This window comes from Algicola sagamiensis DSM 14643, from assembly GCF_000374485.1.
Lineage (GTDB): Bacteria > Pseudomonadota > Gammaproteobacteria > Enterobacterales > Alteromonadaceae > Algicola > Algicola sagamiensis.
The window spans coordinates 1-57,671 of record NZ_KB894502.1 but is presented as its reverse complement, the minus strand read 5'-3'; the positions used below and the strand labels follow the sequence as shown (position 1 = coordinate 57,671).

At 42.7% G+C, this 57,671-nt stretch carries 50 protein-coding genes and 1 tRNA gene (1 of these 51 running past the window's edge); 24 read left to right on the top strand and 27 right to left on the bottom strand.

From position 1 onward, the window contains the following. From C505_RS0115835 to cysS, 7 genes are all read right to left on the bottom strand, one after another. Window positions 1–376, bottom strand: partial view of a DUF3466 family protein gene (locus C505_RS0115835; RefSeq protein WP_018693613.1) — the 5' portion only. The gene continues 1,412 nt to the left of window position 1, outside the view; 376 of the gene's 1,788 nt are visible here — the first part of the coding sequence; it begins with the start codon at window positions 374–376; the stop codon falls past the left edge of the window. A gap of 38 nt (window positions 377–414) precedes the next feature. Continuing rightward, the gene (uup, locus tag C505_RS0115830) at window positions 415–2,328 is read right to left on the bottom strand and encodes an ATP-binding cassette ATPase Uup (RefSeq protein ID WP_018693612.1); all 1,914 of its coding nucleotides are present in this window, start codon (window positions 2,326–2,328) and stop codon (window positions 415–417) included. A 6-nt stretch (window positions 2,329–2,334) separates the two neighbouring features. Next, on the bottom strand, window positions 2,335–2,568 hold the full coding sequence (locus C505_RS0115825; RefSeq protein WP_018693611.1) for a glutaredoxin family protein: 234 nt from the start codon (window positions 2,566–2,568) through the stop codon (window positions 2,335–2,337). After that, the gene (rlmKL, locus tag C505_RS0115820) at window positions 2,565–4,691 is read right to left on the bottom strand and encodes a bifunctional 23S rRNA (guanine(2069)-N(7))-methyltransferase RlmK/23S rRNA (guanine(2445)-N(2))-methyltransferase RlmL (protein WP_018693610.1); all 2,127 of its coding nucleotides are present in this window, start codon (window positions 4,689–4,691) and stop codon (window positions 2,565–2,567) included. The genes C505_RS0115825 and rlmKL overlap by 4 nt, the downstream gene beginning before the upstream one ends. Window positions 4,692–4,842: 151 nt before the next feature. After that, window positions 4,843–5,610 (bottom strand): substrate-binding periplasmic protein, encoded by a 768-nt coding sequence (locus C505_RS0115815; RefSeq protein WP_018693609.1) that lies wholly within the window; start codon window positions 5,608–5,610, stop codon window positions 4,843–4,845. A gap of 47 nt (window positions 5,611–5,657) precedes the next feature. After that, window positions 5,658–6,362, bottom strand: coding sequence for an MIP/aquaporin family protein (locus C505_RS0115810; protein ID WP_018693608.1), 705 nt, complete (start codon window positions 6,360–6,362; stop codon window positions 5,658–5,660). 265 nt (window positions 6,363–6,627) lie between these two features. Then, window positions 6,628–8,007 carry a cysteine--tRNA ligase gene (gene cysS / locus C505_RS0115805; RefSeq protein WP_018693607.1) on the bottom strand — a complete coding sequence of 460 codons (1,380 nt, stop codon included), beginning with the start codon at window positions 8,005–8,007 and terminating at the stop codon, window positions 6,628–6,630. 164 nt (window positions 8,008–8,171) lie between these two features. On the opposite strand from cysS, the gene C505_RS0115800 reads away from it, so the two are divergent. Further along, window positions 8,172–8,666 carry a peptidylprolyl isomerase gene (locus C505_RS0115800; protein ID WP_018693606.1) on the top strand — a complete coding sequence of 165 codons (495 nt, stop codon included), beginning with the start codon at window positions 8,172–8,174 and terminating at the stop codon, window positions 8,664–8,666. Window positions 8,667–8,744: 78 nt separating this feature from the next. Continuing rightward, window positions 8,745–9,503 carry a UDP-2,3-diacylglucosamine diphosphatase gene (gene lpxH, locus C505_RS0115795; protein ID WP_018693605.1) on the top strand — a complete coding sequence of 253 codons (759 nt, stop codon included), beginning with the start codon at window positions 8,745–8,747 and terminating at the stop codon, window positions 9,501–9,503. 3 nt (window positions 9,504–9,506) lie between these two features. Here the strand turns inward: lpxH and C505_RS0115790 are convergent, their stop codons facing one another. The 5 genes from C505_RS0115790 to C505_RS0115765 all read right to left on the bottom strand — a co-directional run bounded on the left by C505_RS0115790 (window position 9,507) and on the right by C505_RS0115765 (window position 16,350). Beyond that, window positions 9,507–11,405 carry an alkaline phosphatase D family protein gene (locus tag C505_RS0115790; protein WP_018693604.1) on the bottom strand — a complete coding sequence of 633 codons (1,899 nt, stop codon included), beginning with the start codon at window positions 11,403–11,405 and terminating at the stop codon, window positions 9,507–9,509. Then, entirely contained in the window at window positions 11,402–12,184 is a 783-nt protein-coding gene (locus C505_RS0115785; protein WP_018693603.1) for a TatD family hydrolase, read from the bottom strand. The genes C505_RS0115790 and C505_RS0115785 overlap by 4 nt, the downstream gene beginning before the upstream one ends. 31 nt (window positions 12,185–12,215) lie before the next feature. Further along, the gene (locus tag C505_RS0115780) at window positions 12,216–12,542 is read right to left on the bottom strand and encodes a PilZ domain-containing protein (protein WP_018693602.1); all 327 of its coding nucleotides are present in this window, start codon (window positions 12,540–12,542) and stop codon (window positions 12,216–12,218) included. After that, window positions 12,517–13,455 (bottom strand): hypothetical protein, encoded by a 939-nt coding sequence (locus C505_RS23825; protein WP_018693601.1) that lies wholly within the window; start codon window positions 13,453–13,455, stop codon window positions 12,517–12,519. The genes C505_RS0115780 and C505_RS23825 overlap by 26 nt, the downstream gene beginning before the upstream one ends. 528 nt (window positions 13,456–13,983) lie before the next feature. Next, window positions 13,984–16,350 (bottom strand): response regulator, encoded by a 2,367-nt coding sequence (locus tag C505_RS0115765; RefSeq protein WP_018693599.1) that lies wholly within the window; start codon window positions 16,348–16,350, stop codon window positions 13,984–13,986. Between the two features lie 164 nt (window positions 16,351–16,514). Between C505_RS0115765 and C505_RS0115760 the strand changes: the two genes are divergently transcribed. Then, on the top strand, window positions 16,515–17,273 hold the full coding sequence (locus C505_RS0115760) for a substrate-binding periplasmic protein (RefSeq protein ID WP_018693598.1): 759 nt from the start codon (window positions 16,515–16,517) through the stop codon (window positions 17,271–17,273). A 24-nt stretch (window positions 17,274–17,297) separates the two neighbouring features. Here C505_RS0115760 and C505_RS0115755 read toward each other — a convergent pair whose 3' ends face one another. Then, a complete protein-coding gene (locus C505_RS0115755) occupies window positions 17,298–17,678 on the bottom strand; it encodes a hypothetical protein (RefSeq protein ID WP_018693597.1) in 381 nt (126 codons plus the stop codon). Between the two features lie 156 nt (window positions 17,679–17,834). Here C505_RS0115755 and C505_RS0115750 point away from each other — a divergent pair, with 156 nt between their 5' ends. Then, window positions 17,835–18,449 carry a substrate-binding periplasmic protein gene (locus C505_RS0115750; RefSeq protein ID WP_018693596.1) on the top strand — a complete coding sequence of 205 codons (615 nt, stop codon included), beginning with the start codon at window positions 17,835–17,837 and terminating at the stop codon, window positions 18,447–18,449. Window positions 18,450–18,531: 82 nt separating this feature from the next. On the opposite strand, the gene fba is transcribed toward C505_RS0115750, so the two are convergent. The 4 genes from fba to tkt all read right to left on the bottom strand — a co-directional run bounded on the left by fba (window position 18,532) and on the right by tkt (window position 24,015). Beyond that, window positions 18,532–19,596, bottom strand: a complete 1,065-nt coding sequence (fba, locus tag C505_RS0115745; RefSeq protein ID WP_018693595.1) for a class II fructose-bisphosphate aldolase — start codon at window positions 19,594–19,596, stop codon at window positions 18,532–18,534. Between the two features lie 114 nt (window positions 19,597–19,710). Further along, on the bottom strand, window positions 19,711–20,907 hold the full coding sequence (locus C505_RS0115740) for a phosphoglycerate kinase (protein WP_018693594.1): 1,197 nt from the start codon (window positions 20,905–20,907) through the stop codon (window positions 19,711–19,713). Between the two features lie 48 nt (window positions 20,908–20,955). Further along, a complete protein-coding gene (gene epd / locus C505_RS0115735; protein WP_026318021.1) occupies window positions 20,956–21,966 on the bottom strand; it encodes an erythrose-4-phosphate dehydrogenase in 1,011 nt (336 codons plus the stop codon). 57 nt (window positions 21,967–22,023) lie between these two features. After that, on the bottom strand, window positions 22,024–24,015 hold the full coding sequence (gene tkt, locus C505_RS0115730; protein ID WP_026318020.1) for a transketolase: 1,992 nt from the start codon (window positions 24,013–24,015) through the stop codon (window positions 22,024–22,026). Between the two features lie 320 nt (window positions 24,016–24,335). Between tkt and metK the strand changes: the two genes are divergently transcribed. Further along, window positions 24,336–25,478, top strand: a complete 1,143-nt coding sequence (gene metK / locus C505_RS0115725; RefSeq protein WP_018693591.1) for a methionine adenosyltransferase — start codon at window positions 24,336–24,338, stop codon at window positions 25,476–25,478. Between the two features lie 58 nt (window positions 25,479–25,536). On the opposite strand, the gene C505_RS0115720 is transcribed toward metK, so the two are convergent. Next, window positions 25,537–26,310 carry a substrate-binding periplasmic protein gene (locus tag C505_RS0115720; protein ID WP_018693590.1) on the bottom strand — a complete coding sequence of 258 codons (774 nt, stop codon included), beginning with the start codon at window positions 26,308–26,310 and terminating at the stop codon, window positions 25,537–25,539. Between the two features lie 176 nt (window positions 26,311–26,486). Here C505_RS0115720 and C505_RS0115715 point away from each other — a divergent pair, with 176 nt between their 5' ends. From C505_RS0115715 to C505_RS0115705, 3 genes are all read left to right on the top strand, one after another. Beyond that, the gene (locus C505_RS0115715; RefSeq protein WP_018693589.1) at window positions 26,487–27,941 is read left to right on the top strand and encodes an MATE family efflux transporter; all 1,455 of its coding nucleotides are present in this window, start codon (window positions 26,487–26,489) and stop codon (window positions 27,939–27,941) included. A 3-nt stretch (window positions 27,942–27,944) separates the two neighbouring features. After that, complete coding sequence (locus tag C505_RS0115710; RefSeq protein ID WP_157369112.1) at window positions 27,945–28,979, top strand: DUF3080 family protein; 1,035 nt, start codon at window positions 27,945–27,947, stop codon at window positions 28,977–28,979. Between the two features lie 118 nt (window positions 28,980–29,097). Continuing rightward, a tRNA-Val gene (locus tag C505_RS0115705) sits at window positions 29,098–29,174 on the top strand. A gap of 113 nt (window positions 29,175–29,287) precedes the next feature. On the opposite strand, the gene C505_RS0115700 is transcribed toward C505_RS0115705, so the two are convergent. Beyond that, window positions 29,288–30,046 carry a substrate-binding periplasmic protein gene (locus C505_RS0115700; RefSeq protein WP_018693587.1) on the bottom strand — a complete coding sequence of 253 codons (759 nt, stop codon included), beginning with the start codon at window positions 30,044–30,046 and terminating at the stop codon, window positions 29,288–29,290. A gap of 48 nt (window positions 30,047–30,094) precedes the next feature. Further along, window positions 30,095–30,727, bottom strand: coding sequence for an HD domain-containing protein (locus tag C505_RS23820; protein WP_018693586.1), 633 nt, complete (start codon window positions 30,725–30,727; stop codon window positions 30,095–30,097). A gap of 304 nt (window positions 30,728–31,031) precedes the next feature. On the opposite strand from C505_RS23820, the gene C505_RS0115690 reads away from it, so the two are divergent. After that, window positions 31,032–31,733, top strand: a complete 702-nt coding sequence (locus C505_RS0115690; RefSeq protein ID WP_018693585.1) for an OmpW/AlkL family protein — start codon at window positions 31,032–31,034, stop codon at window positions 31,731–31,733. Between the two features lie 83 nt (window positions 31,734–31,816). Here the strand turns inward: C505_RS0115690 and C505_RS22650 are convergent, their stop codons facing one another. The 5 genes from C505_RS22650 to parS all read right to left on the bottom strand — a co-directional run bounded on the left by C505_RS22650 (window position 31,817) and on the right by parS (window position 40,045). Further along, the gene (locus C505_RS22650; RefSeq protein ID WP_018693584.1) at window positions 31,817–32,065 is read right to left on the bottom strand and encodes a hypothetical protein; all 249 of its coding nucleotides are present in this window, start codon (window positions 32,063–32,065) and stop codon (window positions 31,817–31,819) included. A 102-nt stretch (window positions 32,066–32,167) separates the two neighbouring features. Then, window positions 32,168–35,716, bottom strand: coding sequence for an exodeoxyribonuclease V subunit beta (gene recB / locus C505_RS22645; protein ID WP_018693583.1), 3,549 nt, complete (start codon window positions 35,714–35,716; stop codon window positions 32,168–32,170). Continuing rightward, on the bottom strand, window positions 35,703–39,047 hold the full coding sequence (gene recC / locus C505_RS0115675; RefSeq protein ID WP_018693582.1) for an exodeoxyribonuclease V subunit gamma: 3,345 nt from the start codon (window positions 39,045–39,047) through the stop codon (window positions 35,703–35,705). Before recC ends, recB begins: the two co-directional genes overlap by 14 nt. A 55-nt stretch (window positions 39,048–39,102) precedes the next feature. Next, a complete protein-coding gene (locus C505_RS0115670) occupies window positions 39,103–39,612 on the bottom strand; it encodes an RES family NAD+ phosphorylase (protein ID WP_083938366.1) in 510 nt (169 codons plus the stop codon). Then, window positions 39,596–40,045, bottom strand: a complete 450-nt coding sequence (gene parS, locus C505_RS23815; RefSeq protein ID WP_169337054.1) for a type II RES/Xre toxin-antitoxin system antitoxin — start codon at window positions 40,043–40,045, stop codon at window positions 39,596–39,598. Before parS ends, C505_RS0115670 begins: the two co-directional genes overlap by 17 nt. Before the next feature lie 322 nt (window positions 40,046–40,367). Here parS and C505_RS0115660 point away from each other — a divergent pair, with 322 nt between their 5' ends. From C505_RS0115660 to C505_RS0115600, 13 genes are all read left to right on the top strand, one after another. Then, window positions 40,368–41,228: a fructosamine kinase family protein gene (locus tag C505_RS0115660; protein WP_018693579.1), complete on the top strand. Its 861-nt coding sequence runs from the start codon at window positions 40,368–40,370 to the stop codon at window positions 41,226–41,228. Window positions 41,229–41,242: 14 nt separating this feature from the next. Beyond that, the gene (gene hxpB / locus C505_RS0115655; protein WP_018693578.1) at window positions 41,243–41,905 is read left to right on the top strand and encodes a hexitol phosphatase HxpB; all 663 of its coding nucleotides are present in this window, start codon (window positions 41,243–41,245) and stop codon (window positions 41,903–41,905) included. After that, entirely contained in the window at window positions 41,902–42,624 is a 723-nt protein-coding gene (locus C505_RS0115650; protein ID WP_018693577.1) for a pteridine reductase, read from the top strand. Before hxpB ends, C505_RS0115650 begins: the two co-directional genes overlap by 4 nt. 33 nt (window positions 42,625–42,657) lie before the next feature. After that, complete coding sequence (locus C505_RS0115645) at window positions 42,658–42,858, top strand: CPXCG motif-containing cysteine-rich protein (protein ID WP_018693576.1); 201 nt, start codon at window positions 42,658–42,660, stop codon at window positions 42,856–42,858. Between the two features lie 361 nt (window positions 42,859–43,219). Next, window positions 43,220–44,782: a SulP family inorganic anion transporter gene (locus tag C505_RS0115640; protein WP_018693575.1), complete on the top strand. Its 1,563-nt coding sequence runs from the start codon at window positions 43,220–43,222 to the stop codon at window positions 44,780–44,782. Between the two features lie 146 nt (window positions 44,783–44,928). Beyond that, window positions 44,929–45,885, top strand: a complete 957-nt coding sequence (locus tag C505_RS22635; RefSeq protein WP_018693574.1) for a 5-oxoprolinase subunit C family protein — start codon at window positions 44,929–44,931, stop codon at window positions 45,883–45,885. A gap of 153 nt (window positions 45,886–46,038) precedes the next feature. After that, window positions 46,039–46,824 carry a substrate-binding periplasmic protein gene (locus C505_RS0115630; RefSeq protein WP_157369110.1) on the top strand — a complete coding sequence of 262 codons (786 nt, stop codon included), beginning with the start codon at window positions 46,039–46,041 and terminating at the stop codon, window positions 46,822–46,824. Between the two features lie 125 nt (window positions 46,825–46,949). Further along, a complete protein-coding gene (locus C505_RS0115625; protein WP_018693572.1) occupies window positions 46,950–48,176 on the top strand; it encodes an EAL and HDOD domain-containing protein in 1,227 nt (408 codons plus the stop codon). A 136-nt stretch (window positions 48,177–48,312) separates the two neighbouring features. After that, window positions 48,313–49,788: a transporter substrate-binding domain-containing protein gene (locus C505_RS0115620; protein ID WP_018693571.1), complete on the top strand. Its 1,476-nt coding sequence runs from the start codon at window positions 48,313–48,315 to the stop codon at window positions 49,786–49,788. Window positions 49,789–49,794: 6 nt separating this feature from the next. Continuing rightward, complete coding sequence (locus C505_RS0115615) at window positions 49,795–50,427, top strand: hypothetical protein (RefSeq protein WP_018693570.1); 633 nt, start codon at window positions 49,795–49,797, stop codon at window positions 50,425–50,427. Window positions 50,428–50,435: 8 nt separating this feature from the next. Further along, window positions 50,436–51,380, top strand: coding sequence for a sensor histidine kinase (locus C505_RS0115610; RefSeq protein WP_083938365.1), 945 nt, complete (start codon window positions 50,436–50,438; stop codon window positions 51,378–51,380). Further along, window positions 51,374–51,994: a response regulator gene (locus C505_RS0115605; RefSeq protein ID WP_018693568.1), complete on the top strand. Its 621-nt coding sequence runs from the start codon at window positions 51,374–51,376 to the stop codon at window positions 51,992–51,994. Before C505_RS0115610 ends, C505_RS0115605 begins: the two co-directional genes overlap by 7 nt. A 400-nt stretch (window positions 51,995–52,394) precedes the next feature. Then, window positions 52,395–52,853 carry a hypothetical protein gene (locus tag C505_RS0115600; protein WP_018693567.1) on the top strand — a complete coding sequence of 153 codons (459 nt, stop codon included), beginning with the start codon at window positions 52,395–52,397 and terminating at the stop codon, window positions 52,851–52,853. Window positions 52,854–53,307: 454 nt separating this feature from the next. Here the strand turns inward: C505_RS0115600 and C505_RS0115590 are convergent, their stop codons facing one another. Next, window positions 53,308–54,837, bottom strand: coding sequence for a hypothetical protein (locus tag C505_RS0115590; protein ID WP_018693565.1), 1,530 nt, complete (start codon window positions 54,835–54,837; stop codon window positions 53,308–53,310). A gap of 14 nt (window positions 54,838–54,851) precedes the next feature. Next, on the bottom strand, window positions 54,852–55,280 hold the full coding sequence (locus tag C505_RS0115585) for a type III secretion system chaperone (RefSeq protein ID WP_018693564.1): 429 nt from the start codon (window positions 55,278–55,280) through the stop codon (window positions 54,852–54,854). 316 nt (window positions 55,281–55,596) lie between these two features. Here C505_RS0115585 and C505_RS22630 point away from each other — a divergent pair, with 316 nt between their 5' ends. Together C505_RS22630 and C505_RS0115575 are read left to right on the top strand one after the other, a co-directional pair. Then, window positions 55,597–56,313 carry a cellulase family glycosylhydrolase gene (locus C505_RS22630; protein WP_083938364.1) on the top strand — a complete coding sequence of 239 codons (717 nt, stop codon included), beginning with the start codon at window positions 55,597–55,599 and terminating at the stop codon, window positions 56,311–56,313. 163 nt (window positions 56,314–56,476) lie between these two features. Continuing rightward, the gene (locus C505_RS0115575; protein ID WP_018693562.1) at window positions 56,477–56,749 is read left to right on the top strand and encodes an HU family DNA-binding protein; all 273 of its coding nucleotides are present in this window, start codon (window positions 56,477–56,479) and stop codon (window positions 56,747–56,749) included. Window positions 56,750–57,671: the final 922 nt, after the last annotated feature.

The window sequence follows — 57,671 nt, the reverse complement described above, 5'->3', positions numbered from 1 at the left end:
CATATGTTGCTGAAAAACTGTCAAGTGTTTCATTAGATGAATTAAAGTCATTAATTATTCTATCTTTCTCAGCGTCCGTCAGGCGCCTTTCACCAAGTGATCTGAGCGTGCTATCTCTTTCAAAATGACGGATCCACTCAACAAATTCATCCGTACTCTCACCATTTTCATCAATCTTAAGTAAATCTTTTCTAACGGGGAAGCTATCTTTCCCAAGCAACATGCCAGCGACATCATTCTGGTCATTGATTGCTATCCCAATTGATTTATGTGCATTGCCTGATGGCAGTTCCTCAACAACGTAGCCTGCTGCTTGGATCTGTGCCGCGCAGCTGATCCCTGTGATAAATAATGCGATTTTTGTTGGCTTCAACATACTTATATTCACTTTTTATTGTTTAGCGCACTGCAAGGTTAATCTGATGAACCCTGCATTGACTCCAGTTCATCCCAACGTTCAAAAGCCACCTCGAGAGCAGCCTCAGCCGTTTGTAATTCGTCTAAAACGGGTTGTGTTTCTTCAACTGATTTTTTAAAAAATTCGCCATCATTGACGATGAGTTGTAATGATTCTATCTGCTGTTCCAGTGCATCAATTTTTCCTGGTAGCTCTTCCAATTCCAGCTTATGTTTATAAGAAAGTTTCGATGCTGCCTTTTTCCTTTCTTTTTTCTCTGTTGGTTCTGGCTTTTTCTCTACTTTCGGTTTTTGTGCTGCAACTTGGTTTGCCATTCTCTCCAAGTGAGCTGCACAAGACTCATAACCACCAACCAACTCGGCAATCTTCCCCTGCCCTTCAAACAGAAGACAACTCGTTACCGTATTACTGATAAATTCTCTATCATGGGAGACAATAAGCACGGTTCCTTGATAACTTGCCAAGATATCTTCTAAGAGTTCCAGGGTTTCGACATCAAGATCATTCGTCGGTTCATCAAGAATTAATAAATTACTGGGTTTCGAGAACAGTTTTGCAAGTAACAAGCGGTTTTTTTCACCACCGGAAAGTGCCTTCACGGGTGTTCTTGCTCTTTCTGGTGTAAACAGAAAGTCTTGAAGGTAGCCGAGCACATGACGCTGGCGGCCGCCAAAATCTATTTCCTGTTTCCCTTCAGCAACATTATCCTGAACACTCGCCTCTTCATTCAGTTTATTGCGGTACTGATCGAAATAAGCCACTTCAAGGTTCACCCCCTGGCGGAGTTTCCCTGATTTTGGTTTTAAGTCACCGAGTAATAATTTGAGTAACGTACTTTTCCCAATACCATTTGGTCCAACAAGCCCAATCCGATCGCCACGCATTACTAATAAATCGAGACCATCAATGATCGGTTTACTTTCAAAACCAAATTGCACTTGCTTTGACTCAAACACAAGCTTGCCAGAACGACTGGCTTCTTCGATTGAAAAGTCCACATGACCTTGACGTTCGATCCGATTGCCTCTTTGTTTTCTCAGCTCCTTCAGTGCTCTAACACGGCCTTCGTTTCTTGTTCTTCTTGCTTTAATCCCCTGACGGATCCAAGTTTCCTCTTCTGCCAATTTTTTATCGAATAGGGCATTTTGCTCTTTTTCGATATTGAGCAACTCTTCTTTCTTCACCAAGTACTGTTCATAGTTCCCTGAGAAAGAAGTGAGAATACCGCGATCCAAATCCAGAATGCGCGTTGCAACTGCACGAATAAATGCCCGGTCGTGAGAAATAAACACAACTGCACAGTTGAGATTTTTCACGAAATCTTCCAGCCACTCCACTGTTTGTACATCGAGGTGGTTGGTCGGCTCATCCAGAAGAAGAATATCGGGTGTATTTACTAGCGCACGCGCCAATGCGACTTTTCGTAGCCAGCCACCAGAGAGTGATTCAAGCTGCATCTCTGGATGAAGAGAAAGCTTACTCAGGATTGAATTTAACTGCGCATCCAAGCGCCATCCATCTAGCTGCTCAATTTGATTTTGCAGTTGCTCAAGTTGTTTGAGCGCCTTTTCATCTTCAGCTAGCCCTTCACGATGACTCAATTCGTGGTAGTTTTTTAGTAAGCTAGATACCTCAGGTGCGCCCTGGATCACATAGTCATAAACTGTTCCGGAGATATGTTTTGGTGGATCTTGCTCTAAACGAGAAACACGCAAGCCTTGAAGCCGTTTGATTTTCCCATCATCCAATGTGATCTCACCCTGAATGACCTTGAGTAGGCTTGATTTGCCAGCACCATTGCGCCCAACGATACACAGGCGCTCGCCTTGGTTTATCTGTAAAGTAACATCCGCAAGCAATGGTGTTGTCCCATAACTGAGCTCTGCTTGCGTAATTCGAAGTAGTTCCATAGGTTCTTATGACTCTAACAACTGTTGAATTTGTGCTGGCGTGAATGGCCAGTATAATTTTTCTTGTGAGATCACATGCTCTAATACCGGGATTTTATCGCCGTAGTCCCGCACAAGCAGCTCATCTCCCACAATATCCACCTTTTGTGTTTCAGCTAAATAACCAAGTTTACCTAGCTGAACTTCTGCAATTTCACATAAGTGACACCCTGCGGTCGAATAAAGCTTAAATGTACTCATTCAGCCAACTCCAATAACCAGCAGTGATGGATTTTTTGATTTCGTTCAAAGTCCAATGGGATCGTTTTCTTTGTGATATCTGTCACTTGGAATCCTAAATCCTCAATCGCTTGTTGATCAAGCTTAAATTTGCGATGGTTATTCGAAAATATCACTTTACCGCCTTCATTGAGACAATCTTTGATATCTTCAAGCATCAGCACATGATCACGTTGAACGTCGAAAACGTCTTTCATTCGCTTAGAATTAGAGAAAGTCGGCGGATCAAGGAAGACCAGATCAAATTTCTGTGTACAGCTTTGCACCCACTCAATGCAATTATCTTGCTCAAAACGATACTTCTTCCAGTTGAATAACTCGTTTTCCGCAAAGTTATCTTTTGCCCAATTTAAGTAGGTTCTGGACATATCCACAGACGTCACAGATTTTGCGCCACCAAGCGCAGCATGCACTGATGCGGTTCCTGTATAACAGAACAGGTTCAGGACATGTTTATCTTTGGACATTCGACCAAGCATCGCACGGGTAATGCGGTGATCTAGAAACAAGCCATTGTCCAAATAATCTGTCAAATTCACAAGAAAGCGCGCATTGTATTCTTGGACACTCACATACTGCGTTTTCTTTTCAAGTGCATTGTACTGGTTCTTGCCCTTTTGCTTCTCACGCACTTTATACAAAATCTTTTCTGGCTCTTGCCAAAACTCACTCAGAAGTAGTAACGCATCAAATTTTCGCTTACTGGCAGCAATCGCATCAACAGTTTTGGGTGGAGCGTATTCCTGAATGACAAGGTGCTCACCATACACATCCACTGCAAAGTTATATTCTGGAATATCGGCATCGTACAGGCGATAGCAGTCAATATTCTCTTGCTTGAGCCATTTTTTCAGCTTTTTGGTGTTTTTCTCAAGTCGCTTGAAAAAGCTCAGGCTGTTTTCATCATTCAGTTGGAATTTGCCCTGATCGCCTTTTTTGATTTCACACTGGCGCTCATCGAAGATGATCTGCATGATCTCACAATCAATCGGGCCATTTCGCACTTTGTTGCGTTTCTTTACCGCCACTTTAGCTTTCGCAGTAAACAGCTCATCTGAAGTAAGAAGTGAGACATGCCAGCCCAGTCCGTTTGTTTTAAGCTGATACATCCAACGCGCATATAGGTTGACCAGTGGTAGGAATTCCCCCATACGTTCTCCATATGGTGGGTTCGTCACAACAACACCTGGGGTATCGAATTGGGTCCAATCGAATTCTTCTGCACTGCCCTGATCAATTTTAAGAACCTTCCCAAACCCTGCATTTTTTGCATTCTTACGCGCTTTATCAACAACACGTCGATTGATATCACAACCGATAATCGTAAGATCTGGTGATGTTTCTTTTGCTTGCGCTTCATCGACAAGTACTTTTAATCCAGAAGCATCAAAATCATTGTGGTTTTCAAAAGCAAAATAACGTTTTAAGCCAGGCGCACGATGACAAGCCATACTTGCCGCTTCGATCATAATTGTTCCAGAACCACAGCACGGATCGACCAATGGCCGACTTGTATCTTTTAACCAACCAGATGCTTCAATCATTGCACAAGCAAGATGTTCTTTTAATGGGGCTTCACCTTGCTCTGAACGGTAACCTCGTTGGTGCAAAGAAGCACCGGAAAAATCAAGAAAGAGCTGAACTTTGTTTCTTCTTACGCGTGCCTGAAACACAAAGTCTGCATCCTGACGCTCGACATTCGGCCTTTCTGAATATTTTTTCGAGAATTGGTCAACAAGAATATCTTTGAGCAGTAATGCCCCATATTGGGTGTTCTCAAACAATTTATGTCGTCCGACAAAGTCAGTTTTGAAGGTCTGGTGGCATTTCATAATTGATGGGAAATTCACTTCATCAATCACACGAATAAATTCACCTTTGTTCTCAAAAAAGCCTTCGTGGATTTTTTTCAAGATACGTGTGCTATATCGAGTCCAGAGACAAATTTGATAAGCTTCCAGAAGTGAAGCGGAGAAGTAAACACCAGCTGGTGTTTCTTTGATTTGAGATGCACCGAGCGTTTCAAGCTCTCTGACCAGAAAAGATTCAAGACCTGGGGATGTTAATGCAAGATACTGGTTCATGCTGACCTTCATATGCTAATTCGTTACCTGACGCAATCCACTGACTGCACCACTCATTTTCAAGGCGCAAAGTATACCAGAAATGAAAGCACGTGTTGATCTTTGATCGGCTGTAGCCCAATGAGATTGATTCGATGACAAATATAGGTGCTTATTGACCGGGTAAATGCGTTTCGCCAGAATAGACTTTCTCAACAATCCCTTCTGATATCATTTCCTTTAGGGCTTGATTAAACTTTTTAACTAGATCTTTGCTTTCTGGACGATTTTTGGAAAGGATGAGATGATATTCATTTTCATAGACAGGTCTCGGGTGCGATACAATTTTACTTTGTTCATCGAGCGGTACATGAAGGCGGATAAGTTCTAAACCGACATAATAATTGATGAGCGCAACGTCAATGCGTTTGTGTAACAACTTGAGGAAGTTCTTTTCTTCATTCGGGATCCGATCAACCATCAGCGTACCCACAGTTTCTGCATCAGAAAAAGCCTGACCATAAAAATATTTATTGGTTGCACCGATGAGATAAGGCTTCAAATCTTCTAACTTTTCCCACTCTATAGGATGAGATTTTAGATGAAAAAGAACGTCTTTCGTATGAAGAACAGAGTCACTAAAGAAAAAATCTTTTGCTCGGTTGGTCGAGTAAGTCCATATCACTGAACCTAAGACTGTGCCACGCTTTGCTGTGTGATAAGCGCGGGACCAAGGGTAAAACTTATAATTGACTTGATAACCAAATCGCCGGAAAGCTTCTGATACGATGTAGCTCGTGGGACCATGATCTACCAATTCTTCTCCGAGAAATGGCGGCCACTCACCATTTGACAGGACAATGACCTTTTTCTGGGCATATGCTCCCGTGACAAAGAACAGGAGCAATATGAAACTGACGACTTTTAATCCATGATGCATACGTTACACAAAGTGAAAAAGAGACACTTCACTTAGTGTAGAAGAACTTATGCGTTGTTTTCTTGTACTTCTGGGATTTCTTCCACTTCATTGACATCATTTGCATTTGAGTCTGTTGTGAGTGCATAAGTAAATACAGCAAGACTTGCCCCTAAGATTGGCGCTAAGATATACAACCAAATATGGGAAAGCTGTCCAGAAATTAAAGCCGGACCAAGTGAACGAGCCGGGTTCATAGAAGCCCCTGTCGCAGGACCAGCAAATAATGCCTCCAGGGCAACAACACCGCCAATAATCGCGCCTGCAAGAACAACCTTTTCTTTCTCGCCAACCGTGACATGTAAAATCACAGTCATCAGCCACCACGTGAGTAATAGTTCAAAAATGAATGCATAACTTGCTGGGATACTTGGGATGGTACCCCCAAGGGATTCATTTGCAGGGTACATTGCGGATAGCAACATTGACGCGGCAATCGCACCTATACACTGTGCAATGATATAGGGTACAACACTGGCACCTGGGAAACGTTTCGACAACCAAAGCGCTATCGTTACAGCAGGATTAATATGAGCGCCAGAGGATTCGCCATAAGTGTAGACGACTACAGTTACGATTAAACCAAAAACAAGCGCAATACCAATATGGGTAATTGCCCCACCTGATGCTTGATTAATCACAACTGCCCCGGTCCCAGCAAATACCAACATAAAGGTTCCAAGGATCTCTGCAATTAAGTGTTTCAACTTCATGTTCGCTCCTTCAGAGTTATTTTTATCGTTTTTGAGCGCACTGCAATGAGGGAATGTTTACCCTCACTTCAGTAGCCACTGCGATTGACCCTATCGGATACAGTATCAGCCTACAATGCGACAGAATGATGAATTTTTTACGAATAATAGCGGTTCAATCGAGAGAAATTATTATTTGGGAGACGAGTCCGATTTATCTTTCGGAAAATACAACGTTAGAAACAGTGCCCACAGATCGTAGGCACCGAATTAATTCTGTTTCAAGTTAGCGACGACGCCAGATGGTACCATTTGGCCCATCTTCCAACTCAATATTCATGGCATTGAGTTTGTCACGGCACTCATCTGCCAAAGCCCAGTTTTTATCTGCTCGGGCTTGGTTTCGTGCAGCAATCAAGTTTTCGATTTCTGTTACCTCTTCATCACACTGCTGACCACAGAGGAAAAGCTCTGGATCACTACCTGCAATACCCAGCACTTCACCAAGATAAACCAATTGACCTGCAAGTCGGGCTGCTGTTTCTTTGTCAGATTCTTTCGTTCGATTGATTTCTTTTACCAAATCGAAGAGGACTGGCAAAGCTTCAGCAGTATTAAAATCGTCGTTCATCGCGCCTTCAAAACGCTGGATGTAGTCACTCTGCTGATCGAAGTCTTGAGATGGCGTTAAACCTCGAAGTGCAGTGTAGATTCGCTCAAGAGCGGAACGGGCTTGCTTCAAGTTTTCTTCCGTATAGTTGAGCTGACTACGATAGTGACTCGAGATCAAAAAGTAGCGTAGTGTTTCTGCGTCATACACTTTTAATACATCACGGATAGTGAAAAAGTTACCCAATGACTTCGACATTTTCTGCTTATCAACCTGGACCATACCGCCGTGGATCCATAACTTAGCGTACTCCTTGCCAGATGCACAGCAAGATTGTGCGATTTCATTTTCGTGGTGCGGGAACTGTAAGTCAGAGCCTCCACCATGAATATCAAATGTTGTACCGAGGTGTTTTTGACTCATTGCAGAACATTCGATATGCCATCCAGGACGACCATTGCCCCACGGTGAAGGCCACGATGGTTCATCCGCTTTTGATTGTTTCCAAAGTACAAAATCGAGTGGATCGTCTTTATTCTCATCCACATCAACACGCGCACCAGCTTGGAGCATTTCCAGATTTTGACGGCTTAAGCGACCATACTCATCATACTTGGACACATCAAATAACACGTCTTGATTTGGTGCAATATATGCGAACCCTTTTTCGATAAGCGTTTCGATGATATCAATAATTTCAGACATATGCGTCGTGACGCGAGGCTCGATATCTGGACGAAGTAGGTTAAGGGCATCAAAATCCTGATACATCTCAGCGATATTTCGGTTCACAAGTGTGTCTGTAGATTCCTGATTTTCCAATGCACGTTTGATAATTTTATCTTCTACGTCCGTGATGTTTCGCACATAGTTGACATCATAGCCCTGCCTTCTCAGATATCTCACCATCAGATCAAAGGCAACGTATGTTCTTGCATGTCCAACATGACATAGGTCATAAACAGTTACCCCACACACATACAAACCAACTTTGCCCGGTTCCATCGGTTGAAAGGTCTCTTTTTCTCTGGTCAATGTGTTAAATATTTTCAGCATGGGGAAACTATCTCCTTAAATTCTCTAATTCGGTTAAAACACTTGCTGAGCAGAGCATTCTAGCATCCTCTTGTGCTTGTAACTACCCCAAGTACAAAGAAGATCCTTTACAAGTCGTCCCCCTTCGCTACAATTGCCCTACTTTGACTAATAAGGCAAAAAATATGGTTACTTTACATACGAATTTGGGTGATATCAAAATCGCACTGAATGCAGAAAAAGCACCTGCAACGGTAGAAAACTTCCTGAGTTACGCAAAAGAAGGTTTTTATGAAGGAACGATTTTCCATCGTGTGATTGATGGCTTTATGGTCCAAGGTGGTGGCATGAGTTCTGGTTTACAGGAAAAAGAAAGCAATGCACCTATCCAGAACGAAGCAAACAACGGCCTAGCAAATAAAACTGGTACAGTTGCGATGGCACGTACAATGGAACCTCATAGTGCTTCCAGTCAGTTCTTTATCAACGTGAATGATAATGACTTCCTCAATTTCCGTGCAGAAACACCAGACGGCTGGGGTTACTGTGTCTTTGGTGAAGTGGTTGAAGGAATGGATGTTGTAAACAAAATGAAAGGTGTTGCAACGGGTACAATGGGCTTTCACCAAGACGTTCCACTCGAAGAAATCGTCATTGAATCAGTAACAGTAGAAGAATAAACAAGAGAAACATAAGCTTATAGAAGCTGACAACTTCCCTTAAGAGCAGCCGTACAGCTGCTCTCATATAGGTCTCCCATGCAAAAAACGTTGTTTATCTCCGATCTCCATTTATGTGAATCACGCCCAGACATTACTGCACTTTTCGTTGAATTCATCCAAACAACTGCTGTCGATTGTGACGCACTGTATATCCTTGGCGATTTTTTTGAAGTTTGGGTGGGTGATGATGATGATTCATCGCTTCACAAAGAAGTCGCGATTACATTGCGCCAACTCAGTGATGGCGGTGTCCCTGTCTTCTTTATCCACGGGAATCGTGACTTTTTACTTGGGAAATCATATGCAACACAATCAGGGATGAAACTCCTGCCCGAAGAAAGCATCATTGATTTATATGGTGAGCGTGTTCTAATCATGCATGGAGATTCACTCTGTACACAAGATTTGGCATATCAGAAATTCCGGAAAAAATCCCGATCTTGGTGGTGGCCAAGATTGATGTTGCTCCTTCCATTATCTTATCGCCAAAAATTAGGCAAAAGCGCCAGGGACAAAAGCAAACTCGCTCAAATGGATCTTGCTCAAATGAATATGGATCTCGATATTCTGGATGTGACACCAGAAGCAGTCATAGAAGTAATGGAAAAGCATCAGGTGAAGACCTTAATCCATGGCCATACACACCGACCAGATCAGCATGATATTCAACTTGCGCATAGCACAGGAAAGCGGATTGTTCTCGGCGACTGGTATACACAGGGCAGCTACCTAATTGTGACACCGGACACCAGAGAGCTTATTTTTCGTCCACTGCCCAAGCTTGGCGCCGAGTAAACCCTAATCTTTCGGCTCCTTTTTGGGATGAAAGGTATATTTATCCTGCTCATTAGTGAGGATCGCAATCTCGTCTGGGCAACCATTTTCATCAAAGGTGACATGTCCAATCGCACTTTGTGATAGGAGCTCAATCCCCTTTCGCTGCTCGATACGCCAATGCCGGATCCGCATTCGTTTTCGCTTCGTAAACCAGTTAAAAAAGGAGTATGGACTATAGAGGATGCGGTTGAACTTATCCAGACAGGCGATTAACTTCAACGGAAACTGGTTTTTGATCCCACTGCATGTAATTTGCCATATCTGTGGGGAGTTTTTGGCAAATCGGATCACCGCATCATAAACAAATGAATAATGGACATCACCAGACAATATCGTGAAGTGCTTGGGTGTTTTGGGGTGCTTGATGATTTGCAAGAGCGTCTTTGCTGCACCTGGGTGTGCCATCCAGTTCTCCACATCCACCAGCAATTCTTTTCCAAAAAAGGCAAACACTTCTTGAATGGCTTCTATCAGCTTTACACCAAAAACAGGCGCTGCGGAAACCATAATGACCGCTTCCTGATCCATTAAGTCCTGCTGCAACTCAGATAGCGTCTCCCAGTCCATTAACCCTGATGGGCGGTTGAACTCTTCTTCTGAGCGCCATCGATGGGTTCGTGTATCCAATACAATAATTTTCGGAAATGTATCAATCTTGTAGTGCCAACGTTCAAAGCCCAGCATCACATTAACAAGCTCGTCATGCTGCTCGGGCGTTGGGTGAGAAAAATAAGATTGTACCGTCTCATAAAACTCTGTAGTAAATCGTTCTGGTGCATTCCCCCAACCTTGAAACAGCCAGTATGCAATCAGTGAGTTCCCAATAATTCGTTTGGAAAATGGGTTACCATAAACATTCATTTCCCACTGGGCCGTCAAATTCCAATCATCAGTGACATCATGGTCATCAAAGATCATATACGTCGGTATATGCGCGAGCAGACGTTGTACTTGGTTTAGCCCAGTTTTAAATTCGCTCAGGATTTCATACTCAAGTTCAAACTTTTTCTGTAACGCTGGAGATAAGCTTTCTGGACAAGCTATCTCATCCCAATAAGTCCATAAAACAGGCGACCAGACTAACAAATACATCGCGATGTTTTCTGCCAATGAGATCAAATGGTTATGACTTTTCACGGACGAAAATACAGGCTGGCTATTCGGTTTTATCCAACGCATCCAAGTATTCGTCAACTGGATCTCGTTTTTGGGAAGTATATTATCGCGCAGATATAGTTGATCGGGATGATCATAGAGTCCTTTCGTATCTTCAAACGGCGCATGAATAAAAGTTTCTGAATACAATCCCAATTCATCAATGACCTTTCTAATCAACAAGAGCATCGGTCCAGCAACATCATCCGCATAGATTTGATCACCGGTCATCAATAACATTGCAGGACGAGGGGTTGCTTGTGCAACTTTCTTGGCAATCAGCTCATCCGCATTCAGTAGCGTATCTCTACTCGGATAGTGTGGGTTTCGACATGAGCCATGAAGTAACGAGCCAACATGAAACTGATATTGAATACTGAATACATCTTGATCGGCGTAGCAGAGCCAAGGCTGCTGCTTAGATAGCATCTCATCATCGACTTGAATGTCGTAATACAGAGTTTCTCCATCCACAAGCGGCTGCTCAAAAGAAAGTGTGATTAATGAGATAAAAGCGTGAGAACCAACTTGTACTGTGTCGACCTGAGTTGAAGCAATGTTCTCTCGTTGAGCCGTACTCGGTAATTGCACTGACAACGCTGCCGGTTTTTTCAGTGCAACCCAAATAACACACTCCTTTGCTGTCAACTTTCGAACAATCGGTCCTGCAATAACATCCCCGATGATTCCTGTAATATTTGTCATGCAGTTAATTTTGCCTTTTTAAATAACCGCGCAAAATTTTCCCCTGTCGCTTCGATGAGCGCTTCATCTCGCAGACCTTTCAGGTTTGCGACGTATTCTGCAACTTCTTTCACATAACCTGGCTGATTTTGCTTTCCACGAAATGGCACAGGTGCTAAATAAGGTGAATCCGTTTCAATCAATAAGCGATCAAGTGGAAGCTTACGGACGACATCTCTCAGCGCTTCTGCATTTTTAAACGTAACAATGCCAGAGATGGAAATATACCAACCTAAATCCAAAGCTGCTTTTGCCATTTCCCAGTTTTCCGTAAAACAATGAAGTACACCACCACATTTATCAGCGTGGTTGTCCCGCATCACAGCAATAGTGTCTTCTCGCGCATCTCGGGTATGTACGATAACGGGTTTATCAATTTCATTCGCCAGTTGAATATGCTGGGCAAATGATTCTTGTTGCTGGATTTTATTTTCTGATGAATAGTAATAGTCCAGCCCCGTTTCACCTAGCGCAACAACTTTTTCATGAGACGCGTATTCACGCAATAACGCAAAGTCGAGCGTTTCTTCAATATCACAAGGGTGAACGCCGCAGGAAACCGAAATATCTGAATGAGCTTCAACAGAAGACAACATTGTTGGGAATTCATCTAAAGTAACCGAAACACAAAGAAAATGCTTTACGCCACGATCTCTTGCAAAGTCAAGTACTTCCGCCATCGAGGAGTTTGACTTCGCATAATTGATACGATCAAGGTGGCAATGAGAATCAATTAACACGTTACAACGACCTTCTTTCCGTGGTTAAACGCTATAGAGTAAAGGTTGGATCCGAAGACTTCAATAGGTGCCCCAACGCCACCTCTATTTTTTCACGCAAAATTGTTGAATCACCATCCAGCGCGACACCATATCCTGGTGGCGTTGCATGTTGCGTATTTTTTGGCGTATGCCAAGAAACAACGCCTTTCGCATCTTGAAATTCAAGCGCATCTGGCAGCATCACTTTCAATTGAACTTCTGTTCCCATTGGCAGAAGTTCCGGGGCTCTGATAAATAAACCACCATTTTTAAAAAAAGGCATAAAACAACTATAAAGTTCTCTTGTATCATCAAAGGTGAGCTCGATCACTTGCACACTTCTCTCCTTTCCAACTTTGTTTTAATTTGATGAGAAAATTGTTCACAGAAAGCTGCATATTCTGACCTAAAACCCGCCCATAGTCACTCAAAAAGTCATAAACCTGTTGATGTATCAATTCTTTTTGACTGACATCCTGACGATGATAAGCGAGAAACAAAAGCCAATTCAGATATAAGTTTAGGTCATCTTGCGCAAGCAGAAAATCTGCAATTTGTTCTGTATTGATATTTCCTTCAAGCCACCCGTCAAAACTCTCATTAAATGATTGAAATAATGAAAGTTGTTTACTCTGAGACCATTGTTGAGCAAGACGTGGCATTCTTGAAAAAAACTGACGCTGTAATGCATCTTCAATAAAAATCCCTTCTTGCATAAACCATGCTGTGGTCTCGGAGGTTTTCAGTCGTAATTCAAATCTCAGACATCGGCTTAATATCGTCGGCAAAACATTCGCTTTATCTGACATACTCAGCAAAAAACAGGTATTGCCCGGTGGCTCTTCTAATGATTTTAACAATGCATTTGATGCAGCAATGGTCATTCTACCAATATCAGGAATGACAACAATTCGTGCACCTCCGAAGTGAGATGTTGTCAGGATCTTTTCACTGATCATACGGATCTCATCTACTCCGATGGTTCTATCTTGGTCTTGAATCGCTAAAAAGTCAGGATGTGCGCCTGCCTCAAAAGTCAGACATGAATGGCATTGTTCACAGGAGTGCAGCGCTGCTGAATGCTGGCAAAGGAGTGCCTGAGCAAGATATTTTAAAAACGCCTGTTTGCCTGAATAAGCAGGACCACAAACCAGAACTGCATGAGGAAATTTTCCACTTTGTTGTTGCTGATTCAACGCATCAAAAGGCGTTTTTAACCATGGATAGAATGTGGAGGAGAACGTATTCATGAATATTGCGGTTTATCCGTCATCACTGTTGCGAGGAAGTATTATTCCATACCTGACGGTGCTTTTTCTACTGCTATCAAACATACATACGAAATGAAAGGCCGTATTGGGGACAGCTTAAAAAATAGATGTAAAAAAGCCACTTTGTTAAAAGTGGCTCCAAATTCAATGCTTGAATGAAGAATTACTTTTCTGCTTTCTTGAGCGCTTTTTTAAGTTTTTTCAGTTTCTTGTCTTGCTTCTCAATTTTCGCTTTGCTGTTTTTAATTTGATTTTTGATTTCTTTGACAGACTTAGCCATTATTTTTTTCCTTATTATTGATGTTATTGCAGAACCGAATATACGGACAACAGTCTAAGCGATCAATAATATTTCACATATTTGTCATAAAAATGAGATTATTTTCTTAATGAAAATCCTTAAAAATCAACATAATCATCTAAATTCACTCCTTTGGTTGATATACGTTTTTGGTTGATAGAGATGAATGTTGGAAAAATTCATTGAAGACCAATTGCGATGAATTCCTATTTTAAATACTGAGTGATCCGATCTTCTTCTTGATTTTCATGAATCAGATACCTTTCTAGTACGTCCACGAGTTGCTCTTTGGTATATGGCTTCGCCAGGAAGTCATTCATACCGCAATGAAAACATTCTTCTTTGACCTCTTCCAACACATTTGCTGTGAGCGCGACAATTGGGATATGGTGCCCATCACCCTCAGCTTCGCGTATAAGCCTAGTTGCTTCAAGACCATCCATCACTGGCATTTGACAATCCATCAGGATCAAATCATATTGACCTTCTTGCCATTTCTCAAAGCCGATTTTTCCGTTATCAGCAATATCAACCTCAAAACCAAGCTGCGCAATCATCTCCTTTGCAACCAACTGATTCACAAGCGTATCCTCAATGACTAAAATCCTTCCTTTGGTTTCTTTATCTATTTCATCAATTGACTGGTGTTGGGTATCAGACTCGAGACTGTCCAGTTCTGGCTTTGATTGCTCTTCTGGCATTTGAGTTGAGCACTGTTCCATTGATTCTGTTTCATTCTGAGACACCTTGACATGATCCCCATCAGCATTGAGGGCTTGTTCTAATAGCTCGATTAAATCACCAGATTTGTATGGCCTTTCTAAAAAGCCTCGAATCAATGGGCTATCATGCTTTGGCGGTTCCAACTCGGAGGTGACAAAGAGAACAGAAGGACACTTTCGACCAAACCGTGTTTCTAAATTATCGACGACTTTTAACCCAGATATTGTACCAACCATGTTATCCATCAGAATTAAATCGTATTGCTGATTCCTAAGTATTGCGCCTCGGATAAACTGCTCTGCTTCATCAGGCCCCACACACACTTCTATTTTTGCACCAAGCTTTTCAAGTTGCGCAGAGGTTAGACGCATTTTTTGTTGTTCATCATCAATCACTAAACAATAGAGATCGGTATACAAAGACAATGGGTCGGTTTCATACTCCTCTAATCCATATTTACTCAATGACACTGTGAAATAAAAACAGCTTCCCTGGCCGATTTCACTTTCTAACTGAAGCTGTCCCCCCATCATTTCCACGATATCTTTTGAAATCGCTAACCCAAGCCCTGTCCCACCAAACTGTCTTGTTGTACTCCCATCAGCTTGTTGGAATTTTTCAAAAATGAGTTCCTGTTTATCTTGACTGATCCCTATCCCTGTATCTTGAATAGAAAAAGATACCTGTACTTCTTCTTCTGTTTCATTGAGTTTTTCAACAGATAATGTGATAGAACCATCCATTGTGAATTTAATTGCATTACTCACAAGGTTTCCCAAAACTTGCTTTAAGCGCGTCGGATCACCTGTTAAACAACTTGGTAATCGCGGGTCTGTATCAATATTAAGTTGAAGGTTCTTTTCATGGGCTCTCACCTCAAAGACAACACCAACTTCATCGACTAGATCGTAAAGGTTCAACGTGGTTGATTCCAGTTGGACTTGACCGGCTTCTATCTTCGAAAAATCAAGAATGCTATTAATTAATTCAAGGAGAGAATTTGATGAGTCAGAGATGACATTGACATATTTCTTTTGCTCATCTGGCATCACCATTGTTTGCATCAATGATGAAATCCCAATAATGCCATTCAGTGGCGTTCGGATTTCATGACTCATATTCGCTAAAAACTCACTTTTTTTCTGGTTTGCTTCTTCCGCTAACACCCGTGCTTCTTTTAAAGCAAAATTTGCTTGCCTGGTTTTATCAACCGAGCGATTATAGCTTTCAACCAATCTTCCTATTTCATCATCATATGGACGCTCAGGTATCTCAACCGCAATGGGCATATCATCCCGATCAAACTTGGAAACCCCCTCCGAGAGAACGGATAGAAAACGGACTACAACGTGATAAACGATGAATAAAATAAAGAGCGTGATTGCGAGGGTTTTAACCGCTTGAGAAATCAGTAAAACAACAAATTTGTCATAAAGACGCTTATAGACATTCAATAAATCTGTTTCGAGTCGAAGCGAACCAAGCTCATACTCCTTCGAATTTGTCTGATGCTTGATCGGCCATTCATAGACAAGAAGATACTCATTTACTTTTTTTCCATGAGAAAAAATCACCTCATAATCATCATAAATTTCAATATACTGCACATCAGGAAGATTCCCGATGCCATGAATGATTTTTTCTAATTGCTCCCTGTCTTCAATCCATAATGAAGCAGTAATAGCACTCAAATAGCTTGACTCAATTTCAGCCATCCGGCTATCAATCGCGCTTAAATCATTTTCATAATCCAAATAAATGTTCAGCCCAGTAATACACAGCGTAAATATGGAACTCACGATCAAAATATAAGTGACAAGCTGTCGGGCTATACCTATTTTTCTTTTCATTTCTTCCTGTTGTAGCCACTCAAGCCGTATATTTTTTCATTTTATTAATATAGATCAGTAAATTTAAATATAGGAACGCAAATCAACCTTCTGGATGAGGAAAATAATGACATTTATGCTTAAATATCTATGAAATACAGCTATGTAATAGGACTGCAATAGAAATGAATTTATTCAAGTTAGTCACTGCAACCATTCCCTTTGTATTCACAGCCTCAGTCCAATCAACCGAGTTACATTACTTTGTCATTGCAAAACAAGCAAAACCATTCCAGATTGAGGAAAATGGAGAAAATCATCGCGGTATCGTGACTGACATTTTAAAGGAAGTTTTCAAGAATCATTCTGAATATCATATTGTCTACCATACATACCCTTTTAATCGAATGATTTCCACTTTGGAATCCGGAAATACGCAAAACTGGATAACATATGGCTCCCCAGGTTGGGGGGGGGTTCAGGCTGCAAATTTATCAAAAACCCCGATTTATAATGTGCGACATTACCTCCTCAGTAGTAAGAAAGAACCATTCAACTTCAAAACGATTGATGATCTGAAAGGCAAATCTGTTGCTCTACTTTATGGCTTCGATTACCCCGATCTTGTTCCTTACATAAAAAGTAACTTGTTTAACGAACTTCGCGTCAAAGATTATGCAGCTGCTTTTCGGATCATTCAAAAACGTGCCGGTGAAAGTGCCTTTGTCGAAATGGGTCTTCGTATCAATTACCACTTAAATAAAGAAGGTAAAAAACCTTCTAACTTTAAAATGCAGCCCTTAAGTAGTGTGATCCCGGACTACTCGATTTATCTCGCCTTGTCGCCACAAATCGACTCAAAGCTCCAACAGCTCATTGATAAACGCCTAGAAGAAATGGCAAAAAAAGGAGAGCTAGAAGCAATTTCCATGCGATATCAGTAAAACTGGAAATTCCTCCGATGAATTTCATGCTCTTGAAAATGGTGACTTAACTTTCAACGCTTGCCCGCAGTATGGGCAGGCCAATGCGGTCGCAAGGATATATCGATCACAGCCTCCACAGTGGACTTTTTCTTTCGTCTGGGCTTTACCGTCCAACTTTCCATCCATCAAATCCACTTTCTCAATATATTTTTTCAAATCACCTTCTGTTAGCCCAGAGTGCTCTTTCAAAAGTGTCCACATTGCTAGTGTGACTAACTTTAACTGTTCGTGCCGTCTCTCTAACTCTCTCATTCGCGCATCAACCGAGCTGTCCTGATTTGGGCTACTTCCGGCAATAGGAGAGGCACTTTCTTTCGTTGGGCGGCTTGGTGCTTCAAAGAAATCAAAAATAAAGTCAATCATACAACACCCCATCGTCAGTGATTCTTTCTATCATTATATAACTGACGAAAGAACGGTACAGATAGCAACTTTATGATGGGCCGATACGATCGCTTCACCTCTCCCCTTATTTTCTTCATAGCGCTTTCATTCTGGAGCAGGGCCGAAGAGTTACAGGTGATTGCTTATGATCCACCAAATGAACCCTATAGCTTTCCGTCAAAGAAAAACAGGACAGGCATATTTAAAGATATTTTTAAAAAGCTTGAGCCGCTCACGGGTGATCAATATATTTTTAACAACTACCCTTTCGCCCGCGCCATTAAACTCTTCGATGCGGGAAAAGTTGATATTGAGCCTGGGATAAACCCTGCATGGCGACAACATACTTTTGAAAAAGGTATTTATTCGATAGTTTTTGAACGCTCAATTGAAGTAGTTGTCTTTGTTCCCGGCAAAAAGATTAAAGTCCGTGGTCCAGATGATTTAGCAGGAAAAGCCGTTGGTATGGTCAGGGGGTATTCTTATCCAAGATTTGATAAAGCGTTTCATTCGGGTGAAATCAAACGCATGGATAATTTATCCGAAACCTTGCTGCTCGAACAACTCCTTGCGAAGCGTGTCAATCAGGTTTTTGTCAATCTAAGAACCATTCAATATGAAATGCAAAGCAGACCCGAGTTTCGTCAATTCGAAGTCGGTGATGTTGTCAGTGCTGTTGATGTCATGATGCGTTTTCATCCCAGTAAAGAAAAGGCCCTACATCGGCTAAACAAGGGATTAAAAAATTAATTGAGTCAGGCGATATTGAGAAAATCTATGCGAAATATCGCCTGAAAGACGCCACCTCTATTCCAAAATAAAGGTGATCGAATTAATTGACTTTTGGTGTCAATTCTCCCGAGTCATAACGGCTCACCATATGCTCAAGAGAAATGGGTTTGATCTTGCTTGCCATACCAGACGTACCAAACGCTTCGTAGCGCTGTTTACAGACTAAAGACATCGCTTTTGTGGCTTCACTCAAGTACTTACGCGGATCAAAACCGGATGGGTTTTGTGCAAGGTTTTGTCGAATCGCTGCTGTTGCTGCCAAACGAAGATCCGTATCAATATTCACCTTACGCACACCATGTTTGATCCCTTCACAAATCTGCTCCACAGGTACACCATATGTTTCTGGGATCTCACCACCAAACTCGTTGATGATTGCTAACAGATCTTGTGGTACAGATGAAGAACCATGCATCACCAAGTGGGTATTTGGAATACGGCGGTGAATTTCCGCAATGCGGTCAATCGCTAGAATATCACCTGTCGGTGGACGGGTAAATTTGTATGCACCATGAGATGTGCCACAGGCAATTGCCAAAGCATCAACACCTGTTTGCTTGACAAACTGAGCCGCTTCTTCTGGATCGGTCAGCAACTGGTCTTCGCTGAGCACGCCTTCTGCCCCAACACCATCTTCTTCACCTGCCATCCCTGTTTCAAGCGAACCAAGAACACCAATTTCACCTTCAACGGAAACACCACAGGCGTGTGCCATTTCAACGGTGCGCCGTGTTACATCAACGTTATATTCGTAGGAAGAAGGTGTTTTGCCGTCCTCTTCCAAAGAACCATCCATCATTACGGAGGAAAAACCAAGCTGAATTGAACGTTGGCAAACTGCTGGCGATGTCCCATGATCTTGATGCATCACCACTGGGATGTGCGGGAATTCTTCAATGGCAGCCAAGATCAAATGACGTAAAAATGGCGCACCTGCGTATTTTCGAGCACCCGCTGAAGCTTGAACGATCACAGGGCTGTTCGTCTCATCCGCTGCCATCATTATTGCGCGCATTTGCTCTAAGTTATTGACGTTATAAGCAGGAACGCCGTAACCATTCTCCGCTGCATGATCAAGTAATTGGCGAAGTGAAATTAGTGCCATTTCTGGACTCCTATTGTAGGGTGAGGCAATTTAATGCCTCTGTTTTATGTTCTATCTATGGACTACTTTGCCGTTTTCCTCTTATGAACGGGAAAATCGACAATCAAAAGCTATTCAGTGTTGGCTTGCGAATGAACCGCGTGCCCGTTGTTCTAACACCTCAACCGCCGGTAGTTTCTTCCCTTCAAGAAACTCAAGAAAAGCACCGCCGCCTGTTGAAATATAAGAAACTTTATCTGCTATTTGGTATTTATCAATTGCGGCGAGCGTGTCACCACCACCAGCGATTGAAAATGCACGACTCTCAGCAATTGCCTGAGCAACTCTTTCTGTACCTTGAGAAAACTGCTCAAACTCAAACACACCCACTGGACCATTCCAAACGATTGTGCCTGCTTTTGCGATAATCTGTGCTAAAACTTCCGCTGAATCCGGACCAATATCAAAGACCATATCATCTTGTTGGATATCTGAAACTGGCCTCAATATTGCTTCAGCCTCAGCAGAAAACGCTTGGCCAACAATCACATCAGAAGGGACTGGAATATCACCCCCAATGTCCTGGGCATTCTCCATTAATCGTTTTGCATCTGGGATCAGGCTATCTTCAAAAAGTGACTGTCCAACATTGTGCCCTTGTGCGGCAATAAAAGTATTCGCGATACCACCGCCCACAACAAGCTGATCGACTTTAGAAGACAGTGTTTCCAGCACTTGAAGCTTTGTAGAGACTTTCGAACCACCAACAATAGCCACCATTGGGCGCGCAGGTTTTTCCAGAGCCTTCGATAATGCTTCTAGCTCCGCAACAAGCAAAGGGCCTGCGCAGGCTGTTTTTGCGTATTTCGCAATACCATGTGTCGATGCCTGTGCGCGATGCGCTGTGCCAAAAGCGTCCATGACGAATACATCACACAAAGAAGCAAGCTGTTGAGCCAGCGTATCGTCATTCGCTTTTTCACCTTGGTTGAATCTCACATTTTCAAAAATAATGATTTCATTGTCCTGATGAGAAACACCATTCAGGTAGTCTTTTTCCAAACGAACTGGGACATCCAATGTATCTTGTAAGTAATTGACAACGGGTTGAAGTGAATACTGGTCATCAACCATCCCTTCGCTTGGGCGCCCCAAGTGAGACATCACCATCACCTGTGCACCTTTCTCAAGTGCAAGTTGAATGGTTGGAAGTGCAGCCAGGATCCGTGCATCAGATGCAACACGGCCTTCTTTCAAGGGAACATTAAGATCTTCACGGATCAAAACGCGCTTGCCTTGCAAGTCAATATCCGTCATATGAAGAACAGTCATGTTATTTCCTCTATTAGTCATTTTAAAAAATTGTTTTCGTACTGCTTTTTAAAAACTCATCATGGCTTGGGTTGTATCGAGCATGCGATTAGCAAACCCCCATTCGTTGTCACACCAAACCAGAAGTTTCACCAGACGCTTATGGCTGACACGGGTTTGCGTACCATCAACAATGCATGAATGGGAATCATGATTAAAATCGATCGACACAAGAGGATCGAACGTCATACTCATAATGTTTGAGAGATCACCGGAGCAGGCTTGTTGCAATGTTCGATTGACATCTTCAAGGGTCACATCCTTATGCAATGTTAAACTCAAGTCCATTGCCGTGACATTCACCGTCGGCACTCTGACAGAAATCGCTTCGAAGCGCCCTTCTAAATGAGGAAGAATACGTTCAATCCCTTTTGCTAAACGGGTATCAACTGGAATAATCGATTGGCTCGCCGCACGCGTTCGACGTAAATCTTTATGGTATGCGTCAATCACTTGCTGGTCATGCATGGATGCATGAATGGTTGTGATCGCACCGCTCTCCACACCAAATGCTTCATCCAAAGCATGGATCACTGGAACACTACAGTTTGTCGTGCAGGAACCATTTGAGACAATACAATGTTCATCCTGAAGTGATTTATGATTGATCCCGTATATCACAGTCGCGTCCATATCCGGTGCAGCGGGATGAGAAAACAGCACCTTTTTGGCACCTGCAGCGATATGAAGCCCCGCATCTGCTCTTGATGAAAATACACCCGTGCACTCAAGAACAATATCTACATCAAGTTCCGACCATGGTAGTGTCTTTGGGGAGTCTTCATGAAATAAACGAATTTCGTCACCCGCAACGGTGATATGCTGATTTTCCCATTCGACCGGAAAAGGAAAACGCCCATGAGATGTGTCGTATTTAAGTAGGTGGACAATCCCTTCCGGCTCAGCTAATTCGTTGATCGCAACAACACGAATATCTTGATTTCTTCCGGATTCATACAACGCCCGAAGGACATTGCGTCCAATTCGGCCAAATCCATTAATTGCTATTCTTATCGTCATGATATCTTTTTTGATCAAATCAGATTCAAAAAAGGCGCCCGAAAGCGCCTTTTAGAATTATAGAGACTCAGCAGCCTCGACAACTTTGTCAGCGGTGATCCCGAAGTACTCGAACAATTCACCAGCTGGCGCAGACTCGCCGAATGTTTCCATACCGACAATCTGGCCATTCAAGCCAACATATTTGTACCAGAAGTCTTTGATACCTGCTTCAACCGCCACACGCTTGGTGACTGCTGATGGAAGTACAGCTTCGCGATATGCTGCATCTTGCGCATCAAATACATCTGTCGACGGCATGGATACAACACGAGTTTGACGCCCTTTCTCTTCAAGGACTTTCGCAGCCTGCATCGTGATACCGACTTCAGAACCAGTTGCGATCAGGATCAAGTCTGGTGTCCCCGCAGCGTCTTTCAGGATATAACCCCCTTTAGCGATATCAGCAACCTGTTGTGCTGTACGCGCCTGTTGCTCTAACCCTTGACGTGTGAAGATCAATGTTGAAGGACCGTCTGTGCGTTCAATCGCTGCTTTCCATGCAACCGCAGATTCAACTGGGTCACATGGGCGCCAGTTCATCAAGTTTGGTGTGAGGCGAAGAGAAGCGGTTTGCTCAACTGCCTGGTGTGTTGGGCCATCTTCACCCAAACCAATGGAATCGTGTGTGTAAACAAAAATTGCGCGCTGCTTCATGAGAGCAGCCATTCGTACAGCATTTCTTGCGTACTCAACGAACATTAAGAATGTTGCACCGTATGGAATGTGACCACCATGAAGGGCAATACCATTCATGATTGCAGACATACCGAACTCGCGCACACCGTAGTAGATGTAATTACCACTTGCATCTTCCGCAGTTAAGCCTTTCGAACCCTTCCAAATTGTCAGGTTCGAACCAGCCAAATCCGCAGAACCACCCATAAACTCTGGAAGTAACGGACCAAACGCGTTCAAGCAATTTTGAGATGCTTTACGTGTTGCAATTTTCTCAGGGTTTGCTTGTAGATCAGCAATGTATTGTGCTGACTTTTCTGCCCAATCCGCAGGCAAATCGCCTTGCATCCGGCGCTTGTATTCGCTCGCGAGTTCCGGGTGCGCTTGCGCATAAGCTGCAAATTGCTCATTCCACTGCGACTCTTGCTGTTGCCCTTTTTCGCGCGCATCCCACTTTGCATAAACTTCTGATGGGATCTCAAATGGTGCGTGTGGCCAGCCAAGGAATTCTCTTGCTGCTGCAATTTCTTCATCACCAAGTGGGGCACCGTGACAATCATGGCTACCCGATTTATTTGGAGAACCATACCCAATCACTGTCTTACAGCAGATCATGGTTGGCTTGCTTGTCTCTGCACGCGCAGCTTCAATTGCAGTTCGAACCGCTTCTGGGTCGTGACCATCCACACCACGGATCACGTGCCAGCCATATGACTCAAAGCGTTTTGGTGTATCATCGCTGAACCAGCCTTCGACTTCACCATCAATGGAGATTCCATTGTCGTCCCAAAATGCGATCAGCTTTCCAAGGCCTAAAGTACCTGCAAGTGAACACGCTTCGTGGGAGATACCTTCCATCAGGCAGCCATCGCCTAAGAAACAGTATGTGAAATGATCAACGACTTCATAGCCGTCACGGTTGAACTCATGTGCGAGTGATTTTTCAGCAATCGCCATTCCAACAGCATTTGTGATGCCCTGACCGAGTGGTCCAGTCGTTGTCTCAACGCCAGGTGCATAACCATATTCTGGGTGTCCCGGTGTTTTTGAATGAAGTTGACGGAAGTTTTTCAACTCGTCCATCGGCAAGTCATATCCGGTAAGGTGGAGTAATGAATAGATAAGCATCGAACCATGACCATTCGACAGAACGAAACGGTCTCTATCAGCCCACTCTGGGTGGGTCGGATTATGCTTCATAAAGTCGCGCCAGAGAACCTCTGCAATATCAGCCATCCCCATTGGTGCACCCGGGTGACCTGATTTTGCTTTTTGAACAGCATCCATACTCAATGCTCTGATGGCATTGGCAAGTTGTTTCCGCGATGTCATATCAACACCTACCTTACTGAAAATAAACAGGGGAAAAATTGCATGTATTCTCCCTTGAAAACCCATGAGACGCAAATAAAATTCTCTCTGATTTCTTGTCAGACGAATTTCCGATTTATTTTTCATCTTCCATGCTGATTCATTAAGCATTTAAACGCACTTTATCGCAACAATTTCCCATTTAGCCATCTAGGAGTAAAAAGTTCTATACTTTTATTTACAAGTTCCTCTAAAATACTCCCGATAATCACAGTATTTACTACATGCTGAACTGTTGGAACGTGTGCCAATAGGCAGCCTTTTCATAAGAGATTTCATCTATGTCACAACACTTATTTACTTCTGAATCAGTTTCCGAGGGACACCCGGATAAAATAGCCGACCAAATATCTGATGCTGTATTAGACGCAATCCTTGAGCAAGATCCGAAAGCACGTGTAGCCTGTGAGTCCTATGTTAAGACAGGTATGGTCATCGTTGGTGGTGAGATCACGACAAGTGCTTGGGTTGATATTGAAGAGCTCACACGTAAAACAGTTCGTGAAATTGGTTATACGCACTCAGATATGGGGTTCGATGCAGATTCATGCGCTGTCTTGAATGCAATTGGTAAACAATCTCCAGATATTAATCAAGGCGTTGATAAAACCGACCCTAGAGAACAAGGCGCTGGTGACCAAGGTCTCATGTTCGGATATGCAAGCAACGAGACTGATGTTTTAATGCCTGCACCAATCACTTATTCACACCGCCTTGTGAAGCGTCAAGCTGAAGTCCGTAAGAATGGCATGTTACCTTGGCTCCGTCCTGATGCAAAAAGTCAGGTCACATTTGTCTATGAAGACAATCAACCAGTTGGCATTGACGCTGTAGTCCTTTCCACTCAGCACTGTGGCAGTGTTTCACAAAGCGATCTACAAGAAGCCGTGATGGAGACCATCATCAAGCCAGTTCTTCCTGAAGAGTGGATCAGAAAAGAAACAAAATTCTTCATCAACCCAACAGGTCGATTCGTCATTGGTGGACCAATGGGTGACTGTGGTCTGACAGGTCGTAAGATCATCGTTGATACATATGGTGGTATGGCACGTCATGGTGGCGGCGCTTTCTCAGGTAAAGATCCTTCAAAAGTTGACCGTTCAGCAGCTTACGCAGCACGTTATGTTGCGAAGAATATTGTTGCAGCAGGACTGGCTGACCGTTGTGAAATCCAAGTGTCATATGCAATTGGTGTCGCAGAGCCGACCTCAATTAGCGTAGAAACATTCGGCACAGGTAAAGTCTCAGACGATCACCTCATTACTTTAATCCGAGAGCACTTTGACTTAAGACCATACGGCCTTATCGAAATGCTTTCTTTAGAACGCCCAATCTACCAGCCAACAGCGGCATACGGTCATTTTGGTCGTGAAGAATTCCCATGGGAAAAAACGGACAAAGCAGATTTGCTTCGCCAAGGTTAAACAATTGCATGAGAAAAGTCGTCGGATAACCGTACGACTTTTCTCAATTACTTAGATCTTATTCTGTATATTTCTTAGCAATCTTTTGAATTTCACCTGACTTCTTCATTTCTTCAATCACTTTATCAAAGGCAGGTCGGAAAGATTTAACGGGTTCTGCATCTTGTTTAGAAGCGGTATAAGCAAGATAGCCCCACTCAGACTTCATGACTAATGCTTCTTTGACACCACTCCCTTTATAAACCCCCTCCGCTTTCAAACGCTTGAGTTCATGGAATATGGCATACCTATCATTGATATAACAATCAATACGGCCAGTCACGAGCTTTTTGACATTCCCATAACTGCCTTTACTTTCTTGAACTTTGATGACTTTATCTGTTCTTGCTTTGTTGAAGGCATCCGTCAGCAAGAAGCCTAAGTTTAATCCAAACTTCAATCCCTTAAAATCATCAGGAAATTTTGCATTATCTTTGACATATTTATCATTACAAAATATAACGACTTTTTCTTCGAATATCGGCACAGAGTAAACCATATAAGGTCTTTCTTTTTCCCTTTTATAAGGTGGAAATAAGGCATTAATTGAACCACTTTCCAAATCGGCTAATCCGCGCTTCCAAGGAAGACCTTTGAGTTCAGCTTTGTGCTCTGGCAACTTTTTAAGTGCTTCTTTAATGATTTCTGTATAAATACCATCAAGCCCTTTGTTCGACTTAAATGAATATGGTGGGTAGCTATCATCCCCAATGATTGAAATAGGGGTAGCGTGAATACTTGCTATCAAAAAACTACTCGTTATCAGGAATAATGTCGCAATATTTCGTGTCATAACCATCAGCCTTATTTGTATTTTTCCACAGTATAGTTCAGAGATAACTTCACGCTTGCTTTTTCATGTGTTCCAAACCGCTTTCTCCACCGCGAGAAATACCTCTGAATCAACACTCATTCTTTAGAATGAAATCCAACGCCTAGGTAATGACTTTTCTTTTGAAGAGGCGTAGCATGCATGCTTCACTATTTGAGCAGTGTCATCAACGCTCAACTTTCACTGTATGTCTGATTATTTTGAGGTTCCAAGTGAAGTTTTCGCAGTATGAAGCTAAACAGCTTCTCAAATTAGCTACACCCATTTTTCTAGCCCAAATTACCCAGGTTATGATGAATGTCGTGGATAGTATGATGGCTGGCGGTGTAAGCCCAATCGATATGGCGGCACTTGCCATCGGCTCTAGTATCTGGATGCCAGTTGTCATTGCAACATCCGCATTACTGAGCGCAATGATTTCATTAATCTCCCATCATTACGGTGCAAAGGATCACGATAAAGTGACCCAAACCGTTATTCAAGGCTTTTACGCTGCTATTTTTCTTTTGGTCGTTTCTTCAATATTGTTTATTTGGAAGAATGATTTTCTTGCGCTGGTTGACATGGAGGATAAAACACGTCAGCTTGCCTCGGAATATCTCGATTATGTATTTTGGGGACTTCCCGCTGCGTATGGCTTTACGTTACTCAGGTATCTCTCAGAGGGCATTGGTTTTACCAAGCCAACTATGGTGATCAGTTTTATTGGGATCCTCGTCAATATTCCTGCAAACTATATCCTGATTTACGGGAAGTTCGGAGTCCCCGCAATGGGTGGTGCTGGATGTGGCCTTGCAACAACAATTGTCACCTATACAATGTTTATTTCAATGTTGATTTATACTCAAATCTCGCCCCGCCTCAATAAATATCAATTTCTCAAAAATTGGCAAAAGCCTGTCCGCGAGATCCAGTCTCAGATTTTCCGAATTGGAACACCCATTGCATTTGCTGTTTTATTTGAAGTCGCATTATTCTGTTGTATCCCTATCCTGATTGCACCGCTTGGTGCTGATATCGTTGCGAGCCACTTGATTGCAGCGAACTTTAGTACTTTGGTCTATATGATCCCCATGAGCTTATCTTTAGCAACAACAATCCGAGTGGGCTATTACATTGGGCGTGATGAAATGGACAAAATGCGAAATGCAGTGCTGAGTTCATTTACTTGTGCTGTGATAATATCTGCCATTGTGATTTTCCTCACCATTTTGCTGAGAAAACCGATTGCGGAGTTATACACCAATGATCAGAATGTCATCCTTCTCGCTGGCAGCTTGCTGATTATTGCGTGTTTCTATCAACTTTCAGACTCGATTCAAGTGATTGCTACCGCAGTTCTTCGTGGGCTAAAAAGAACGCAATCTGTTTTTTATATCACTTTTGTTGCGTATTGGCCGATTGGTTTCTGCCTTGGCTATGGATTAGGACTCACAACTTATTTCGTTGCGGAGCCACTCGGTGCGAAAGGCTTTTGGATTGGGATTGTCGTTGGTTTAACGGTCGCCGCTGTACTCTTAAGCTGGCAGCTTCGTCGCATCCTGAAAGAGCCTGAGTTTGCTATCCAGCAAGAAACAATAGAAAGGACATAATATTTGAGACATTTTCATCTCATCGGTTTATCTATCTTGATACTTACTGGGTGCAATCAACCACCCAGTAAGGCAATTCTTGAAGAGTATGGGCATCGATTGATGAATGTGTTGGACAAACCAACCATTGACTTCCAACATGAAGATACACCTTCACTTCCTGGCGTAAGAGAGCTTTCCCAAAACACTACAACATTTAAAATTTCGTTATTAGAAGCGATATCATTTCGCACATGCGGCCTTGACCAACTCATCGGTGAGAAAAACAGTTCTCTCGGCAAAGTCTATACCCCCTCTCAACGATTCATTTATGAAGCAAGTTTTATTCAAGCAGCAACACAGTGTCTCAATGTATATCCGCCTGCTGACAAAAAGTACCAGCTATTACATCCTATCGTTGAAAAAAAGAAGCAAGAGATACACCTTCACTTTCAAAATATGATGCTCACAGATAAAGGGCTATATCACTTATGGTTTAGCGGTATGAATGAGATACAACCCGGTAAAGAAGCTGGTGCAGATAGGAGTCTTTGGGTCGATAGTATGATGTTTTTTATCGAACAATCGAAGGCGATCGAGAAAGGCAAGATCCAGCATATTTCGATTCATACGATTGAACAACAGATTTCTAATATGAGTCATAGCGCATTTCTTCCTTCCTTGATGACCAGTTTACGCAAATCAGCACATATTCTTCACCAAATCAACCAATCTCTCATTCAACACAAGGAAATTGCATATTGTAGAAAAGGCCAAAAGCCGAGAAAACATCAGTTGTATCTGCAAAATGTCTTTCGAAAGTTCTATATTGGTCAGGTGCAGCCCTATTTAGCACAGCTTGATCGGCTGAGTTATATGACACACCCATATATTGAAGCAGTTTACATGCAAGCAGGGATCCCTGAACCATTTCAAGATTATGTCCGAAACATTTTTATCCACCCAGACTCCCATGAGCGAAAACTGCGTCAGGAAGCAAAAAAACATGTGACTTGGTGGCAAGGGTTCTTCCAATCGTGTAATCTCACACCAATATGAGCGGTTTCTGTGCGAACAAACCGATACATATAACTTTTTCTCCCGAAAAGGTTGCAATCCCCCTTCGCCATCGTTAATATGCGCGCATCCGAAGCAAACATGCTTCACCGCTTATGATGCGTCCGTAGCTCAGTTGGTTAGAGCGCTGCCTTGACATGGCAGAGGTCGGTAGTTCGAGTCTACTCGGACGCACCAGTTTTACCCTTCATATTCAATCACTTATAATCATCATTTCAAATACCAGAAAAACCCGGTGGTAAAACTGTGGTAAAACAGATCCAGACTTCGGGAAGTTGATTATCTTAGCCCTACTCCACCCAATCCTGCATTCCGTATTCATCTAAAATCACTTTCAATTTCCCTGACTGTCTCAAATAATTAATCCCATCAGCAAGTATTTTTGCATACGCCTTCGACTCTGGAATTTTTGGAGAGAAGGCAACAAATACCTGATTTTTGATACCAATCGATCCAGCTTCTCGAATGAGTTGCTTTAGTCCCAGGCTTTTGAGGTAATAGTTTCCAACCCAGCGATCTTCATAAATTGCGTATATGCGGTGTTTGGCCATCATTTGAAAATATCTCAGCAAAGGCTTATCACCAGATAAGAATATAATTCGATTCGAGTGCCTTCTTCGGAATATTTCGATTTCTTTTTCATAGGTAAAGTCTTGCATCAGTCCAAGGTCCTTCAATTGAAGCAATGACGCTTCATCACGATATTCCCATACCCGATCTTTATGCAGAAAAAAGTAATTCGTACTCACACCTTGTGGGATTGATGGAAAAATTAGATCGGGTGCATCTGAGCGATACAGACCTGAATGTGCGTGGATTTTCCCAGTACGAGCCAGTTGAATTGCCCGGCCAAAGGGGATCACTTTGAATTCAATACGATGTTGATGTGCTTCAAACACTTGTTGAAGGAGCTCAGGTATATACCCTTGCCTCCCCTGTTCCCGTTCTGGGTTACACACATAAGGACACCAATCACCAACCGCCACCTGGATCACATCGGCTTGAAGTGAATACGATAAGAAAACAAAAATAATGACACTGAGGCGCAAAGGTTTCTGCCATTTATCACAACCTGTCTAGACAGTAAGCAAGTGGCTCTAATCTGTCAAACTTTGAAGTTCTGCTTGAATATTCAGCCTTGCTTGTGCTTCAAATTGTGCTCGAAACCAATCGGTATGATAAATACTTGTAAGGGATAGAACTTCTCGTAAGAACTGGACTCGACCTCTTTGGTACAAGAATTTCGGTACATGCACAAACTCTTTTCGTACTGCCACAGCGTATTGCTCATATTCATCTCTTGTTTGCCCAAGAATTGCCATATCTGCGTCGAGAACGGATAACATTGCTTCATCTCGACTTTCTGTCGGTTGATGATTTTTCGTCGCCAATATTATTTGAAAGGCGCTTTCACATATGAGCTTATCAATACCAAGCCTTTCCATCACTTGGATACACTGAACTGCGCTTTTTTTTTCATTCGTTTTACGACCGGGTTTATAAACATAATCGTGATACCATACAGCCCAAAGTGCAGCCGGATCTTCTACCCTAGCTTCTTGTAAAAACGAAAGCATTTGGGAAATATGGCTTAAAGTATGATAATGCCGATGTGGTTCACGGTAGGCATCAACCAGCCGATCAAAATAAGGAGTGGCTATCTCAGCATGCATCACATGGGATATTGTCAATAGCCTTGTCCAAGCACTTGTCAGATTGACTGGGTTCATATCTATCTACTTCATCGATTGATTTGTTTATCATCCTACCCGCTATGTGAATGAACATTCAATACAAAATATGCACCAATAAGCCAGACCCATAAACGTCTTTGAACACAAATCTCAGCTACTCATACATTTAAAATAGACTATCTACATACTTTAAAATGAACATTATGCGACTCCTCTTTTCAACTCAGGCATTTGATTGTTTGATCTAGCTCATATCAGAGATCTCTAAAAGCTCTATGATAGCGGCCAGATACAGCAACAAACTCAGTTGCTTCCAAAAGATGAATCTCATGAGGTGAACATGATGAGAAAATTACTGCTCTGTAGTGCTGCAATTGCCGCAATCACAACTTTTCCTGCATCAGCCGAATTCTATTTAAACCTTGGTGCAATCCATGTTGAGCCAAACGAGTCTACATCTCACTTAAATGTCATAGAAAATGCCGCAGGACTTACTCCTAATTCTACAGAGCTCAGTGTAAATGGAGATACACAAGTTGGATTTACATTTGATTATTTCTTTACCGAAAACATTGCTCTTGAAGTCGTTGCTGCAACGCCCTTTACGCACGATATAAAATTGAAAGGCTCTAGCGCTGATGGACTGTCTGTGGGGGAAACGAAACAGCTTCCACCCACCATATTAGGACAATATCACTTTTTCAGCCGAGCCGATCATTTCCGTCCTTTTATCGGGGCTGGTTTAAATTATACAAAGTTTTTTGAAGAAAAAACGGATCCCGCACTCAATAATACACTTATCTCTGTTGGCGCAGCTAAAGCTGGCGATCATGTAGCACTGGAGTTAGATGACTCTATCGGGATCGCCCTTCAAGCGGGTGCAAACTATAAAATTGATGATACATGGGGGATCCACGCGATGCTTATGTGGATAGACATTAACTCTGACGCGCATGTGAAGGTCAATGGGAAAACGGTTCAAAGTATCGATGTCGCGTTAGACCCGATTGTATTCATGCTTGGTGCAAGGATCCACTTCTGACTTGACAACTTGGCTATAAGAGAAGCCCTAGTGCTTCTCTTGCACAACTAATGAGTTCTCACAACCTGACTGCTATCGCTGGGTTATAAATGATGTTTGTCCTGAATTTCTTTGACTTTCTCTGCAACGTCATTTGGAAACAAGCTTGCTCCTTTTTCGAATAAAGCCTGCAACACTTGCCGTTCCTCATCATCAATCTCATCATCCTGAAGCACGAGCGTTAGTAAGAAATTGACCTCATCCATATCAAGCGATCCATCCTCAGAAAAAGACTGAATTGCAGCACTTGCCATTTCAATCCACTTTGATTGACCAGTATTCATTGCAGTCATAGACCTCAGGTTTTATCAATTGGAATGGCTCAAGCGTAGTCAACAGCATATTTCTTGTCAACGCAGATACAATACGCCAAGCATTTGTCATTCTTTAAAAAATTACTCCCAAAGTGACAATTGCTCTTTCTCTGATTGTGAGTGTTCTTGGCCAGCCATGATTTGATCGAGCGTTCTTACAAATAAAAATGAGGGGCGAGTAAAATAGATACCATCCTCACCATGACCCATACCTCTTAAGAACAAATAATAGATCCCACCAAAATGCTTCTCATAGTGATACTCAGGGATTGTTCTGGATAGATGACGATGGAGTGCAACCGTATAAATCGAATATTGCAGGTGATATTGATGTTCATTCATTGCCTGTTCAAGCGCTGAATATTGATAATCCTCATATTTATCACCCAAATAATTCGATTTATAATCAAGGATATAATAACGACCATCATGTACAAACACTAAATCCATAAACCCTTTCAACATCCCTTTCAGCGTCTTAAATTGCAATGCAGGCATATCAGGGTGAATCGATTCACGTAACCAGCGAGACAAGCGAGTGGCTGTGATTTGCCCTATCGACATCATAAATGGCATTTCGATCTTACACTGACTCGGTTCCAACATTTCTAACGATGTTGTTTTCGGTAAAAATGGATATTGCTTTATCTGAACTATCCAAGATAAGCATGTGGGAAGCCATTTTTCCTCAATCCCAAACCGTGCCAAACTTTTTTGTAATAACGACTCAATGACACCTGTGTCACTTTCGAAAAGAGCCTGCTCAAGCATGTCATGAAGGCAACTTCCTGGTTTTGCTCCCTTTGGAAATGTAAAGGGTGTTAGCGACTCATCAGTTATCACTGATTCAAAGGCTTCTATTTTAATCGGCGATTCATCATAGCCCCCTTGATGCTGACCATAAGTCAAACCAGAATAACTTGTCACTCGCCAAGCTGTATCTAAGACTGAAGTGAACTGAGCACAATGCAAATTTGTCGATTGAGCCATCTGAGGGGGTATAAATATTTCGGGTTGTACTTCATCGAACCACTCAATTGCGATTTCCGCCGGAATTTGTTTGAGTTGATTTGCTACCAAATCAAGCGCTCTAGCCTCTTTATCGATCTGTTGCTGCCCCATCAAAAGATGGCCCATTGCCGTTTTTTGAAGCCCTGTCTGCGATTTTCGACCATCTTTCAAGTCAAATATGCCCAGATAACAATGATAAATCGGTCGAGTCAGGGCAACATAAAGTAAGCGTAAATCTTCCGCCAGCCGTTCATAATCCGCACTTTCCAAAGATGCCTCTGCATGTGTTGGATCAAATATCAGCTGTGTATCATCATGGTAAAGCCCCATTTTCGCCGCAGAAAACCCGCAAATAAATGGTAAAAATACGATCGGATATTCGAGACCTTTTGACGCATGCATCGTCACGATGCGGACCAGGTTTTCATCTGACTCAAGGCGCAGTTGCTGTGTTTTATCTGCAACATCTGGTGAGAGAACACGCTCTTCAAACCATTGCAACAAGCTGTGCATCCCATCAACTTCTAATGATCGTGATTGCAATATTTCCGATAAATGGCGTAAATCAGTCAAGTACCTATCTGCTTCCGGTCGTGTCTGCCGCCACTTTGCAGGAAGGTGGCTATCCCCCATCAATGTTTGGATAGCGGCCATGACGCCGTATTTTTCCCACTGACGATGTAAAGATTGAAATAAAACCAGAAAATGTTGCCAGCGCTTTTCATCCTGACCTAACTGCCAGAGTTCTTCGATTGACAAAAAGAAAAACTCAGTCGCGAGTGCAGCTTTGACGAGCCGTTCATTTTCCGGAGTTAACATAGCACGCAAGACTCGCAGTAACCCTATCGCAACAGGGGTTTGAAACACATTTTCCCGGCTCAAAAACACACTCGCGATGCCATGTTCATTCAATGCCCGCTGCATTGTTATTGCTTCATAACGATCTCGAACCAAAATCGCGAAATCATGGGATTGAACAGGCTGATCATTTAACGTTGCTGTCCCTGCACTCGATGCATTCAATAGCGCTGCGATCTGAGCACTACATTTTGCTGCAAGTTTTGGATGTGCTTGCGCTTTTGACAGCGGAGCGTCACTCTCTAGCATCCAAAATAACATGGGCGCAATGGGTTGTTGGTGAAGGATAAGGCCTGTTCGCTTTCCCTGATCAGCCGATTCAACTTGCAGAAACGGGATCGCATCGTCATACAAAAATGGTGACTTTGACTTTTCAAATAGTTGGTTAACACAGGAAACGAGCGAGTGCATCGAACGCCAGTTTTTCCCCAGCGTATATTGACAATCGGCGATGACCTGCTGCTTTGCTTGAATATACGTGAAGATATCCGCGCCACGAAAACCATAAATCGCCTGCTTTGGATCACCAATCATAATCAATGAACGCGCAGAGGTATGCTGATAAATCGTTTTAAAAATATGATATTGAATTGGATCCGTGTCTTGAAACTCATCGATCATCGCTACGGGATATTGTGTTGCAACTTTTTCAGCAAGTCGTCCTTCGTCATCAGACTGTAATGCTTCTGAAAGTTGTTGCAGCAAATCATCTGGCGTCAACAGCTGTTTTTCTAACTTCACTTTGGCGAGTCTGCCGCGGATTTCAGTAACAGCGAATGGAACCCAGTAGCCCTTTACTGCATCTTTTAATCCAGCCAAATCTTCCGCACACTGGGATATCATCGAGAAGATTTCATGACTCGGCGGTATTTTCTTCCCCTTTAAATTGCCTGGTTTCTCAATATTCTCCTGTGCCCATAATTCAATCCCACTTTTCCCAAACGCAAACGTCAACTGTTCAGAACGGCAAAACTGACTCATTGCTTTTAGACGATCGGATTTTGCTAGCATTCGATCTTTACGTAAATCGGATGCTTCAATCAGTGCAGGGATATCCTCCCCAAGCCATATTTTTTTAATCGATTGAATCTGCTCAAGATAGCGATAAGACAAGTCATTTAACGCTGCCCTTGAAACCTCCTCTTTCCAGGTCAGGTTCGTTTTTGTAAGCAGCGGGCGGCATTCATACATCATCTCCTCTGGAGATCGCCAGACCTGACTTAGCCAATAACGTGCTTGTTGTTGAAGCGGCATCATGTGACATCGCCAGGTGTCCAGCGCCGCTTGCTCGATATAATCAGATTCATCCAATGTAAAAGTGTGCTGAAATAAAATACCGCTTTCAAACGCATTTTCCTGAAGTGCACGATAACAAAAACCATGAATGGTAAAGATGGCGGCAAGGTCCATTTGCTTGATCGCTGCGTCCAATCGGTGATACGCAATCAGTTGGTCGTCTATCTGAGAAAGTAATACTTGTAGTACTGGGTCATTCGAGCGGCCGATACGCACTGCATCTTTGGCTTCCATCAATTTACTGCGAACCCGCTCTCGGATCTCTTCTGTTGCAGCCTCCGTAAAGGTCACAACGAGGATCTGATCAATATTGAGTGGCTCTTGATGCTCTCCAGCCGCACCCGACAAACCTAACAGCAATCGCAAATAGAGTGTCGTGATTGTATAGGTTTTTCCAGTTCCAGCACTTGCCTCAATTAAGTTTTCAGAAACCAACGGCATTTGGACCGGATCAAGCAGTTTCATAGGATAACTCCTCTAGGTACGCTTGCATCGGGCCATAGATTGACTCAGACACCTGGTAAAACAGCGCTGGTAAATCATCACTCGAGGGGATTTGACACTGCACATACTCATCTTCGCCTTCACCTGCGAACGGCATAAAGCTGTCACCATGAAAGGCTTTTTGAATCGCTTGTCTGCTCTTTTTCTCATCATCTTTATTTTTGAAATATGCCAGCCCTGATTTTGGCAAAAATGGGAGTGGTGCTTTCTGCCCAGCCTGATAAATCTGGCTTAATTCTTGAAGCCGTTGAATGGCATCATTTTGCGGAATCGGTTGGAACGAAATACCGTTTGTTCGTCCGAGAAATATTGACTCACAAGCATGACCAGATGCACACAGACCTAGATGTTCTAACCAAACCGTCACTTGATCAGTAGCGCGCACTTGCCCTGCGCGAAAACCCACTTGGGTCGACTCACCATAGGTTCGACGCCAACCAAGCAAACGTTGTTGCGCATCGAGTGGTACTTTCACCTCTTTGGAGTAGATCGGTTTATTCGCCGTATAACGTTGAATTTGTTGCTTCAAGATCACAACATCTTGCTGGATCCTTTGATATGCAGCAGCTCCCCATTCACCGAACGGTAGCTGACCACGTTTTTGCCAGTAATCGAGATCATGTTGAATATGACCTTTATCGAGTATTTGGTCCAGCTGATCATGGATAAGTTGATACTCTCCCAAACCATCAATTTGGAATAACTCCTGATCCAGCCTAGACTCCATCATGCCATCAAATGTCACTTGCAAAACATGTTGATAAAAATATCGAATCGGGTGTCTAAAGAAGCGAATAAGCGCATCCAGCTCCAGATCCTTCATTTCGTCAGGTATAATTTGAATGGCTGGAAGTGCTTTATTTTCAGCAAAGCCTTCATCTAAAGCCTCAAACCAGAGTTTGTTAAAACTTCTCGCTGGATTGCGAGGAACCTGCGTCACATGCTCTTGGTAATAAATCGGGTTAAACGGTTGAAGTGGGTGAGTGAGAGTTAACTGAGATAGGCTCTTTTTTTTGCCATGCTCACTCAAAAAGCTTCCCTCGATGTATTCTTTTAATTCTGAGACCAAGATACTGGGGTTTTTTACGCTGTTATCATGTTGAGAGCGTCCGATATAACTGATGTAGAGCTTTTCTCGGGCACTCAGAATACTTTCCAAAAAGAGATAGCGATCATCGAGGCGGCGAGAACGATCTCCTTTTCTTGGCTGTCCTAAAGCAACCAAATCAAAACTGACTGGCGCAACATATCTTGGATAATCCGCATCATTCATCCCAAGAAGACATACATATTGGAAAGGAATACTCCGCATGGGCATGAGCGTACAGAAATTGATTTGCCCAGCTAGGAAGCGTTGGCCAACACCTTTATCCGCAAGTGCTTGTCGACATAAATAGCTCCAGATTTGATGGGAAATCGGTTTTGTGTAGTTCTTGCATTCCTCATGATATTCCAGCGCAATGAGCGCATCACGAAAAACTTGTAATGCTTCCTCTTCGTTATCGTCTGGTTCAAAGAAATCAAGCAGTAACTGTTGTGTTTGGTGTACTTTTTCAGACAATAATTCTTCTGACTGGAATTGCCGCTTGTAATGTAATAATGCATCAAAAAATGCCATGAGGTGCCCAAGTGCAATCGCCAACTGGCCTTCCACAACCGGGTATGCCACGACACCCTCATACGGAAAGCTATCGTCATTTAGGGCATAGCCAAGGAGCAATCGTTGCAAACCAAATCGCCAGGTTTGTAATGGATCTACTGGCAAACCGAGCGATGACTTATGCTGCCCATCAATCCCCCAGCGTATCCCACTATCAATTGTCCATTGTTCAATGAACGCAACGTGTTCGGTGGTTAAAGAAAAACGTCGCATGATGGCAGGTACAGCAAGTAAGTCCAATAATTCACTCGAGGCAAAACGGCTCTCTGGTAATGCCAGCAATTGCAGTACACTATTTAAGATTGGCGACTCTTCGGTGATCCCATGATCGGATATCGCATAAGGAATAAAGTGTTTATCCTTCGCCACGCAGCCAAAAACCGCTTCGATAAATGGACTGTACTGGCTTACATTCGGCATCATCACGATGATATCTTTTGGAGAAAGGGTTGGGTCGGCATTCATCCAGGATAAGATTTGATCTTGCAACACCTCCACTTCTCGAAGTGCGCTATGCGTCTCGTGGAATTCAATACTGAGATCATCATTTGCAATCACACGTTTACCCAGATCTGATGCAAGCTCATCAGCACTGAGTGGCATCAAACTCCCCCGATGCTCAAGCTGCAAAATATCGAACTGGATCGCCCGCAGTAAGTTATCACCTGTTTGCTCAACAAAGTGATCAGACATTTGCACATCTGTTTCGAGCAATAACTCGATATAATCTCGACCTAACTTCCCTAATGAACTGAGCAAAGGATTACCCACTTGGAAATAACTATCAGCATCCATTGGCAAGTGTTTTTGTCGGCTACTGAGCCAGCGTATTTGGATTGCTGCCAGTGTTTTCTCATCAACAACATCCCCCCAATAGTGTGCGCAGGGATTCAATTGAAAAACAATCACATCAATATAGTTTGCAAGGGCATTAAATAGCTGCAATTGTGCAGGTGGCATTGCTGCAATCCCAAAGATAAAAATACGCTTTGGGAGTGCTGACTCCAGCTGTTCAATTTGTGATGTTGTTGGGTTTTCTAACAGAGTAAATAGCTTCTGTTGTAAGTTTGCTCGGTGATAAGCCGGTTGCCCTAATGATTTTGTTTTCTCGACCAGTGCCCGCCATAAAATAGGCTGCCAGATGTTCTTTGCCATATCGATACCTGGCAGATCATCCTCACCGGACTCCCAACGCTCGATCCAGTCGGGACGATACATCAAATATTGGTCGAACACATCCGCGATTTTCTCACAGAGTTGAAATAACTTCATCGGATCATCAAACGCCAGATACCGCTTTAAGGGAGTGAATGGCTCATCTTCAATCATTGTGGGGAGGATTTCTAGCAACTTCCAACTCATATCCATTTTGTGAAATGCAGACTGCTCGGGTAGACCTTCAAAGACTTCCTGATAAATACGCCAGATAAAAGATGAAGGGAGTGGGAAAGCCAAATCAAGCACAACACCCAGCTTATTGGCTAATTGAATATTCAACCATTGGGACATCCCCGGGCTTTGAACCAAGATGGTTTCTGAGCCAAAGAGATTGTCCGGGTCTGGCTGTGCAAGATAATCCGTTAATATTGATGCAAGAACCTCCATTTGGTTCGATGCATGCATATAGAACATAGGTTTTTCTTATGAAGACAGTTGGGTTTGGTTCGAAAAAGGATGATACACTAGATCACCCTGATCCCTCATCCCCGTTTTTCACCAATCTTGGATCAAATGAATAGTCAGACATATTGCCAATCGACATTTGTTCAAAGTCTGGATGAAGTGGGTTCAAGAGGTAATTCCATTCATCCATGATAATGGCACTCGGCACTCTCAAAATGGGAGATAGCTTTTGATCATACCAGTAATCGCCAGTTGCCTGAGTCATCGGACTCATCGACAAAGCGGCCCAATCTCGGGGAAGTTCCCCAGTATCTAGCTGCATCACATGAGCTTGGGAGAACTCAACGGGCAGTTTAATATAGCGTTTTAATACATCCGAAGATTTCAAATGAACCAATATTTCCAGTGAGGCTAGAGACAATGAGGAAGACAAATAAACGACTTTACGTCCTTTACTGTTCCACCGACCACCGTAGAGTGAAGCGCCTTCGCCGGAGAGCATTTGTTGTGGGGTTCTAGAAAACTGAGGAGATGCTATTCGCCATGCTATCATTCGTCTAACTGAAGACGCCATGTTGTAATCGTCCTATCAAATCTTCAACTTCTCGCGCACCAAATTCGGTCGTTGCATGCTGCAATGGAGACTTATTATCGAATAAAGCTTCTGGTGTTTTTAACCATTGCTTCGCAGCATCCAGGTCACCTTGCATTAAATGTGTTGCAAGTTCAAGTAGATGTGCAAATCTGTAGACACGATCAGACTCTTCTGCAGATAAATGACCACTGTCTTTTCTACGTTTTAAAGTTGAGGGGGAAATTTTGAGGAGTTGTATTATTTCTTTTTGCTGAATACCAAGTGCATCTTCGACTTTTTTAATTGAGTCTACATCGAACCCAATTTCAATCCGGCTTAGTATATGCTTCCGATCATTACTGACTGCACCCGCGACACTCGCCGCAAATGAAGGCGGATCAAATTTCGGTTTTTTTAAGGGCAGCGTTCTCATGCATCCTTCTCCACCAAATGAATATTTTAAATTGCCATGTGGCATTTTAGCCATGTTCTACAAACAAATCTAGTCTTCTTTTGAATAAAATTTAATTCTTTTTTATGAAAAAATAGAAAACTTAAATAAAAACAACCGATACACATCTTCAACAAAAAATGTTCACATAATAACCCGCTTAATTCCTTCAAATCCTCTTGCGTGCAGCAGGGGGAGTGACATACTTAAATTATTCGCCCAATAACGGTTGTGTCGGCTCACCTGGCCTTGGCGATAACAGGTGTGACGAGGCCGCCTATGGCAATCATTCAGGACAGACACCATGTGGCATGCGGTTGCTGAACAAATTTCCGATGCATTAGGAACGACATTTACGATTGAAGATAAACAAGCCATTGGTGGCGGTGATATCAACTTAAGCTATGTTATCTCAAGCCGTCATGAGACTTTGTTTATCAAGATCAATCAGAAGTCATTTTTTGAGGCTTTTGAAACGGAGATGTTTTCACTGCACGAGTTGGAGTTGTCGGATACCATCCGCGTCCCTGAAGTCCTCTGTACGGGCACAACACTCGATAAGTCATTTCTTGTCATGGAATATATTCCATTGGAACCTCACAGCGATATTGGCTGGGGCGAAGCCGGAGAAATGCTGGCAGAACTCCATGCAATTCATGAGCAAGAGTGCTTCGGACTGGATGAAGAAAACTATATCGGCACGAACCTCCAACCGAATGGCTGGCACAAGAAATGGTGTATCTTCTTTGCGGAGCAACGCATTGGCTGGATGCTGCAAATTTTAGAAGAAAAAGGCCATTCATTTGGTGATATTGAAGAGATCATTGGGGTGATCAAGCATTATTTAGGACACCATAAGCCGAAGCCTTCGTTGCTACACGGTGATCTATGGCGTGGCAATATCGGATTTCATGAAAATGAACCCGTATTTTATGACCCCTCCAGCTATTATGGCGATGCAGAAGCAGATATCGCGATGACGGAGTTATTCGGCCCATTTCCACCACAGTTTTATCAAGGATATTACGCAACTTTTCCAAAAAGCAGTGGGTATGAACTGAGACGAAATATTTATAACCTGTATCACCTACTCAATCACGCAATCCTCTTTCGTGGACAATATGTTCATGAAGCAGGTAATATCATCAAACAATTGATGTCATAAATGTATTAAAAATCATGTTACAAGCCGTCATATTTGATATGGATGGGGTCATTATTGACTCTGAACCCATGTGGCAACTCGCCGAAGCACAGGTTTTCGCTCAATATGGGTTGGATATCACCCCAGTACTCAGTCAACAAACACGCGGGTGGCGCACAGACGCTGTTGCCCAGTATTGGTTTGAGCGTTGCGATCCTGATCTGGTGACCCACACTTCACCTGAATTCATCGAACAACAACTCGTTGCGCAAGTGATCCATATGATCCGTGAACAAGGTCAATTACTCCCAGGGCTTCGGGCGGCGATTGTTCTTGCCCTATCCCACCAGTTGAAAATCGGCCTAGCAACCTCTTCGCCTGTTCAACTCATGGAAACTGTGCTTGAGAAATTCGAATTAGCATCTCTCTTTCATGCTACATGTAGCGCAGAGTTTCTCCCTTATGGAAAGCCACACCCACAAGTTTATCTGAATGTAGCACAAGCGTTGCAAGTTGATCCCACCTGCTGTCTTGCCATAGAAGACTCGATTGTTGGCATGACCGCAGCAAAAGCAGCTCAAATGACATGCTTGGTCGTGCCAGAAGTAGCGCATCAAGACGATCCTCGATATGCACTTGCAGATATTAAACTCAACAATTTAACAGAACTCACAACATCACATTTGGAGCTGAAATGAAAGTAGCCCTGATTACTGGCGGAGCCAAACGCATTGGCCGGGCGATTGCAGAGTCACTGCATGAAGCAGGTTTTTTTATCCTTCTGCATTATTCAACTTCAGAAAAAACAGCGAAACAGCTCGCTCAAAGTTTGGAGGAGCAACGCCCAAACAGTGTTCATCTGCTCCAAGGTGATTTGAGTGATGAAGGCGCACTTCAACGCCTCTGCGAAGAAGTAAAACTCCGTGTGGATCGCCTTGATGTGTTAGTCAATAATGCATCGACATTCTACCCAAATCAAACAACATCATTTGAGAGTGAAGCATGGCATCAACTTGTGGATGTGAATCTCAAAGCGCCCTATCAACTGAGCACGAGTCTTCAATCGTTATTGGAAAAACACAATGGATGTATTATCAATATGATAGATATCCATGCGAATTCTCCTTTGGCAGAGCACAGCATTTATTGCACTTCAAAAGCTGGCCTAGCGATGCTCACAAAGTCGCTTGCGAAAGAGTTTGCGCCTAAAATTAGAGTAAATGGCATTGCACCGGGTGCAATTCTGTGGCCAGAGAAGGAACTCGATCAAGCACAAAAAGAGTTTATCCTTGCTGAGATACCGATGCATCGGCTGGGATCCACAGACGATATTGTGCACACAGTGCAATTTTTGGTAAACCAGGCACCTTATATTACCGGCCAGATTATTGCCGTTGATGGGGGGCGCAGCTTATAAGAAGTGCCTTCTCCTTGATTGGAGGAAGTCAGAATGGATGTATTTGAGAAACGCGTGACTTGCCCTCACTGTGGGCACGCAATTCATATGATGTTCGATACAACCTGTGGCGACCAAAATTACTTTGAAGATTGTCCAATTTGCTGTAACACCAATCATGTTGTGTTACATATTGACGAGCTTCACCAGACAATTCAGATATTTATTGACGGGGACGACGAACAGATATTCTAGGGCTGTCGATATTTCACCTATTCACACGGTGACTGATGAAATATCGATAGCCCCTCATTTCTGCGTCTTCAACATTCATCCTAGGGTGTCCTCCTGACACAGGGTCAGTGGCTTTCTCTGTCGAGAATAGCCATTGACAAATCCTTTGAAACCGATAGAATTTCGCCGGTTTAAACGCCAGGGTTGGTGGAACGGTCACCAAAAGCACCTTCAAATACAAAACAGCCCTGATCAAGCGGATCCCCATACCGAATCTATACTAAGGAGTATTCACAACATCTCGTGATGCTCTAAAGTCGTATTGTAAGGTTCGCAAACGATTCACTTCTAGCTCCGATGACGTAGAGGAACACAAAGGCCCATGGCTTCACTGGTAGAAAAACTGATCCCATATAAAAATGATACCCTCTCAGGGTTAACTGTTGCACTTGCCCTGGTTCCAGAAGCCGTTGCATTTGCATTCGTCGCGCATGTTGATCCTCTCGTTGGGTTATATGCTGCATTCTTTGTTGGCTTGATCACATCACTGATCGGTGGACGTCCGGGTATGATATCTGGCGCAACAGGTGCACTTGCGGTAGTAATGGTGAGTCTTGTTGTTGAGCATGGTGTCGAATACCTGTTCGCGACCGTTGTCCTGATGGGGATACTTCAGGTCCTTGCTGGTGTATTCAAACTCGGAAAATTTATTCGAATGGTTCCCCACCCTGTCATGCTTGGTTTCGTGAATGGTTTGGCTATCGTGATCTTCCTTGCGCAATTAGGGCAGTTTGGCGTGAAAGATCAAGCAGGTTGGGCACAAGGAACATTCCTTGAAGGCAGCGTCATTGATGTTGCCTGGATGCCACAAGATCAATTGTTGCTGATGCTTGGCCTCGTCTTTTTGACGATGGGTATTATTTTCGCATTGCCAAAGCTGACCAAAGCGATTCCTTCATCTCTTGCAGCAATCGTCGCTGTCTCGTTCATCGTGATTGGCCTTGGGCTTGATACAAAAACTGTCGGCGATGTTGCAAAGATCGGTGGTGGTTTACCAAGTTTCCATATTCCAATGGTGCCGTTTAATCTCGAAACATTCCAAATTATTCTTCCATACGCCGTCATTCTTGCTGCAATTGGTCTGATTGAGTCTCTCTTAACCCTCAGCTTAATTGACGAAATTACGCAGACACGTGGTCAAAGTAATAAAGAGTGTGTTGGACAAGGTGTTGCGAATGTTGTGACTGGGTTTTTCAGTGGTATGGGTGGTTGTGCCATGATTGGTCAGTCGATGATCAATATTCGTTCCGGTGGTCGAACACGTCTTTCTGGGATCACAGCAGCCGTCGCTCTGCTTATCTTCATTTTGTTTGCTTCAACACTCATCGAAGCAATTCCATTAGCAGCATTGGTCGGTGTCATGTTTATGGTTGTGATTGCAACCTTCGAATGGTCAAGCTTCCGCATCATTAAAAAGATCCCAAAGGCGGACGCATTCGTTCTCATACTTGTTTCTGCCGTGACTGTATTTACCGATCTAGCGATTGCGGTTGTCGTCGGTGTCATTGTCTCTGCATTGGTTTTTGCCTGGGAGCATGCCAAGCATATTCAAGTATCTCGAAAAACAAACGCTGACGGCTGGACAGTCTATGAAGTGAATGGCCCGCTTTTCTTCGGTGCAATTACTGATTTCTTAGACCAGTTTGATGTCAAAAATGACAGTCCAGACGTGATCGTCGAGTTTAAAAACTCTCGTGTATTCGACCATAGTGGGATTGAGGCGATTGATACGCTTGCAGAGCGTTATACATCAGAGAATAAAGTCCTTCACCTCAGGCATCTTAGCCCTGAGTGTAAAGAATTGCTCATCAAAGCAAAAGGGTTAGTCGAGTCAAACAAATTAGAGGACCCAACTTACCATGTTGCGGATGATAGGCTTGCTTGAGGTCTGTTGATCTTTCATCAATGTCGCTGCTGGCGGCTATTTTTAGGTCACCTTATGGGGATGCTTTATGCGTCCCCTTTTTATATCCGTCATTTCTTGTTAGGCTTGGTTGCTTCGCCATACCCAGATAGTGATGAAAAAAGGTGATGATGACAAAACTCCAATTCGGCTTTAAAGTGCTCCAACCAGGCACCGTAAGTACAATTCAAGATATTGGCCGCTTTGGCTGGCAGCACCTTGGTATTTGCCCTGGTGGACCGATGGATCACCGTGCATTTTCAATCGCCAATCAACTCTTACATAATGATGTGGACACTGCCGTTCTAGAGCTTGCAGGTTTCGGGTTTCGTGCCCAGGCCACATCAGACCTCAACATTGCGCTTGCTGGTGCAGACATTGGTTTTCATCTCAATGATCAGCCCGTTCAGCCCTGGCAAACGATTCAGGTAAAACATGGTGACATCTTGACGACCAAAGGTGGTCGCCAAGGTCAATGGGCCTACATTGCTGTTCAAGGGGGTTGGCAAACCCCTCAAGTACTCAATAGCCGATCGACTTCTCCACGGATCCAACTCGGTGGTTTTCATCCATCAGCGCAATCCATTCAAGCCAACGACTTTTTATCCTGCCGACCACAGACCCAATACACAGCTCAGTGCCTTCTACAACGTTTTCAACCACAATATCAGTTCGCACCAGTGCTCCGATTCATTCCAGGGGACCAGTTTAACCTGTTCAATCGTTTATGGATCCAGCAGTTTTTTCAAACGCAATTTCGGGTCACTGCTTGGAGTGATCGCATGGCTGTTCGACTCAGCGCGGAGGGACTTTCCCATCAAGTTTCTGGGGGGTATTCGGAAGGGAACTGCTATGGGGCTGTGCAAATTCCAGAAAATGGTTCACCGATTATTCTTCTTCGTGATCGACAAACAGTTGGTGGCTACCCGAAGATAGGCAGCTTGCTCCCCATGGATGCCGATAGACTCGCGCAATGTCATCCCAATACAAAAGTTCGATTTACTCAAATTTCTCTTCAAGATGCGCAATCCATCTTTTCTCAATATGCAAAGGCAGAGTTCCCTCTCCAGAAAAAAGAACCATAATAAGCAAAAACACTAAAATCGTACATACTTTGTACTAAGTCAGGTTTATCCATCTGGTTTATATTCATGCAATATGACCAGAATGAATTCCCAAGACGTTCATTTAAATCACATGCAACCTAGCTCTATGGCATTATTCGGCGGGGACTAGCAATGAAAAAACGATCACATTTCATGAAATTATGGTTTCTTTCTTTAAGCATCTTCTTCCTTCCTCAACAAGTGTTCGCAAAAAAATCAATTACTATTTCCACGGGAGAATACTCTCCTTGGGTCTCCAAATCATTTATTGAAAATGGTTATGTTAGTCATGTGATTAAAGAAGCATTTCAACACGAAGGTGTTCAAGTCACATTTAAGTTTTTACCCTGGAAAAGAGCTTACGAAGATGCAAAAAGTGGAAAATTTGATGCAACATCATTTTGGTTCGTCACTGAAGAGCGTAAAAAGGACTTTTACTACAGTGATCCAGTGATGTCAGAGAAAACCGTGTTCTTTCACCTAAAAACAAATCAAATGCCTAACTGGAAACAGCTCTCTGATTTTAAAGGAAAGAAAATTGGGGCAACCATTGGATACACTTATACACCAGAATTTTGGGAAGCCCAAAAAAACAGAACGCTAAGTATCACGGCTGTCGCAAAAGATGAAACAAACTTTAAGAAAATGGTATCTGGGCGTATTGATTTATTTCCCATTGGTTCTGTTGCTGGTTTTAGTCTACTCAATAAGAGCTTCGGTCAAAACGTTGCGCACCTCGTGACTTTTTTGCCAAAGCCTCTCGTAGAATCTTCTGGTCATCTTCTTTTTTCCAAAGCGAATAAATCAGCTGAGAAAATGTTGGCAACATTCAATACAGGTCTGAAGAAGCTCAAAGAATCAGGCAAACTTGAAGAGTATGAAATGAACCTCATTTCAGGAAAATACGAGAAAAAATAGACACTCTCTAAGAAGCTCTCATCTGTAGTATTCTGGATGAGAGTCTTCATTTGTACCAGAAGTAGCTATTCTTAAGCATGTTAAACCATTGAACTGAGCAAATAATTCCAAGTTAGGATACACTTATGCAGGTTTATACGGCTCGCCAACCAATTTTTAATCGTCGCAGACAAGTGATTGCATATGAGCTTCTCTTCCGAGAAGGTAAAGAAAACCGTTTTCCTGCCCATGTTCCGCCAGATATTGCCACAGCAAAACTGCTCGTGAACAGCTACCTCAGTGTTGGATTGGAAGAAATCACTGACAATAAGCCAGGCTTAATTAACTTCCCGATTGAAACTTTGCGTGAACACTTGGTACACATGGTTCCATATAAAAACATCATTATTGAACTCCTCGAAACAATTGAGCCAAATCACGAATCTTATTCGTTAATTAGAACACTATTTCATAAAGGATTTCACCTTGCGCTAGATGACTTTGTATATGACGATCGTTGGGAGAGGTTTCTACCACTCGTCAAGCTCATCAAAGTTGATATTATGGAAACCCCTTACAAAGATGTCGCACCACTGCTTCCGTTATTTCGTAAATATAAAATCAAAATGCTGGCGGAAAAGGTAGAGACATATGAAGAATTTAGACAAGGTAAAACGTTAGAATTTGACTATTTTCAGGGCTACTTCTTCTGTAAACCAGAAATTTTGGAAGGCAAAGATATTGAGACTTCGGAACATTTTTTAATGTCAATTTATGCTGAGGTCATGAAACCAGAATTTAGTTATAAAAAAGTAGAAGAGTTTTTCCTGAATGATGTTGGCCTCACATATAAACTGCTTCGCTTTGTAAACTCCAGTCTGTTTCAGCATTCAGAAGAAATCTCTTCAATTAAGCAAGCTATTGTATTCCTTGGTGAAAACCAGATCCGTAAATTTGTTTGCCTCATTGTTACCGCACAACTCAATCCCAATAAACCCCCAGAACTCATCAAAACGACGATTGTTCGTGCTCGTTTTTGTGAGCACATGGCAAAAGCCATAGGACTCCGTAAAGAATCTGACGCTGCTTTCCTCATGGGGTTGTTTTCAACGATCGATGCCATTTTAGATCGTCCAATGAAAACTATCATGGACAGTCTTCCTCTTGATGAAGGCATCAAGGATGCACTTGTCGACCATCATGGAAAGCTTGCCAGTTGTCTTGATGCCAGCGAAGCTTTTCTTCAAGGCAATTGGGATGAAGTTGAAACCATCGTCAATCAGTACAATATCGACCCAGCACATATCATCCAATGCCTGAATGATTCGATGTGTTGGAGTAAAGCATATGAAAGCGCCATGTCGGAAGGTTAAAATACTTGACTAATCCATAAAAATCGTGAATTATCACCGGGTTATGTGTTCTACATGAAACCATATCATAGCAATGACTCTTAACTGTAATAACCGTTAGCATTGGACCGTTCGCTGTCAGGTACCAGGAAATCGCATGCATGCACACAAGAATACGGGGCGGCCTTTCACACGGTTCGCCTTTGTCTGGCTGACTTTCAGTTTCTCTCTTGGCGTAAAGGCACATACAAGCCTGACCAGTGCAAACCATGCTTCTCATTTGTTTTCAGCTTCCGAGATCATCTACTTTCAGCAGAAAAAAGTGGTTCACTATTGTATCGATCCAGATTGGAAACCAGTTGAGTGGATGGATAAGCAACAACAGCACCGAGGCTTTGTCGCTCAAATCATCCAACTGATCAATCATCGACTGCCATTAACTTTTGAGTTGGTGCCAACATCATCATGGCTGGAGAGTATTCAAAAGATCAAAGATCAATCCTGCGATATTCTTGTTGCAGCAATGAAAACCGAAAACCGTTCCACTTATCTCAACTTCACTCAACCGTATTACTCCCTGGCCAATGTGATCGTGACACATATTGACACCCCAACCATACAAGGGATTAATGATGAACCAAGCCGAATTTTTGCTGTCGTGCGCGGGTATGCAATTTCTGAGCTACTTGCAAAGAATTACCCTGATATTCAATTGGTTTATGTAGATTCTATTCTAGAAGGATTACAAAAAGTCTCGGCGAAAAAAGTCGATGGATACATAGACCATGAGCTAGTCCTCAACCATGCAATCCAAGAAAACGCGCTGTTATCGCTCAAGATCAACAATACATGGGAAGAGCATTTTTCTTTATCAATTGGTGTCCGCCAGGACCACCCTGAGCTGCTTTCAATTCTTGATAAAGCACTCGATAGTATTCCTGAATCTGAGAAAAGAACGCTCTATCAACAATGGATGGAAGGTATCCCTAGCATGACACCAACAACGCCGTTTCCCTGGAAATATGGCGTATCTATATTTCTGCTGTGTGTACTGGCTTTAGGCTCTGCGGGTTATGTTGTCCGCACTCGCCAACTTCAAAGCGAACTCAACCAGAAAACCGAAGACTTTACACATAAAATGGCGATGATCCGCAGGCAGGATCCGATTACAGACTTACTCAATAGTCATGCAATATTTCTTGAGCTGCAAACATTACTCATGGAGTGCCGTGACAGTCAAAAAGAAAGCTCGATTATATTATTTGAAATCAAACAGTTTAGAGATAATTGCTATCATATCATTCCATCCCATCGCGAACTGTTTCTCAAAGAGTGCGCCACGTTAATTGCTGAACAACTAGACGAAAAATCTTTACTGGGTCGCTGGTCTGATAATCGGTTTTTAATATTGCAACCGCATATCGAGTCTTTTCATTCTGTTGTATTGGCTGAGCTGATCCGAAATGTTTTCGATTCCCATCAATTTGTCTTTGATCTTCAACTGACCGCGACATTTGTCATCGAAATCCTTGACCATAGAGAGTCAGCCGATCAACTGTTGCAACGTATGGAAGCCAAATTGAATTCACATGATAACAGCAGTGTTCAAGTGATCCATCCTGCAGAGGTCTAGTATCTGATGAGCATCAATGTCCGTTTTCAGATCGTTTTACTTTTTGCAGTCACTCTGGCTGTCCTGCTCATTTCATCCATTCATCAACGCCATATTCAATCTGTTGAGGACGGCTATTTAAAAGAAACTTTAAATAGAGAGCTTCTCTTCCTGCGAGAGTCTATCTTGATGGAAACCCATGTCCAATCACTGAGCAAGTATTTCTCGAATGTTTCGGGTGACATCGATAAGCTTCAACAATTATTCCAGTCAAAATCAAACTTATATCCAGATACACATTTTGTCATTTTAAATGAAAAAGGTGAGATACTCCTTGATTTGTCGAATCGCGATCATGCCATTCTCAAAAATCTGCTGAAACCACTCAATGAACAATTCGTCACTCGGCTTTTAGTAAATCGCACACTGAAGATCACTTCCATCCAGCAAAACCACTATGCTTTCTCACTGCTTCCCCTTTCCCCTAGTGATCGATTCCTTGCAAAACCTTTTCGTCCAGTCATGGATCATCGGTATGTTTTGATGGCCTACCGCCAATACACACCTTCCTACCTTTGGCATTTGTCCTGGCAAAAGAGTGACATTGCGTTTTTCGTTTGCACACTGCTCCTCCTCCTTGTTTTTTTGGACTTCATGTAAACCAGCAAATGCAGCCTATTCAGGATATGGCACTGAAGCTCAAAAATATTATTAAAACTCAGAAGTTTGATGAGCATATGGATTGTAAAATACAAGGCGAAGTCAAACATCTAGCCGATGCATTCAATCAAACATTGGCCTACCTGAGACAGTCTGTCGTAAAGCGTGATCAACTGATCCTCGAGATTGCAAACAGAGTTAAAATTGAACAAAAACTAAAGCAGTATCAGAACCAACTTGAAAAACTCGTCAATGAGCGCACACTCGCACTTGAGAAAACAAACCAAAAACTCATTACGGAAATCGAAGAAAGAAAAGTCGCAGAGCATGCACGTAGAGAGTTATCAAGAAAATTACTACTCGCCTATGAAGATGAGCGGAAACGTCTAGCTCGTGAGCTCCATGATGGTATTGGACCATCATTACTTTGCATTAAATTAGAGTTACAACAACTTCAAGTCATCAAACAAGTTAATTTGCAACCTGTCATCGGTCATATCGCAAATACCGTTGATGATTTACGTGCAATGACAAAAGGACTTCGCCCTGCCTTCTGTGAAGGGTTACCCCTTACAGACATGCTGATGGAATACAACCACTACTTCGAGTCGATTTCCGGCATGTCTATTCAATGTACAATTCAACTCCCTTGTATCCTCCCAGATAATGTCGAAGAGCATCTGTTTCGTATTTATCAAGAAGCGTTGAACAACTGTTCTAAGCATGCCAAATCAAGCGAAATCTACATTTCTCTCTCCCATTGCGGCCAGCGGCTGTTAATGACAATCCGCGACAATGGAGAAGGAATAGAAGAATATCGGCTTAAGGAAGTCCAAGGTTTGGGTATGTTTACGATGAAAGAACGTGCAGCACTTCTTGGTGGAGAATTTTCATTTACAAGCCAGCCTACCATCGGTTCAACAATTCGTGTGGAGATCCCCTTACCATGTTAGATTTATTTATCGCTGATGATCATCAACTTTTTCGCGAAGGTCTTGTTTCGTTGATCCAATCACAGTCAGACTTCCATGTCATTGGACAAGCGGATAATGGTGAAACAGCCCTCGATATGATCAAAACTCATACTCCGGACGTTGCAATCCTTGATATTTCGATGCCTTGTATTGATGGGATCCGGATCTGTGAAATGGTGCAACAAAAACAAATCAAAACAAAAATCGTCATGGTCACCATGGATGATGATGTCCGCACAGCAAAGCGGGCTTTGCAAGCTGGTAGCCATGGTTATCTACTTAAAGATGATGCCTTTTCTGAGCTGATCCATGCCGTAAAAGAAGTGTCTGAGCATAAAACATTTATCAGCCAAAAAGTTGCTTCTCAGCTCGCATTGTCAAGCTCTGAGCCACAGTCTCCACTGACGCATAGAGAAAAACAGATTGTTCAGCTCATTGCCGAAGGGTTGACCAATAAAGAAATTGCCAAGAAACTATTTATCAGCGTAAAAACCGTCGATACACATCGTTTTCGTGCCATGAAAAAGCTGAATATTCATCATGTTGTCGACCTTGTCAAATATGCTTTCAGTCATGGACTTGTTGAGAAATAAGGTGATCACCTGACAAAAAATACTAGGAATAATCGAGCGATTCTTTTGCATAGATTACGCATAATAGGTCCACGGTAAAAAGCAGTGCCGTACACAGTAGACCTTTATGTTACTGATCGAGAAGTAAAACTCTCCTGCCCACCTCCATGTCACGGTAGTTGAGCTGTATACCCAAATGGAGAATATGTGGGGGTTGATTGAAGCGCAAACGAGACCCCAAGTAAGCGCTTGGTATTATTCAGCCCCTTCATTTATCACTGTGCTTAATCTCCCCCATACCCCTATTGATTAAGCACAGTTTTCTTTTCTACACTCCGACATCCCCTAAGAGCTATGTTAAAATTAATCATGTCTTACTCAAAATTTCGAGCAAAAATCGCTCCTAGGCAGGATGAAATCAATGAAAGTCGCATTTGACCTTGACGACACCCTTATCCCAACGACAAAGCCTTTTGCAATTGGCTGTGCTTCACTGCCTTTTCCATTGCATTTTTTTCTGAAAGACAAACTGAGAAACGGCTCAGAACAGCTTTTAAAAGACATCCAACAAGACCATGAGCTGTGGATTTATACCACATCGCTACGCACTCCCTTTTATATAGAAAACTGGCTTCGTTGCTGGGGTGTTCATGTCGATGGTGTGATTAATCAAACACGTCATGATGAAGAAGTTCAAGGAACGAAACATCAGCGCTTTAGCAAAGCACCTGCGCTATTCGGGATAGACTTACTCATTGATGATCAACCTTGTGTGGCAGAAGAGTGTCATTTACAAGGAACCCAGCCGCTCATTATCAGCCCAGATGATATGTACTGGACAGAAAAAGTGAGAAAAGCTTTGGATGGTGAAGTCCATTAAACTGTACTGAATAAACGCACGACATATTGACGACATACACACCCTAAATAAAGCTCAAACTTGCTCTAATCGAAGTTCAATTATCGGTGGGTACAGGCTTGTTGCCCTTTCCTGATTCATCTGAAACCTTTTAATCTGTGCTCGTGTGTTTTTTGGTGATGCATTTTTTATGACAGAAGCATCATCTTTATCCTTGATTTTATGGCAACTACTTTTTTGACCTACAAAACTGCGGATGAAGGGAATTGGAACGAGTGAGGGTGGATAGCACGGTTTATTCTTGTACTCATTCTGGCCCATATTTTTGTATTACTATGCCCTTCTTTGGCTGTATCCATTCGAATCTCAGTGGGTATGGAAAAAGCCCAGCGAGTATAGATAACCCGCTGGACTTTTCACTTCGGTATTGAATGGTAGTCAGCTACATGAACTGACCACCATTCACTAATTTCCATCAGGACTGGAAAAGATTGATGTGTGCTTCTGCACCTCGTCTTTCAATGCCAAAGTCCTTGCTGACAGCACCGAGCTTTTCGTTTACATCATCAATTTGTTTTTGCACATCTTCGCACTGCTTTTGCAGTGTTTGATCGTGATTTTCATCTGCAGCACGTTTGATTACAGCCAATGCAGCAGTGAGATAAGGTAAACCAAACTTATGCACACTCTTCGCTATCCCTTTTGCATCCGCATCAATGACACCAGCATCAATCGATTTTTTAACCAAGTCTGCAAATGGCTTGTCCACATCCTGTTTCATTGTCCCTTTATAAACATGCTCCTGACGCTTCGTGACTTCTGTTCCTGCCTTTGTATCAAAACGACTGGTTAAAAAGCTCGTCACATGGTGAATATTTCTATCCACCGCCACAAAGAATTTCGCAATGCCATTTCCAACACTTTCATGTGGCTCTTTCTTGAAATATGGCGGACAACCACCACCTTCAAATTTGACGAACAACTCCTGAGTACCATCTGCGCCTTTTAGCTTATCAAACAGGATATTTGCACCTTTCCCTGGTAACAGACTTCGATAATCTTCAATGCCTTGCTGACTCGCTTTGCTGGAAGGGAGCAAGCCAATAATTTTATGCTTTTCCTGATGATCAACACGCTCTTCAAAGTGCGTTGACATCCGAGACGCTGCTGTTGGCGCAGATTTCATGAAATCAAATATTTTGTTCTGCGGATCTTTCATCACAAAAGAACCATTCTGAACCATATCTGTGACATTCAAGCCATTGATTTTTGCTGACTGTCCTGCGTTTTCACGTTGAACATCCTGATTTGCAGCACAAGCCATCATATACCAGCTCAATGCACGCGTTGAGAAGATCCCACTTGGAACAGAGACCTCAATTGCTTGGTTAGAGGTTTGAACCCCATCTTCAGTCACAACAGATCCCTTGACTGGGACAGATATCGTTCCTTGACATTGACCGGCTGGCAGACTCTGTAAAGCGTTTGCAATGTGCTCACCAGCAGCTGCAAAACTACGGATTTGCTCTGGCGTCAGTTTTGTGCCCATCGCTTTTGCATGATCATTTAGCTTATCCAATACTGCATCAGATAAAACTGAGCCCTCCATTGGTTGGCGAAGATGGTCAATTTTCATATTGGCCAATTCAAACCGCTTATCCGAATTGGGTTCAAGAATTTTCTCATTGATTGCCCTTGGGATCTGACAAATCGCACGGGTCAACATCAGCCCAGTACCAGCGGCTAAAGCTAAAGGAGATAAGGTCACACCAGCAAGTACTTTTATAGTTGTTTTAAAAAATGATTTTGCTTGATCCAATCGAGAATTCACCTGCTGTTTTTGTTCTCCATCACCAACTCGAATTTGGCGCTCTGCTAGGCCACCAACACCAAGTTTCGCAGATTGAGCATCACCTTGCTTTGCCTTCTTACCGGATAGCGGTGCCGCCGTATCCGTTTGTAATGAGAGAACTGATGCACTGGAATTTACAGATAAGTTTGTCATCACGACACCTCAACTTAACATTGTAGAAGTGGGTTAAATCCCACATCTGTTTGATTTTCTTCTTCACCTTGTAGGAACCCTATCCAGAAGCTGGCAACATCAATAAAGCTGTCCAGCATCGTCGCCAAGATTTCACCTGAAAGTGGTTCAATATCATGACGACTGGTCAATGTAATATTTCCCGTCTCCTGTTGTATCCCCAAAGTACAACCACCTGTACCAATACCAAAATGATTCGCTTCGAGTAATACACGATAGATCGGTTCCAGTTTTTCCTGTGTTGGCTGACCAAGCATGGCACAAAGGACCAGATCCCCATCTTGTTCATGAAAACTAACGCAGACATCATCAATGAAAAGCTCTTCTACCTCAGAAAATGCTTGAGCATCGAGCCCTGTGTATTGAGCAAGGTCTTGAAGAAGGTTTAGATAGGTTTCATTCATCTTTATTTTGTCCAATTTGTAATGCAACTTTCTAGCAGCTTAAAAATACTGCGCTGTTCAAGATGCAGGCTACTTACATTGCTAAATAAAATCGCACAACTCTCTGTTCAACAGATAATTGTAATTAGCGAAAAAGAACTAGATTCATATTCTATATGTAACCCTAAATCGGTTTTAGTTGTTATTGAACAAAACTTTTTTCTTATTTTTTAATCCCCTTATCTCATCAATGAACAATAGCAAATCGAAACCTATAGTTTTTCTAATCTAATTCAGGCGCATAGACTACGAAAGAACTTAATCTCCGGAGACAAGCATGTATCACATCACCTTACTCTTGATGTTTCTATTCGTATTTCTGCCAATTACATTGTGTTACGCATCGGTGTTAAAGGCTCCAAATACACCGGTTGCAACACACAAACAACTCAGCGTGTGTGGTACACACCTATGTAACCATGAGAATAAACCCATCCAACTCGTTGGCATGAGCACACATGGTTTGCAATGGTATGGATGGGGCAAGTGCCTGACAGCAAAATCATTGGATGTATTGGCTGAAGATTGGGAAGTTGACATCGTTCGGCTCTCACTTTATGTTCAGGAAGGGGGCTATGAGAGTGATCCTGAAGGGTTTACTCAGCAAGTCCAGTGGCTGATAAACGCTGTTTCACAACGTGGGCTTTACGTTTTAATCGACTGGCACCAACTCACACCAGGCGATCCAAACTTCAACCTATCGCTTGCGAAACGCTTTTTTAAAGATATCGTACAAGCAAACGCCCACCGGAATAACTTGCTTTATGATATTGCGAATGAACCAAATGGAGTTACATGGCAAGCAATCTATCGTTATGCCAATGAAATGATCCCTTGGATACGACAATATGATAAAAAAGCACCTATTTTGGTCGGAACACACGGTTGGTCTACTTTTGGGTTGTCTGATGGGCAAAGTCTTCAAGACATCCTGTCTCTCCCGATACCATACGACAATATTATGTATATATTCATTAAACCCAAAATAAGTTAAATAAACAATATATTTTCAGTAACTTATATCAGCATATCATATTCAAGAAAAAATTTGGTACACAGTTTGGTACACACTCCAAATCTAGGGACACACCGTCTACTCCCTCAGTGCCCAAGGTGTTCTATATTTATTACCCTAAAGAAAAACAAGGACACCGCAAATGAACAAATCAGAACTCATCGATAAAATTGCCCACGAAGCAGACATTCCAAAAACAACAGCAAGCAAAGCACTTAACGGCATTCTTGAATCCATCAGCTCAGCACTTGAAGAAGGTGATCAAGTTTCACTCGTTGGTTTTGGTACATTCAAAGTGAATGAGAGAAAGGAACGCCTGGGACGTAATCCGCAGACAGGTGAATCAATGAAAATCGCAGCGGCTAAAGTGCCAAGCTTTTCGGCTGGGAAGTCGTTAGAAAGTGCTTGTGAATAGGTGAGGTGTATTTATTACTTCTCTCAGTAGGAACTCTGAACCGCATGGTTCAAGGGCTGCACTGACAACGGCACCTTGGGGAGCGCCCAAAAACACTGGGTTTCGTCAACTTTATCAATATCTTACCCCACCTCCCAAAACACCAAAATCACGATTTTTCCGCCTTTTAATATGATCTAAAAATGTTAGAAAATCGCGATTTTTGGGGTAAATCTGCGAGAAAATCGAGAGAAAATGACCTTCAATTGTTAATTTATTTAACAAAAAATAGGCGTGAGAACACAAATTCACAGATTATCCAGGATAATAATTTCATTTATTTTTTATAGGCTTTGCGATTTTATTTGAAATGAAGTGATGATAATTCTCAAAGTTACCCCTGATTTTGTAAATATATTTATACAAAAATAAGGGTGTGCGCCATTTTTTCGTGTTTTTATTATCTAGCTGTTTTTACTAGATAAAATCATTTTCCGTGAAAAGTTATGAGAAAAAATGTCCCCCGAACGTCCCCCGCTCATGGATGGGGTATGGAAACAAGGGTATTTCAAAAGTACAAGTTTTCTCTAAAACCCCAATCAGCCCTGAATCAAAAGACACCATACTTTTTCTAATACCCAATACAGGGAAATAAAAAATTCACAAAAAATCTCACGTGCAGAACACGTGCAGTTTCACCCTAAAAAGGGGGTCTACGTGCAGATTTTTTGGACGCATTCACGGTCCAAACGGTGATTTTGGGACATTTTGGGAAATGAAATAAGGGTATGATAAATCAGCGAAAGCCTTTAAAATCGGGCGCTCCCCAAGGTGCCGTTGTCAGTGCAGCCCTTGAACCATGCGGACTAAGGCGGGGTGTAATTTGTTGATTATTTTGGGGTTTTGGGAGAGGAAAGCAGCCCTGAAGGGGGCTGCTGATAAA

Coding starts and splice junctions, on each gene's coding strand:
- cysS (WP_018693607.1), bottom strand. CDS start 8,007: ATGCTGAAAATATTTAACACATTGACCAGAGAAAAAGAGACCTTTCAA.
- C505_RS0115715 (WP_018693589.1), top strand. CDS start 26,487: ATGCATGCTTCACTATTTGAGCAGTGTCATCAACGCTCAACTTTCACT.
- C505_RS23825 (WP_018693601.1), bottom strand. CDS start 13,455: ATGAATACGTTCTCCTCCACATTCTATCCATGGTTAAAAACGCCTTTT.
- C505_RS0115645 (WP_018693576.1), top strand. CDS start 42,658: ATGGATGTATTTGAGAAACGCGTGACTTGCCCTCACTGTGGGCACGCA.
- fba (WP_018693595.1), bottom strand. CDS start 19,596: ATGGCACTAATTTCACTTCGCCAATTACTTGATCATGCAGCGGAGAAT.
- tkt (WP_026318020.1), bottom strand. CDS start 24,015: ATGACATCGCGGAAACAACTTGCCAATGCCATCAGAGCATTGAGTATG.
- C505_RS0115575 (WP_018693562.1), top strand. CDS start 56,477: ATGAACAAATCAGAACTCATCGATAAAATTGCCCACGAAGCAGACATT.
- C505_RS0115590 (WP_018693565.1), bottom strand. CDS start 54,837: ATGACAAACTTATCTGTAAATTCCAGTGCATCAGTTCTCTCATTACAA.
- C505_RS0115670 (WP_083938366.1), bottom strand. CDS start 39,612: ATGGCGTCTTCAGTTAGACGAATGATAGCATGGCGAATAGCATCTCCT.
- metK (WP_018693591.1), top strand. CDS start 24,336: ATGTCACAACACTTATTTACTTCTGAATCAGTTTCCGAGGGACACCCG.
- C505_RS0115640 (WP_018693575.1), top strand. CDS start 43,220: ATGGCTTCACTGGTAGAAAAACTGATCCCATATAAAAATGATACCCTC.
- uup (WP_018693612.1), bottom strand. CDS start 2,328: ATGGAACTACTTCGAATTACGCAAGCAGAGCTCAGTTATGGGACAACA.
- C505_RS0115690 (WP_018693585.1), top strand. CDS start 31,032: ATGATGAGAAAATTACTGCTCTGTAGTGCTGCAATTGCCGCAATCACA.
- C505_RS0115740 (WP_018693594.1), bottom strand. CDS start 20,907: ATGACTGTTCTTCATATGACGGATATTGACTTGCAAGGCAAGCGCGTT.
- C505_RS0115615 (WP_018693570.1), top strand. CDS start 49,795: ATGAGCATCAATGTCCGTTTTCAGATCGTTTTACTTTTTGCAGTCACT.
- C505_RS0115605 (WP_018693568.1), top strand. CDS start 51,374: ATGTTAGATTTATTTATCGCTGATGATCATCAACTTTTTCGCGAAGGT.
- C505_RS22650 (WP_018693584.1), bottom strand. CDS start 32,065: ATGACTGCAATGAATACTGGTCAATCAAAGTGGATTGAAATGGCAAGT.
- C505_RS0115585 (WP_018693564.1), bottom strand. CDS start 55,280: ATGAATGAAACCTATCTAAACCTTCTTCAAGACCTTGCTCAATACACA.
- C505_RS23820 (WP_018693586.1), bottom strand. CDS start 30,727: ATGAACCCAGTCAATCTGACAAGTGCTTGGACAAGGCTATTGACAATA.
- C505_RS0115815 (WP_018693609.1), bottom strand. CDS start 5,610: ATGCATCATGGATTAAAAGTCGTCAGTTTCATATTGCTCCTGTTCTTT.
- C505_RS0115625 (WP_018693572.1), top strand. CDS start 46,950: ATGCAGGTTTATACGGCTCGCCAACCAATTTTTAATCGTCGCAGACAA.
- hxpB (WP_018693578.1), top strand. CDS start 41,243: ATGTTACAAGCCGTCATATTTGATATGGATGGGGTCATTATTGACTCT.
- C505_RS0115755 (WP_018693597.1), bottom strand. CDS start 17,678: ATGATTGACTTTATTTTTGATTTCTTTGAAGCACCAAGCCGCCCAACG.
- C505_RS0115800 (WP_018693606.1), top strand. CDS start 8,172: ATGGTTACTTTACATACGAATTTGGGTGATATCAAAATCGCACTGAAT.
- C505_RS0115620 (WP_018693571.1), top strand. CDS start 48,313: ATGCATGCACACAAGAATACGGGGCGGCCTTTCACACGGTTCGCCTTT.
- C505_RS0115650 (WP_018693577.1), top strand. CDS start 41,902: ATGAAAGTAGCCCTGATTACTGGCGGAGCCAAACGCATTGGCCGGGCG.
- C505_RS0115810 (WP_018693608.1), bottom strand. CDS start 6,362: ATGAAGTTGAAACACTTAATTGCAGAGATCCTTGGAACCTTTATGTTG.
- rlmKL (WP_018693610.1), bottom strand. CDS start 4,691: ATGAACCAGTATCTTGCATTAACATCCCCAGGTCTTGAATCTTTTCTG.
- C505_RS0115825 (WP_018693611.1), bottom strand. CDS start 2,568: ATGAGTACATTTAAGCTTTATTCGACCGCAGGGTGTCACTTATGTGAA.
- parS (WP_169337054.1), bottom strand. CDS start 40,045: ATGAGAACGCTGCCCTTAAAAAAACCGAAATTTGATCCGCCTTCATTT.
- recB (WP_018693583.1), bottom strand. CDS start 35,716: ATGAAACTGCTTGATCCGGTCCAAATGCCGTTGGTTTCTGAAAACTTA.
- C505_RS0115660 (WP_018693579.1), top strand. CDS start 40,368: ATGTGGCATGCGGTTGCTGAACAAATTTCCGATGCATTAGGAACGACA.
- lpxH (WP_018693605.1), top strand. CDS start 8,745: ATGCAAAAAACGTTGTTTATCTCCGATCTCCATTTATGTGAATCACGC.
- C505_RS0115790 (WP_018693604.1), bottom strand. CDS start 11,405: ATGACAAATATTACAGGAATCATCGGGGATGTTATTGCAGGACCGATT.
- C505_RS0115630 (WP_157369110.1), top strand. CDS start 46,039: ATGAAAAAACGATCACATTTCATGAAATTATGGTTTCTTTCTTTAAGC.
- C505_RS0115610 (WP_083938365.1), top strand. CDS start 50,436: ATGCAGCCTATTCAGGATATGGCACTGAAGCTCAAAAATATTATTAAA.
- epd (WP_026318021.1), bottom strand. CDS start 21,966: ATGACGATAAGAATAGCAATTAATGGATTTGGCCGAATTGGACGCAAT.
- C505_RS22635 (WP_018693574.1), top strand. CDS start 44,929: ATGATGACAAAACTCCAATTCGGCTTTAAAGTGCTCCAACCAGGCACC.
- C505_RS0115765 (WP_018693599.1), bottom strand. CDS start 16,350: ATGAAAAGAAAAATAGGTATAGCCCGACAGCTTGTCACTTATATTTTG.
- C505_RS0115760 (WP_018693598.1), top strand. CDS start 16,515: ATGAATTTATTCAAGTTAGTCACTGCAACCATTCCCTTTGTATTCACA.
- C505_RS0115720 (WP_018693590.1), bottom strand. CDS start 26,310: ATGACACGAAATATTGCGACATTATTCCTGATAACGAGTAGTTTTTTG.
- C505_RS0115600 (WP_018693567.1), top strand. CDS start 52,395: ATGAAAGTCGCATTTGACCTTGACGACACCCTTATCCCAACGACAAAG.
- C505_RS22630 (WP_083938364.1), top strand. CDS start 55,597: ATGTATCACATCACCTTACTCTTGATGTTTCTATTCGTATTTCTGCCA.
- recC (WP_018693582.1), bottom strand. CDS start 39,047: ATGTTCTATATGCATGCATCGAACCAAATGGAGGTTCTTGCATCAATA.